Consider the following 57,671-nt stretch of genomic DNA (forward strand, 5'->3'; position numbering starts at 1 on the left):
CTACGCCGATGATAGTGCGGATTCCCGTGTGAAAGTAGGTAATCGTCAGGCTCCCTAAGCCAAGAACCCCCGCCCGAAGGCGGGGGTTTTTGCATTTGTGCGGCGGAAATTACTACCGCATCAATCGCAACATCAAATCCGCCTCAATCGCCCCTATCTCCGGCGATTCAATCGATTATTGATCGCATCTTCGATCAAGATCGCAACTTGCCCTCCGCAACGTATCGTCAAGCGCGATTGGGCGACCAGCTCCACTTCCTTGAGCCGGGCACCTCGTCCCGTCTTCGGTCAGGTAATCCAAAATCGGTGCGAAATGGGCGCTTTATTCGGCGGGTCCACGTAAAATTTGCGAATCCCCATCTCTGCATTCAAAACGATGAACGCCGCCACCCAGGTAGCCCGGGCTGTTTGCCCGCATGATTGTCCGGACACGTGCGCCATGCGGGTGACCGTCGAGAACGGCAAGGCAATCAAGGTCACGGGCGATCCCGACCATCCGCCGACGCAGGGTGTGTTGTGTACGAAGGTCAGCCGATACGCGGATCGCGTTCATCACCCCGATCGCCTCACTGTCCCGCTCAAGCGGGTCGGCCCGAAGGGAGAAGGGCGCTTCATGCCGATCAGCTGGAGGGAGGCGTTCGACGAGATCGGACGCCGCCTCGGTGAAATCGCCGCACGCGCGCCGGAAGCGATCGTGCCGTACAGCTATGCGGGAACGATGGGGCTCGTGCAAGGCGAAGGCATCGCCCAGCGCTTCTTCCACACGCTCGGCTCCTCGCGGCTGGAGCGGACGATCTGCGCGGCAGCCGGCGCAGCGGGGCTGCGATACACATACGGTGGCAGTGTCGGCATGCACCTTGAATACTTCGAGGAAAGCGAGCTGATTCTGATATGGGGCGCGAATCCGATTGCATCGAGCCTGCATTTCTGGACCCGCGCGCAGGAAGCGAAGCGCCGTGGCGCGCGTCTTGTCGCGATCGACCCATATCGTTCGCTGACCGCAGAGAAATGCCATCAGCACATCGCACTGAAGCCCGGTACCGATGGTGCGTTTGCGCTCGGCATGATGCATGTGCTGATTACCGAAAACCTGCTCGATCACGATTACATCGCCGACCACACGCTCGGCTTCGACGCGCTCAAGGCGCGCGCGATGTCCTATCCGCCGGCACGCGTGGCGGAGATCTGCGGCATAGATGCGTCGGTGCTGATCGATCTTGCGCGTCGCTACGGCGCTACCCGGAAGGCATCGATCCGCCTCAACTACGGCATGCAGCGTGTTCGCGGCGGCGGCAATGCCGTGCGCGCGATTGCCAGCCTGCCGGCGCTGACGGGGGCGTGGCGCGATCGGGCAGGCGGCCTGCTGCTGTCGTCGTCGGAATCGGCGCCCGTCAATCAGGCGGCGCTGCTGCGTCCGGACCTGATGCCGGGTTGGCCGCACAAGCTGCCTCGCATCATCAACATGAACGCGATCGGCGACGCGCTGCTGCATCCGGGAGACGCGACGTTCGGGCCGAAAGTCGAAGCAGTGATCGTGTACAACTCGAATCCGGTGGCGGTTGCGCCGGACTCGTCGAAAGTCGCCGCGGGCTTCGCGCGCGACGATTTGTTCACGGTCGTTCTCGAGCACTTCAAGACAGATACGGCCGATTTCGCCGATATTGTATTGCCGGCGACCACGCAGCTCGAACATCTGGATGTCCATAAATCGTATGGCCATACCTATGTGATGGCGAACCTGCCGGCGATTCCGCCGGTGGGAGACGCGCGGCCGAACACGGAGATCTTTCGCGGGATCGCGCGCAGCATGGGCCTTGACGAGCCCGCGCTCTATCAAAGCGACGAAGAGGTCGCGCGCGCGGCGCTTCGCTGGGACGATCCGGCGCTCGACAGCGACTGGGACACGCTGAAGCGGGCCGGCTGGCTGAAGCTCAAGCTGCCGGAGGCGCCATTCGCGAATGGCGGTTTCCGCACGCCCTCCGGCAAGTGCGAGTTCTACAGCCCGCGGCTCGAGCAGATGGGCATGGATCCCGTTCCCGACTACCTGCCGCCGTTCGAATCCACCGAAGCCGCGCCCGAGCTCGCCGCACGCTATCCATTGGCGATGATTTCGCCGCCGGCCCGCCACTTCCTGAATAGCACGTTCGTAAACGTCGACAGCTTGCGTTCGACGGAAGGCGAGCCGCACCTCGACATGCATCCGTCCGACGCCAGCGCTCGCGGCATCGCAGAGGGCGACGTCGTCCGCATCTTCAACGACCGCGGCTCGATGCAGGCGCGCGCGCGAATCACCGATCGCGCGCGTGCCGGGCTCGTCGTCGGGCTGTCGATCTGGTGGAAGAAACTGTCACCCGACGGCAAGAACGCGAATGAGGTGACGAGCCAGGCGCTGACCGATCTGGGCAATTCGGCGACGTTTTACGATTGTCTTGTGGAAGTTGAGCGAATTTGATCGAATATCGCCGTATGATCAGACGAAATTGACACGCAAGTTCGAAGTGGACATCTAACCCTGTTGTCTCGGGGCGGGGGAGCCGTTACGATGCGTTTTAGCACGACCATTCGAAAATCTGTGAGGAGACGCGCGGTATGGACAAAATTTGGCTGAAATCGTACCCACCCGGCGTTCCAGCCGAAATCGACCCCTCTCCTTATCCGTCCGTCCCGGACCTGCTCGACGAAAGCTTCCGGCAGTATCGCGACCGTACCGCGTTCGTTTGCATGGGCAAGCGCATCACGTACGGCGAACTCGACAGGCTGTCGCGTCAGTTCGGCGCTTGGCTGCAGTCCCGCGGCCTGGCTCGCGGGGCGCGCGTCGCGATCATGATGCCGAACGTGCTGCAGTACCCGCTGACGATCGCTGCGGTCCTGCGCGCCGGCTATACCGTGGTCAACGTCAATCCGCTCTATACGCCGCGCGAGCTCGAGCATCAGCTGAAGGACAGCGGTGCGGAGGCGATCGTCATCCTCGAGAATTTCGCGTCGACGTTGCAGGCCGTCATCGCCAATACGGCCGTCAAGCACGTGGTCGTCGCATCGATGGGCGACTTGCTGGGCATCAAGGGATGGATCGTCAATTACGTCGTGCGTCACGTGAAGAAGATGGTGCCTGCGTGGCAGTTGCCGTCGTTCACGCGCTTCAAGGCCGCGCTCTCGGAGGGCGCACGACAGGCGTTCAAGCCGCAGAAGATCGGCCCCGATGACATCGCGTTCCTGCAGTACACGGGCGGCACGACCGGCGTTGCGAAGGGCGCGACGCTGCTGCACCGGAACATCGTGTCGAACGTGCTGCAGGCCGGCGCCTGGCATCAGCCGGCCCACGACAAGTACCCCGACGTGAAACAATTCGTAACGGTTGTCGCGCTGCCGCTGTATCACGTGTTCGCACTGACCGTCTGCGGTTTCCTGACGATGCGCACGGGCGGCATGGGCGTCCTGATCCCGAACCCGCGCGACATCGCCGGCATGATCAAGGAACTGAAGGGTTACCAGATCTCGACGATTCCGGCCGTCAACACGCTGTACAACGCACTGCTGAACCATCCCGAATTCGATCAGCTCGACCTGTCGAAGCTCGTGATCGCCAACGGCGGCGGCATGGCGATCCAGGAAGGTGTCGCGAAGCGGTGGTATGAAAAGACCCACACTGCGATCATCGAAGGATACGGGCTGTCCGAAACGTCGCCGGTGGCAACCTGCAACCCCGTGACGGCCACCGAATACAGCGGGACGATTGGCTTGCCGCTGCCGTCGACCGAAGTTGCGATTCGCGACGATGCCGGCAATGACGTCGCGCTCGGCGAGCCCGGCGAGATCTGCATCCGCGGGCCGCAGGTGATGGCCGGCTACTGGAACCGGCCGGACGAGACCGCGAAGGTCATGTTCGCGGATGGCTTCTTCAAGACGGGCGACGTCGGCGTGATGGATGCGCGTGGCTACGTGAAGATCGTCGATCGCAAGAAGGACATGATTCTCGTGTCGGGCTTCAACGTGTATCCGAACGAAGTGGAGGACGTGGTGGCCTCGCATCCGGGTGTGTTCGAAGTGGCGGCAGTCGGCGTGCCGGACGAGCATTCCGGCGAAGCCGTGAAGCTGTTCGTCGTGAAAAAGGATCCGGCGCTGACCGACAAGGACATCCTTGCTTACTGCAAGGAGCGGCTCACCGGGTACAAGCGACCGAAACTGGTGGAGTTCCGCACGGAGCTGCCGAAGACGAACGTCGGCAAGATCCTGCGGCGCGAATTGCGCGACGGACGCGCGTAACGCACGCAACGATACGGTTGAACGAAAAGCCCGGCCTGTTGCCGGGTTTTTCGTTTGCGGCTGCGGCGGAGCGCTCGTTTCGTGCGGAGGCGGCGGCAAGCCTTGTTTTCGGGCTGACGGCTCGGGGCGGCGTACGCGACCCGCGTACCGCCGACCCGCCGACCCGCCGACCCGCCGACCCGCCGACCCGCCGACCCGCCGACCCGCCGACCCGCCGACCCGCCAACGTCCCGCCCCGTCAGAAAAGAAAAAGGCGCCCGAAGGCGCCTCCAATATGCTGCGGCTTGTCAGACAAGCTGATTAGAACTTGTGACGGATACCGACGCGTGCTGCAACCTGGTTGCTGGTGCTCGACCCGGCCAGACCGTTGATCGCTGCCGTTGCCTTCAGGACGTTGCCGTTGGAATCGAGCACGTTGCCCGATGCGTGCTGGTACACGCCGATCACGTAGACGTCGGTGCGCTTCGACAGGAAGTAGTCGACGCCCAGCGAGCCCTGGTGGTACTTGGCTGCCGAATTGCCGTTGATCTTGCTGCCTTGCGTGTAGTCGTACGCCGCGCCGAGGATCAACGCCGGCGTCAACTGGTACTTGAAGTTGATTTCGCCGTTGTTGAACGTCGCGGTCTGGTTCACGAACGGGCCTGCCGAGAAGCCCTTGAACTTCGTGTTCGAGTACGTCGCGCCGATCGTCGCTGCGCCGAACGTGTATGCGCCGCCTGCACCGATGACCTGGTACGTGTTCGCGTTGTTCGCGTACGCGCCGTAGATCGGCGACGAGACCGACGACGACGTCGACCCGTTGTTGAACATGCCGCCGAACTGGTTCGGCGTGCGTGCGTTCAAGTAACCGACGCCAAGGACCAGCGGGCCGTTGTTGTAGCCTGCGCCGAGCGACCAGACCTGGTTCTTCGAGAACTGGCCAGCCTGGCCGCCGAAGCTGTACAGGCCGCCGAACGTGAAGCCGCCGTAGCTCTGGCTCGTGTACTTGACCGCGTTGTTCACGCGATACGCGTTGTTGAAGTTGTCGAGGTCGCCCGGGTGAGCGGCGATGTAGCCGCCCCACTGGTCGCCTGCCTCGAGCGGGCCGACGAAGTCGACGACGGAGTCGTACTGACGACCCAGCGTGACCGTACCGTACTGGCTCGACAGGCCGACGTAAGCCTGACGACCGAACATCAGGCCGCCCTGACCGAGCTTGCCGCTGTTCACGTCGAAACCGTTTTCGAGGGTGAAGATCGCCTTCAGGCCGCCACCGAGATCTTCGGTGCCGCGCAGGCCGAAGCGGCTGCCTTGCATCACGCCGCTGGCCATGCTGTACAGGTGCTTGCCGCCTGCGTTGTTGTTGAAGAGCAGGCCTTCATCGATGATGCCGTAAAGCGTCACGCTGCTTTGCGCATGGGCAGCGCCAGCGAACGCGCCCAGCGCGACGAGCGCGAGAAGCGACTTTTTCATTAACGGATCTCCAAGAATCACTGAATTTTTTTGGCGGGGCGGATAGTTATGTTCTGTTGACGGGCCCCATCAACTTCGCAAGAAGTCGCACGTAATGTAGCAAAGCCGTTTTTTGCCACAAAGCGAAATGCTGCAGCTCAACGCCGCTATGTTTCCTTTATGCAACAATGGTTAAAATCACGGGTTAACCGCAATTTCCGCTGAATAATCAAGTCGGTTACGCGGCGGACTCGTGCCTTTGCCGCGCGCAGCGGCACCTGCAGCCAGGAGAACAGGATGGTGTTGGATGAACTGATCAGCGAATTCGATCGCGGCCTGCGATCGCTGACCGGCATTAGCCGGATGAGCCGGCCGGTGCCTGTGCCGGCCGATACGCCCGACGTCGAACTGACGCCCGCCGAACGCACGCACGCGGCCGGGCTGATGCGCGTGAATCACGTCGGAGAGGTCTGCGCGCAGGCGCTCTACCAGGCGCAGAAGCTCACCGCGCGCACGGCATCGGCGAAGGCGATGTTCGAGGAGGCCGCGCGCGAGGAGGAGGATCACCTCGCGTGGACCGCGCACCGCCTGAAGGAACTCGATTCGCGCCCGAGCCTGCTGAACCCACTTTGGTATGCCGGCGCGCTCGCGATCGGCGTGGCGGCCGGCGCGCTCGGTGACAAGGTCAGCCTCGGCTTCATGGCCGAGACGGAGCGGCAAGTCGAGAGCCACCTCGAAGGCCATATGTCCGAGCTGCCGGCGACCGACACCGCGTCGCGCGCGATCGTCGACCAGATGCGGATCGACGAGGTCAAGCACGGCAAGGCAGCGACCGACGCAGGCGGTATCGAACTCCCGCTGCCTGCGCGGATGCTGATGCGCGCCGCGTCGAAAGTCATGACGAGCACTGCGTACTATCTCTGAGATTTGCGCCGGGGTGGCGTGGGACGTCGCCCCGGTTCGCCGCCCCCGATACCGTCCGCTCACTCCTCGTTTTCCCGCCCCCGAAAGCCCCGTCCGCACGCCCGTCTGGCCCGCCTTTCTCACGTATCACCTTCACAAGTTGCACTAGCTCATTCATTTATAACGGTTTTTGGAATGAGGGGTCGCATGAGCATGCGCGCGTAAGTCCTTGTTCTAACTAACAAAATTCGTCAAAAAAGCGGGCCGCTCCCTTGACCGTGCCACACCCTTCCTCTAAAGTGGGAGACAGTGTGAGAAAGTGTATTTTTGTGTGATTTAGCAGGCTATTCCGGCTAAATTCTCAGCATTGAGCGGGTGCTTCGGTGCCCTGAACGGGAGAGCGGAAAGTGTTCCAAGGGGCGTCGGCGCTGACGCTCGATGCGAAAGGGCGGATGTCGGTGCCGGCTCGCTATCGCGAAGCGCTGCAAGGACAGGCAGAAGGACGGGTGACTGTGACCAAGCACCCGGACGGCTGCCTGTTGCTGTTTCCGCGCCCCGAATGGGAAGTGTTCCGCGCCAAGATCGCCGCGCTGCCGATGGACGCCCACTGGTGGCGGCGAATTTTTCTCGGCAATGCGATGGACGTCGATCTCGACAGCGCGGGCCGGATTCTTGTATCGCCCGAGCTGCGCATGGCAGCCGGACTGGAAAAGGAAGTCATGTTGTTGGGAATGGGTAGTCACTTCGAGCTGTGGGATTCGCATACCTACAACGCGAAGGAGCAGGCAGCGATGGCGCAGGGCATGCCCGACGCGCTGAAGAATTTCACGTTCTGATTGCGGTGACGGAGACGCCCGCGATGGGAAATGAATTGCGGCATCGGACGGTGCTGTTGGATGAAGCGGTCGAGTCGCTCGTGACGCGGCCGGACGGCGTGTATGTCGACGGCACGTTCGGGCGCGGCGGCCATAGCCGCGCGGTGCTCGCGCGGCTGGCGCCGGCCGGGCGGCTGATCGCGTTCGACAAGGATCCGAGGGCGATCGAGACGGCGCAGGGCATCGAGGATGCGCGCTTCTCGATCGTGCACGACAGCTTTGCATCGATGCGCGACGCGCTTGCGGCGCGCGGCGTCGAGAAGGTGTCAGGGGTGTTGCTGGACCTGGGCGTGTCCTCGCCGCAGGTGGACGATCCGGCGCGCGGCTTCAGCTTCCGCGCCGATGGTCCGCTGGACATGCGAATGGATCCGACGCGTGGCGAGTCGGCGGCCGAATGGCTCGCGCGGGCTTCGGTGCAGGAATTGACGGAGGTGATACGGGATTATGGGGAAGAACGGTTTGCTTTTCAGATTGCAAAGGCGCTTGTTGCTCGCCGGGCAGAGTCCGACCGTCTTGGGCCTCTCGACACCACGGGCGAGCTTGCCCAAATCGTGGGTCACGTCGTCAAAACCCGTGAGAAGGGCAAGGATCCGGCAACCCGCACCTTTCAGGCTATACGGATTCACGTCAATCAAGAGCTTGCGGACCTGCAAGTCGTACTAGACGCGGCATTGTCGTTGCTGGAGCAAGGGGGGCGGCTGGTGGTCATCAGCTTTCATTCACTCGAGGACCGGATCGTCAAGCGATTCATGCAGGCGCACGCGAGCGCGCCTGCGGTCGATCGTCGTCTGCCGATTCGCGCCGTCGACCTCCCGAGCCCGCCGCTCAAGATCATCAGCCGCCAGTTTCCGAGCGAAGCGGAAGTCGCCGCGAATCCGCGCGCCCGCTCGGCCGTGATGCGCATCGCGGAGCGCGTCACGCCATGAGCCGCCTCAACATCTTCCTGCTGATCATCGTGATGGGTTGCGCGCTGTCGGTCGTCAACTCGACGAACCAGCAACGCCAGATCTTCATCCAGCTGCAGCGCGCGCAGTCGCAGGAGCGTCAGCTCCAGCAGGACTATGCGCAGCTTCAATATCAGCAGAGCGCGCTCTCGAAGACGTCGCGCATCGAGCAGCTCGCGAACGATTCGCTGAAAATGCAGCCGATCTCGACCGGCCGCACGCAATACCTGACGCTGCCGCCCGGCGCCGCGAAGGCGATCGACGCGCCGATCGCGGCATCGGCCGACACGACCGGCAAGGGCAAGGGGGGCGCGCGATGAAGCCGTCTCCGAAGCGCCAGAACGTGAAGTTCTCGTCGAGCCCCGTGCTGGGCGTTCATTTGCCGATGTGGCGCTCGAAGCTCGTCGTGTTCCTGCTGTTCATGGCGTTCGTCGCGCTGGCCGCTCGCGCGTTCTGGATCCAGGGGCCCGGCAACGCGTTCTATCAGAAGCAGGGCGAAAGCCGCTATCAGCGCACGATCGAACTGCCGGCGACGCGCGGCAAGATTCTCGACCGTAACGGGCTCGTGCTCGCGACGAGCTTGCCGGTGCGCGCGATCTGGGCGATTCCGGACGCGGTGCCGGACGATCTCGACGCGGACAAGATCAACCAGCTCGGCAAGCTCCTCGGCATGACGTCGAAGGAGCTGCGCGTGAAGCTGTCGGAGGACAAGGGTTTCGTCTACGTGAAGCGCCAGGTGCCGATCGACGTCGCCGACAAGGTCGCCGCGCTCGACATTCCCGGCATCTATCAGCGCAACGAATACAAGCGCTTCTATCCGGAAGGCGAGATCACCGCTCACCTGATCGGCTTCACGAACGTTGAGGACGAAGGGCAGGAAGGCGTCGAACTGGGCGACCAGAAGATGCTGTCCGGCACGTCGGGCATGCGTCGCGTGATCAAGGACCGGATGGGGCACATCGTCGAGGACGTCGCCGAGCAGATTCCGCCGCACAACGGCACCGACGTCGACCTGTCGATCGACAGCAAGATCCAGTACATCGCGTACGCGAACCTGAAGGCCGCCGTCGAGAAGTTCAAGGCGAAGGCCGGCGCGGCGATGGTCGTCGACGTGCGTACCGGCGAAGTGCTCGCGCTCGTCAACTACCCGACGTACAACCCGAACGACCGCTCGCGCATGACGGGCGAGCAGTTGCGCAACCGGATCATGACCGACGTGTTCGAGCCGGGCTCGATCATGAAGCCGTTCACCGTGTCGCTCGCGCTCGACCTGCACCGCGTGACGCCTAACACGCTCGTCGAGACGGGCAACGGGCATTTCGTGCTCGACGGCGCGCCGATCACCGACGACGCGGGTTTCGGTACGCTGACGGTCGGCGGCGTGATCCAGAAGTCGAGCAACATCGGCGCGACGAAGATCGCGATGACGATGCGGCCCGAGGAAATGTGGAATATGTATACGAGCATCGGCCTCGGTCAGGCGCCGAAGGTCGGGTTCCCGGGCGCGGTGGCCGGCCGTCTGCGTCCGTGGAAGAGCTGGCGCCGCATCGAGCAGGCGACGATGTCGTACGGCTACGGCCTGTCGGTGTCGCTGTTCCAGCTCGCACGGGCGTACACGGCGATCGCACACGACGGCGAGCTGATGCCCGTGACCATTTTCAAGACCGACCCCAATCAGCCGGTCGCGGGCACGCAGGTGTTCAACCCGACCACCGCGCGCGAAGTGCGTGCGATGCTCGAGACGGTGGTCGCGCCGGGCGGCACGTCGCCGGATGCGGCCGTGCCGGGCTACCGCGTCGGCGGCAAGAGCGGTACCGCATACAAGCACGAAGGTCACGGCTACACGCGCAAGTACCGTGCGTCGTTCGTCGGGATGGCGCCGATGCCGAATCCGCGCGTCGTGATCGCGGTGTCGGTCGACGAGCCGACCGCCGGCAGCCACTTCGGCGGTCAGGTGTCCGGCCCCGTATTCTCGGCGATCGCCGGCGACACGATGCGTGCGCTGAACGTCCCGCCGAACATGCCGATCAAGCAGCTCGTCGTGTCCGACGATTCGCCGGAATCCGCTCCCGCAAAGGGCCCGCAAAAGCTGGCCGCGGGGAGCGGCGCAAAGCATATGATCGTGTCCAGCACGACGCGTAATTCACCAGGAGTTGTTCGATGAGCGCCGCCCGCAGTTCCCATCCGGCGCATCAGCAGATCGCAGCCGCGCTCGCGTGGCTGCGTCAGCATGTGGCCCCCGCGGCGCAACTGCATGCCGACACGCGCAGCCTCAACGCTGGCGACGTGTTCGTCGCGTATGCGGTCGACGGGGCAGACAACCGCGCTTTCATGGCCGATGCCGTCGCACGCGGTGCGGCCGCCGTGCTGTATCAGCCGGAAGGGCTGACCGACGCGCAGACCGTACCCGTCGCGCTCGCGGTACCGGCGCTCGACCAGCTCGCGGGCGAGATCGCCAGCGGCTGGTACGGCGATCCGAGCGACAGCCTGCTCGCGGTCGGTGTCACGGGCACGAACGGCAAGACGTCGTGCACGCAATGGATCGCCGCCGCGCTGACGGCGCTGCACCAGCCGTGCGCGGTAATCGGCACGCTCGGCAGCGGGATGCCCGGCCAGCTCGTGCCGACCGGCTTCACGACGCCCGACGCGCCGCAACTTCAGCGCAGCCTCGCGCAATTGCGCGACGCGGGCGCACAGGCCGTGGCGATGGAGGTGTCGTCGCACGCGCTGCACCAGGGGCGCGTGAACGGAACGGCGTTCGACATCGCGGTGTTTACGAACCTCACGCAGGATCACCTCGACTATCACGGCACGTTCGACGCGTACGAGGCCGCGAAGGCGAAGCTGTTCGCATGGCGCGGCCTGCGCGCGGCGGTGATCAATCGCGACGACGCAGCCGGCCGCCGCCTGCTCGAGAAGCTGGCCGGCCGCGTGCGCACGATCGCGTACGGGATCGGCGATGTGCAGGCGCCCGACGCCGATCGCGAACTGGTCGCGCTCGACGTGCGCGCGACCGCGACGGGTACCGCATTCCGCCTGCGTTCGTCGTGGGGCGACGCGGACGTCGAGGTCGGCACGCTCGGCACGTTCAACGTCAGCAACCTGCTCGCCGTGCTCGGCTCGCTGCTCGCGGCCGACGTGCCGTTCGCGGCGGCCCTCGCCGAGATCGAGCGGCTCGAGTCGGTCAACGGCCGGATGCAGCGGCTTGGCGGGCGGCTGCAGAACGACGAACCGCTCGTCGTGATCGACTATGCGCATACGCCCGACGCGCTCGAAAAGACGCTCGACGCGCTGCGCCCGATCGCCGCGGCGCGCGGCGGCCGGCTCGTCTGCATGTTCGGCTGCGGCGGCGATCGCGATGCGACGAAGCGTCCGCTGATGGGCGCGATCGCGGAGCGGCTCGCCGACGAAGTCGTCGTCACGAGCGACAACCCGCGCAGCGAAGATCCGCAGCACATCATCGACCAGGTCGTCGCGGGCATGACCGCGCCCGATCGCGCACGCCGTATCGAGGATCGCGCGAGCGCGATCCTGCAGGCGGTGCGCGGCGCCGCACGCGAGGATGTCGTCGTGCTGGCCGGCAAGGGCCACGAGGCCACGCAGGAAATCATGGGCAAGAAGCGCGCGTTCTCCGATCAGGATCACGCGCGGCTCGCGCTCGCAGCGCGCGCGACGCACGGCAAGGGAGGCGCCGAATGACGATGCTCAGTCTCGGCGAAGCCGCCCGCCTGATTCCCGGCGCCACCGTCCGCGGCGACGCGGGCGTCACGTTCGACCGCGTGTCGACCGACAGCCGCACGGTCGGCCCGGGCGACCTGTTCGTCGCGCTGAAGGGCGAGCGTTTCGACGCACACGACTTCCTCGGCGACGTCGCCGCGCGCGGGGCCGCCGCGGCGCTCGTCGCGCATGCGCCGGCGGGCATCGCGATGCCGCTGATCGAAGGCGGCGAAACGCGCGCCGCGCTCGGCGCGCTCGCGCACGGCTGGCGGATGCGATTCCCGCTGCCGCTCGTCGCGGTGACGGGCAGCAACGGCAAGACGACCGTCAAGGAAATGATCGCGTCGATCTTCGCGGCGGCGGTCGGCGCCGACGCGCGGCTCGCGACGGCCGGCAACCTGAACAACGACGTCGGCCTGCCGCTGACGCTGCTGCGCCTGTCGGCCGCGCATCGTCTCGCGGTGATCGAGATCGGGATGAACCATCCGGGCGAAACCGAAGTCCTCGCGCGCCTTACCGCGCCGACGGTCGCGCTCGTCAACAACGCGCAGCGCGAGCATCAGGAATTCATGGCGACGGTCGAGGCCGTCGCGCTCGAACACGCGGCCGTGATCCACGCGCTGCCGCCGGACGGCGTCGCGGTGTTCCCGGCCGACGATGCGTACGCGGGCATCTGGCGCGTCGCGGCGACCGGCAACCGGATCCTCGATTTCGCGCTGCACGACGCCGAACGCCAGAGCGACGCGCAGGTCGTCGGGCGCGTGCACAGCGGCGAACTCGCGATCGACACGCCGGTCGGCGCGGTCACGGTGCGGCTGCGTGCGCTCGGCGAGCACAACGCGCGTAACGCGCTGGCCGCGACGGCCGCGGCGCTCGGCGCCGGCGTCGAGCTGTCGGCGATCCGGCAGGGCCTCGAATCGTTCGAGCCGGTCAAGGGCCGGCTGCAGGTGAGGCAGGCGAGCGTCGGCAGTCTTGCGGGCGCAACCATCGTCGACGATACGTACAACGCGAACCCCGATTCGATGCGTGCCGCGATCGATGTGCTCGCCGCGCATCCGGCGCCGCGCGTGCTGGTGATCGGCGACATGGGCGAAGTCGGCGACGAAGGGCCGGCATTTCACCGCGAGATCGGCGCGTATGCGCGCGAACGCGGAATCGACGCGCTGTTCGCGCTCGGCGACGCATCGCGCGACGCGTGCACCGCATACGGCGACACGGCGCGCCATTTCGGCGACGTTGACGCGCTCGTGGCGGCGCTGCTCGCGGCCGGTTACGGCGCACAGGCGACGGTGCTCGTGAAGGGCTCGCGGTACATGAAGATGGAGCGCGTGGTCGACGCGCTGACGAACCAACCCGCGGCGGGCACCGTGCCCGCCGCACACTGAGTAGAAGGAAGGAAGCATGCTGCTGGCGCTGGCGCAATGGCTGCAAGGAGACGCAAGCTTTTTGCGCTTGTTCACGTACCTCACGTTCCGTGCGGTGATGGCCACCATCACCGCGCTCGGGATCGGGCTCGTGTGCGGACCGTGGGTGATCCGCAAGCTGACGCAAATGAAGGTCGGGCAGGCCGTGCGCAAGGACGGCCCGCAGACCCACCTCGTCAAGTCCGGCACGCCGACGATGGGCGGCGTGCTGATCCTGATCGGCATCGCGGTCGCGACGCTGCTGTGGGGCGATCTGACGAACCGTTTCATCTGGATCGTGATGCTCGTCACGTTCGGTTTCGGCGTGATCGGCTGGGTCGACGATTACCGCAAGGTCGTCCACAAGGACCCGCGCGGGATGTCGTCGCGCGAGAAGTATTTCTGGCAATCGGTGATCGGGCTGTTCGCGGCCGTCTACCTCGCGTTCAGCGTGTCCGAGGCGAACAACGTGCGCGTGTTCGACCTGTTCATGGCGTGGGTGAGGAGCGGCCTGTCGATGGGGCTGCCGGCGCGCGCCGACCTGATGCTGCCGTTCCTGAAGTCGATCAGCTACCCGCTCGGCGTCTGGGGCTTCATCGTGCTGACCTACTTCGTGATCGTCGGCGCGAGCAACGCGGTGAACCTGACCGACGGCCTCGACGGCCTCGTGATCATGCCGGTCGTGCTGGTCGGCGCGTCGCTCGGTGTGTTCGCGTACGTGATGGGCAGTGCGGTCTATTCAAAATATCTGCTGTTCCCGCACATTCCGGGCGCGGGCGAGCTGCTGATCTTCTGTTCCGCGATGGGCGGGGCCGGGCTCGCGTTCCTCTGGTACAACACGCACCCCGCGCAGGTGTTCATGGGCGACGTCGGCGCGCTGGCGCTGGGCGGCGCGCTCGGCACGGTCGCGGTGATCGTGCGCCAGGAAATCGTGCTGTTCATCATGGGCGGCATCTTCGTCGCGGAAACGCTGTCGGTGATGCTGCAGGTGTCGTGGTTCAAGTACACGAAGAAGCGTTACGGCGAAGGGCGGCGGTTGCTCAAGATGGCGCCGCTGCATCACCACTTCGAATTGTCCGGCTGGAAGGAAACGCAGGTGGTCGTGCGTTTCTGGATCATCACGCTGATGCTGTGCCTGTTCGGTCTGACCACCCTCAAGCTGCGGTAAAGGAAAGGTAACAAGGATGTCTGGCGAGATGTTTGGAGATCGGCAACGGCCGATGGTGCTCGTACTGGGGCTCGGGGAATCGGGTCTCGCGATCGCGCGATGGTGCGCGAGGCACGGGTGCCGGCTGCGCATTGCCGATACCCGCGAGGCGCCGCCGAACCTTGCCGCGCTGCAGGCCGAAGGCATCGATGCGGAATTCGTCGGCGGCGCGTTCACGCCCGCGCTGCTCGACGGCGGCATCGAGCTCGTCGGGCTGAGCCCCGGGCTGTCGCCGCTGGAGCCGGCACTCGCGGCGCTGGTCGCGGCCGCGAACGAGCGCGGTATCGCGGTGTGGGGCGAGCTGGAGTTCTTCGCGCAGGCGCTGCGCGCGCTCGGCACGAGCGGCTACCAGCCGAAGGTGCTCGCGATTACCGGCACCAACGGCAAGACCACGACGACGAGCCTCACGGGCCTGCTGTGCCAGCGCTCGGGCAAGAAGGTCGCCGTCGCGGGCAACATCAGCCCGGCGATGCTCGACCGGCTCGCGAGCGCGATCGACGACACCGCGCTGCCCGACGTATGGGTGCTCGAACTGTCGAGCTTCCAGCTCGAGACCGCGCGCACGTTTGCGCCCGATGCCGCCGCGATCCTCAACATCACGCAGGACCACCTCGACTGGCACGGCAGCTTCGACGCGTACGCGCAGGCAAAGGGCCGGATCTTCGGCGCGACGACGACGCGCGTGCTGAACCGCGACGACGCGGCCGTGATGAAGTTCGCGCCGGCAGCCGGCGCGGCCGACGCGACGCGCACGGTCACGTTCGGCCTGAACGAACCGACGCAGGACGGCGACTACGGGCTGTCGCGCGACAACGGTATCGCATGGCTGGTGGAAGCCGTCGATCGCGACGCGCCGGATGAAGCGGCGACGACGCGCCGGCGCAAGCGCGACGCCGCGCATACGCCTGACATCGCGCAGAAGCGCCTGATGCCGGTCGACGCGCTGCGCATCCGCGGGCTGCACAACGCGGCGAACGCGCTGGCCGCGTTCGCGCTCGCGCGTGCGATCGATCTGCCGGCCGCGCCGCTGCTGCACGCGTTGCGCGAATACCGCGGCGAAGCGCATCGCGTCGAAGTGATCGCGACGATCGACGACGTCGATTATGTGGACGACAGCAAGGGAACGAACGTCGGCGCGACGGTTGCCGCACTCGATGGCCTCGCGCAGAAAATCGTGCTGATCGCCGGCGGCGACGGCAAGGGCCAGGATTTCGCACCGCTCGTTGCTCCAGTCGCACGCTGGTGCCGCGCGGTGATGCTGATCGGCCGCGACGCGCCCGCGATCCGCGACACGCTCGCCGAAACGGGCGTGCCGCTCGCCGACCACGCGACGCTCGAAGGCGCGGTGCGCGCGGCGGCCGATCTGGCCGAGCCGGGCGACGCGGTGCTGCTGTCGCCCGCGTGCGCGAGCCTCGACATGTTCCGGAACTACGCCCATCGCGCGGAAGTGTTCCGCGCGGCGGTCGACGAAATCGCCATCGACAAAGGAGCGACGCCATGAGCTGGTCCGATCGCCTCGTCTCCCGTTTCAACGACCGGCGCGACACCGGCGGCAATGCCGCGGGCGGCCGCGTCGCATCGGCCACGCGCGCCGCGACGGGCGGCCTCGCGAGCGTCGTCAACGGCGTGCGCCCGAGCCGTTCGCGGATGCTCGATTTCGACTATTCGCTGCTGTGGGTCGCGATCGCGCTGCTCGGGCTCGGCGTCGTGATGGTGTATTCGGCGTCGATCGCGATGCCCGATTCGCCGAAATACGCGTCGTATCACGATTACGCGTTCCTGATGCGTCACTGCGTGTCGCTCGCCGTCGCGTTCGTCGCGGCGGTGATCGCGTTCCGCGTGCCGGTGTCGACCTGGGACAAGTACGCGCCGCATCTTTTCCTGATCGCGCTCGTCGGCCTCGTGATCGTGCTGATCCCGCACGTCGGCAAGGGTGTGAACGGTGCGCGCCGCTGGATTCCGCTCGGCATCACCAACATGCAGCCGTCGGAAATCATGAAGCTCGCGGTGACGATCTACGCGGCGAACTACACGGTGCGCAAGCAGGAATACATGCAGAGCTTCGCGAAGGGCTTCCTGCCGATGGCGTTCGCGGTCGGCCTGGTCGGCGCGCTGCTGCTGCTCGAGCCCGACATGGGCGCGTTCATGGTGGTCGCCGCGATCGCGATGGGCGTGCTGTTCCTCGGCGGCGTGAACGGCAAGCTGTTCGGCGGCCTCGTCGCGACGGCGGTCGGCACGTTCACGATGCTCGTGTGGCTGTCGCCGTGGCGTCGCGAGCGGATCTTCGCGTACCTCGATCCGTGGGACGAGCGCTACGCGCAGGGCAAGGCCTACCAGCTCACGCACTCGCTGATCGCGTTCGGGCGCGGCGAATGGTTCGGCGTCGGCCTCGGCGGCAGCGTCGAGAAGCTGAATTACCTGCCGGAAGCGCATACCGACTTCATCCTCGCGGTGATCGGCGAGGAACTCGGCTTCGTCGGCGTGCTGGTCGTGATCCTGCTGTTCTACTGGATCGTGCGTCGCGCGTTCGAGATCGGCCGTCAGGCGCTCGCGCTCGATCGCACGTTCGCGGGCCTGATGGCGAAGGGCATCGGCATCTGGTTCGGCGCGCAGACGTTCATCAACATGGGCGTGAACCTCGGGCTGCTGCCGACGAAGGGCTTGACGCTGCCGCTCGTGAGCTACGGCGGTTCGGGCATCCTGCTGAACTGCGTCGCGCTCGCGGTGCTGCTGCGGGTCGATTACGAAAATCGCGTACTGATGCGCGGAGGGAAGGTATGACCGCGTCGCAACGCACGCTGATGGTGATGGCAGGCGGCACCGGGGGCCACGTGTTCCCCGGGCTCGCGGTCGCGCACCGGATGGAAGCGGCGGGCTGGCGCGTCGTATGGCTCGGCAACCCGGCCGGGATGGAAGCAACGCTCGTGCCGAAGCACGGTATTCCGATGGAGTACGTGCGGTTCGGCGGGCTGCGCGGCAAGGGCCTGAAGACCAAGCTGACGCTGCCGGTCAACCTGCTGCGTGCATGCTGGCAGAGCCTCGGCGCGCTGCGCCGCGTGCGACCGGACGTCGTGCTCGGGATGGGTGGCTACATCACGTTCCCGGCGGGCGTGATGACCGCGTTGTCGGGGCGCCCGCTCGTGTTGCATGAGCAGAATTCGATCGCGGGCCTGACCAACAAGGTGCTCGCGAAACTCGCGAAGCGCGTGCTCGTTGCGTTCCCCGGCGCGCTGCCGCACGCGGAATGGACGGGTAACCCGATTCGCGCGGAACTTGCGCACATCGAATCGCCCCAGGCACGCTATGCGTCGCGCAGCGGCCCGCTCAACGTGCTGGTGGTCGGCGGCAGCCTCGGGGCGGCCGCGCTGAACGAAGTCGTGCCGCGCGCGCTGGCGCAGCTGACGCCGGGCGAGCGCCCGCGCGTCGTGCACCAGGCCGGCGTGAAGCACATCGACGCATTGAAGGCGAATTACGAAGCGGCCGGTTTCGCGGCCGGCGAAGACGTGCGGCTCGTGCCGTTCATCGACGACATGGCGGCCGCGTATGCGGCAGCGGATCTGGTGATCTGCCGGTCGGGCGCGATGACGGTGTCGGAGATCGCGGCGGTGGGCGTGGCGGCGCTGTTCGTGCCGTTCCCGTACGCGGTCGACGATCATCAGACGACCAACGCCGCGTTCCTCGCCGATGCGGGCGCGGCCGTGCTGGTGCAACAACGCGACCTGTCGGCGGAACTGCTCGCCGACTGGCTGCGCGGCCAGTCGCGGGCATCGCTCGCGGCCATGGCGGAACGTTCGCGCGCGCTCGCGAAGCCCGAGGCCACCGACGAAGTCGCGCGCGTCTGCGCGAAGGCGGCCGGCGCGAACCTGGAACAACTGCAATGAAACACATCGTCAAACACATTCATTTCGTCGGGATCGGCGGCGCGGGCATGAGCGGCATCGCCGAAGTGCTCGTCAACCTCGGCTACGCGGTCAGCGGCTCGGACCTGTCGCGCAATGCGGTGACCGATCGTCTCGAGGCGCTGGGCGCGCGGATCGCGATCGGCCACGATGCGGCGAACATCGAGGGCGCGAACGCGGTCGTCGTGTCGACGGCCGTGCGCTCGGACAACCCCGAAGTGCTGGCCGCGCGCGCGAAGCGCGTGCCGATCGTGCCGCGCGCGGTGATGCTCGCGGAGCTGATGCGCCTGAAGCAGGGGATCGCGATCGCCGGCACGCACGGCAAGACCACGACGACGAGCCTCGTCGCGAGCGTGCTCGCGGCGGGCGGGCTGGACCCGACCTTCGTGATCGGCGGCCGGCTGATCAGCGCCGGCGCGAACGCGCGGCTCGGCACGGGCGATTTCATCGTCGCCGAGGCCGACGAGTCGGATGCGTCGTTCCTGAACCTCTATCCGGTGATCGAAGTCATCACGAACATCGACGCCGACCACATGGACACCTACGGCCACGATTTCGCGCGGCTCAAGCAGGCGTTCATCGAATTCACGCAGCGCCTGCCGTTCTACGGCAGCGCGGTCGTGTGCGTCGACGATCCGAACGTGCGGCAGATCATCCCGTTCATCTCGAAGCCGGTCGTGCGCTACGGCCTGTCGCCGGACGCGCAGGTGCGCGCGGAAGACATCGACGCGCGCGACGGCCGGATGCATTTCACGGTGATCCGCGAAGGTCGCGCGCCGCTCGCGGTCGTGCTGAACATGCCGGGCCTGCACAACGTGCAGAACGCGCTCGCGGCGATCGCGATCGCGACCGACCTCGGCGTGGCGGACGACGCGATCCAGCGGGCGCTGGCGGAATTCAACGGTGTCGGCCGGCGCTTCCAGCGTTACGGCGAAGTGCCGAGCGCGGACGGCGGCCAGTACACGCTGATCGACGATTACGGTCACCACCCGGTCGAGATGGCGGCGACGATCGCGGCCGCGCGCGGCGCGTTCCCGGGCCGCCGCCTCGTGCTGGCGTTCCAGCCGCACCGCTACACGCGCACGCGCGACTGTTTCGACGATTTCGTCAACGTGCTGTCGACGGTCGATGCGCTGGTGCTGACGGAAGTCTATGCGGCCGGCGAGGCCGCGATTCCGACGGCCAGCGGCGACGCGCTGTCGCGTGCACTGCGCGCGGCGGGAAAGGTCGACCCGGTGTTCGTCGCGACGGTCGACGACGTGCCGGATGCATTGGCGAAGGTCGCGCAGAACGGCGACGTGGTGATCACGATGGGCGCGGGTTCGATCGGCGGCGTGCCGGCGAAGCTCGCGCAACACATTCAACAGAAGGCATGACATGAGCGGGATCGATCCGAAACGTTTCGGCAAGGTGGCGGTGTTGTTCGGCGGCGAATCCGCCGAGCGCGAGGTGTCGCTCACCTCGGGCCGCCTCGTGCTGCAGGGCCTGCGCGACGCTGGCGTCGACGCGCATCCGTTCGACCCGGCCGAGCGGCCGCTGTCGGCACTGAAGGACGAAGGCTTCGTGCGTGCGTTCAATGCGCTGCATGGCGGCTACGGCGAGAACGGCCAGATTCAGGGCGCACTCGATTTCTACGGCATTCGCTACACGGGCAGCGGCGTGCTCGGCTCGGCGCTCGGCCTCGACAAGTTCCGCACGAAGCTCGTGTGGCAGCAGACGGGCGTGCCGACGCCGCCGTTCGAGACGGTGATGCGCGGCGACGACCTGGCCGCGCGTGCGACCGACATCGTCGCGAAGCTCGGCCTGCCGCTGTTCGTGAAGCCGGCGAGCGAAGGCTCGAGTGTCGCGGTGCTGAAGGTGAAGACGGCGGACGCGCTGCCGGCCGCGCTCGAGGAAGCCGCGACGCACGACAAGATCGTGATCGTCGAGAAGAGCATCGAAGGCGGCGGCGAATACACCGCGTGCATCGCCGGCGATCTCGACCTGCCGCTGATCAAGATCGTGCCGGCCGGCGAGTTCTACGACTACCACGCGAAGTACGTTGCCGACGATACGCAGTACCTGATCCCGTGCGGCCTGCCGGCGCAACAGGAAGCGGAGCTGAAGCGCATCGCGCGCCGTGCGTTCGACGTGCTCGGTTGCACCGACTGGGGCCGCGCGGATTTCATGCTCGACGCGGCCGGCAATGCGTATTTCCTGGAAGTGAACACGGCCCCCGGGATGACCGACCACTCGCTGCCGCCGAAGGCCGCGCGCGCGGTCGGCATCGGCTATTCGGAGCTGGTCGTGAAGGTGCTGTCGCTCACGCTCAACGACTGACGCAGGAACGGAACGACGTATGTGGAACAACGTTCGCCAACTCAACCTTGCCGCCAGCGCGCTGTATGCGCTGCTGCTGCTCGTGTTGGCGGCGGCCGGCTGCTACTGGCTGATCCAGCGCCCGACGTTCGCGCTGCGGGAAATCCGGATCGACGGCGACACCGAGCACATCAATTCGCCGACGGTGCGCGCGGGCGTGGTTGGACGGCTGAAGGGCAATTTCTTCACGGTCGATCTCGACACGGCGCGCGCCGCGTTCGAGCAGATGCCGTGGGTGCGTCACGCGAGCGTGCGTCGGGTGTGGCCGAATGCGCTGGCTGTCACGCTCGAGGAGTACAAACCGCTCGGGACCTGGGGCAGCGATCAGCTCGTGAGCGTGGACGGCGAGCTGTTCACCGCGAACCAGGGCGAGCTGGAGCAGGAACTGCCGGCATTCGACGGCCCGGAAGGCAGTGCGAAGGAAGTCGTCGCGCGGTATCGCGACTTCGGGAAATGGTTTGCGCCGCTGAAGGCGGCGCCGGAAGAGGTGACGCTGTCGGCGCGGTACGCGTGGACGGTGAAGCTGTCGAACGGCATGCAGGTCGAGCTGGGCAAGGAGCGCAACAGCGACACGCTGCATGACCGGAGCCAGCGTCTGGTGGCCGCGTGGCCGGCCGTCACGGAGCGTTGGGGCAACGACATCGAGTACGCGGATCTGCGTTATCCGAACGGATTCGCGATTCGCGCGGCGGGCATGCGGTTCCTGACCGATACCGACAAGCGCAAGAAGTAACGAGAGATCACACGCAAGAGCACTTTATGAGCAAAGACTACAAGGATCTGCTGGTTTCCCTCGACATCGGCACGTCGAAGGTGGTGGCCATCGTCGCCGAGCTGAAGGGCGAGGGCCACTACGAGGTGATCGGTCTCGGCCAGAGCGAGTCGAAGGGTCTGAAGAAAGGCGTGGTGGTGAACATCGAGGCCACCGTGCAGTCGATCCAGCGCGCGCTCGAGGAAGCCGAGCTGATGGCCGACTGCAAGATCACCAATGTGTTCACGGGGATCGCGGGCAGCCACATCCGCAGCTTCAACTCGAGCGGGATGGTCGCGATCAAGGACAAGGAAGTCACGCAGACGGACGTCGCGCGCGTGATCGAGACCGCGAAGGCGATCAACATCCCGACCGATCAGCAGGTGCTGCACATCCTCACGCAGGAATTCATCATCGACGGCCAGGAAGACGTGCGCGAGCCGATCGGGATGAGCGGCATCCGGCTGGAAGTGAAGGTGCACATCGTGACGGGCGCGGTGAGCGCCGCGCAGAACATCGTCAAGTGCGTGCGCCGCTGCGGGCTGGAAGTGAACGACCTGATCCTGCAGCCGCTCGCGTCGTCGCTCGCGGTGCTGACCGAAGACGAGAAGGATCTCGGCGTGGTGCTGGTCGACATCGGCGGCGGCACGACGGACATCGCGATCTTCGCCGAAGGCGCGATCCGCCACACGGCGGTGATTCCGATCGCCGGCGACCAGATCACGAGCGACATCGCGATGGCGCTGCGCACGCCGACGCCGGATGCGGAAGACATCAAGGTCGGCTACGGGATCGCGAAGCAGGCGCTCGCCGATCCGGACGAAATGGTGGAAGTGCCAGGCCTCGGCGAACGCGGCCCGCGCACGCTGTCGCGTCAGGCGCTCGCGGCCGTGATCGAGCCGCGCGTCGAGGAACTGTTCTCGCTCGTGCAGCAGGTCGTGCGCGAGTCGGGTTACGAAGAACTCCTGAGCTCCGGCGTGGTCATTACCGGCGGCGCGTCGATGATGCCTGGCATGGTCGAACTCGGCGAGGACATTTTCCTGAAACCGGTGCGCATCGGCGCGCCGGAATATGCAGGCGGCCTCGCCGACGTCGTGCGCAATCCGCGCTACTCGACGGCGATGGGGCTGCTCGTCGAAGGCAGTGCTCAGCGCATGCGCGGCCGCAAGGTCGCCGTGCAGTCCGGCAACGCGGGGCAAGTGTTCTCGCGGATGAAGGAATGGTTCCTGAGCAACTTCTGACAAACCGAATCGAAATTCGCGCTGGTGCCGGCGGCTGGCGCGCGACAGGGGGTTGCCCGATCTCCTGCCGAATAACGGCCGAGTAGCAGTCATTCTCTTGACGGAGGCAACAATGGAATTCGAAATGCTGGAAACCGAAACCAACGGCACCATCATCAAGGTGGTTGGCGTTGGCGGCGCTGGCGGCAATGCCGTCCAGCACATGATCAACCGCGGCGTGCAGGGCGTCGACTTCATCGTGATGAACACGGACGCCCAAGCGCTGTCGCGTTCGCGCGCATCGTCGGTGATCCAGCTTGGCAACACGGGTCTTGGCGCCGGTGCGAAGCCGGAAATGGGTCGTGCGGCAGCGGAAGAAGCGCGTGAGCGCATCGCCGACGCACTGCGCGGTGCGCACATGGTGTTCATCACGGCCGGCATGGGCGGTGGCACGGGCACGGGCGCGGCACCGGTGGTCGCGCAGATCGCGAAGGAGATGGGCATTCTGACGGTCGGTGTCGTCAGCAAGCCGTTCGAGTTCGAAGGCGGCAAGCGCATGCGCGTCGCCGAAGCAGGCTCGCAGCAACTGGAGGATCACGTCGACTCGCTGATCGTCGTCCTGAACGACAAGCTGTTCGACGTGATGGGCGACGACGCCGAGATGGACAAGTGCTTCCAGTGCGCGGACGACGTGTTGAACAACGCGGTGGCAGGTATCGCGGAAATCATCAACGTCGACGGCCTCGTGAACGTCGACTTCGAAGACGTGAAGACGGTGATGGGCGAGCAGGGCAAGGCGATGATGGGCACGGCGACGGTCGCCGGCGTCGATCGCGCACGCCTCGCGGCGGAACAGGCCGTGGCGAGCCCGCTGCTCGAAGGCGTCGATCTGTCGGGTGCGCGCGGCGTGCTGGTCAACATCACGTCGAGCCGTTCGCTGCGCCTGTCGGAAACGCGCGAAGTGATGAACACGATCAAGAGCTACGCGGCGGAAGATGCGACGGTGATCTTCGGTGCGGTGTACGACGACGCGATGGGCGATGCACTGCGCGTGACGGTCGTGGCGACGGGTCTGGGCCGTGCGGCGAAGAAGCAGCAGTCGGCTCCGATGACGCTGCTGCGCACGGGTACGGACAACCAGCCGGTCAGCGCGGTGTCGCACGGCTATGCGCAGCCGCATCACGTCAGCACGGCCGACTACGGCGCGCTCGACACGCCGGCGGTGTGGCGCAATTCGCGCGAAACCGCGGCATCGCACGTGCAGGCGCTGCAGGAGAAGGGTGTCGACACGTACGACATTCCGGCTTTCCTGCGCAAGCAGGCTGACTGACGCAAACACAGGCGAAGCCGCGGCGACACCGCCGCGGTATCGCCGGCGTGACGGATGCTACGGACCACGACAGGCCGCGTCGGATGCGACGCCGGGCCGGGAAAGGTGCCCTCTCCGCTCGAGCGGGGCGGGATGGGCCGTGCTGTCCGCAACACGCTGAAAAACCGTATCGCTATGAGGGACCAGCCATGATTCAAGTGGGCGACGCGCTGCCCGACGCGCAATTGTTCGAGTTCGTCGACGACGCGCGCGAAGGGTGCACGCTGGGGCCGAACGCCTACAGCGTGCGCGACCAGGTTGCGGGAAAGCGGGTGGTGATCTTCGGATTGCCGGGCGCGTTCACGCCGACCTGCTCGGCGCAGCATGTGCCGGGCTACGTCGAGCACGCCGAGCAATTGCGCGCGGCGGGGATCGACGAGATCTGGTGCGTGTCCGTCAACGACGCATTCGTGATGGGCGCATGGGGACGTGATCTGCACACCGCGGGCAAGGTGCGCATGATGGCGGACGGCAGCGCGGCTTTCACTCATGCGCTGGGGCTGACGCAGGATTTGTCCGCGCGTGGCATGGGAATTCGTTCCCTGCGCTACGCGATGGTGATTGACGGCGGTGTGGTCAAGACGCTGGCCGTCGAGGCGCCGGGCAAGTTCGAAGTGAGCGATGCGGCGAGTGTTCTCGCGACGTTGACGTCCTGATCGTGCGGTGCGCCGTTGCCTTCCGGCAACGCTGCTCGCCGGCCTCAGGGCAGTTGTAACACGGGCTGATGACCGGAAACGCCTCCGTTCCGGGCATCGGCCCGTCCCGTATCGGCGCGGGTAAACTGTCGAAACAGATTGATACGCAGTTTCGGACAGCGTCGAATAGGGAATTACGCTATAATCCCGCCTATCGAATATAACTCCTGATTGATATCTTCAATCAAGACGAAGAAGACCATGTTGAAGCAGCGCACCATCAAATCCATCGTGAAGACCGTGGGTATCGGTGTCCACTCGGGCCGCAAGATCGAGTTGACGCTCCGTCCCGCCGCGCCCGGCACGGGCATCGTCTTTTCACGCGTCGACCTGCCGACGCCGGTCGATATTCCCGCATCGGCGATGTCGATCGGCGACACGCGGCTCGCGTCGGTGTTGCAGAAGGATGGCGTGCGCGTGTCGACGGTCGAGCACCTGATGTCCGCGTGTGCGGGCCTTGGCATCGACAACCTGTATGTCGACGTGACAGCCGAGGAAATCCCGATCATGGACGGCAGTGCGGCCACGTTCGTATTCCTGATCCAGTCCGCCGGCATCGAGGAGCAGAACGCGCCGAAGCGCTTCATCAAGGTGAAGAAGCCGGTCGAAATCCGCGATGGCGACAAGTTCGCGCGTCTCGATCCGTATTTCGGCTTCAAGCTGAAGTTCTCGATCGATTTCCGCCACCCGGCCGTCGACAAGACGGGCCAGGAGCTCGAAGTCGATTTCGCGACCACGTCGTACGTGCGCGAGATCGCGCGTGCGCGCACGTTCGGTTTCGCGCACGAAGCCGAGATGCTGCGCGAGATCGGCCTGGCGCGGGGAGGCAGCATGGACAATGCGATCGTGCTCGACGAGTACCGAATCCTGAACAACGATGGGCTGCGCTACGACGACGAGTTCGTGAAGCACAAGATGCTCGACGCGATCGGCGACCTGTACGTGATCGGCCACCCGCTGCTGGCTTCGTACACCGCGTACAAGTCGGGCCACGGCCTGAACAACGCGTTGCTGCGCGAGTTGCTCGCACACGAAGACGCGTACGAGATCGTGACGTTCGACGATCCGCAGGCTGCGCCGAAAGGGTTTGCATTCGACGCGCAGACGGCTTTCGCGTGACCGGCGTTCGGCGCAAGCAATAAAAAAGCGACCCATCGGGTCGCTTTTTTTTTCGGCTGGCGGCTGCCTGCGGCCGGTGCGGTCAACGCGGCTTCGCGCCATGCCGTGCCGCCATCCGCGCGAGCGCGGCCTGCAGCGGCGACGGTTCGAGATGGTCGGCGAGATCGCGCAGCGCGGCGGCGCCGGTCGACGTCATCCGCGCCTGCTTCACGGGCGGCGGCGCCGGCGCGTCCTTCGGCCGCACGCGCACGCGCAGCGTCGTCACCGGCCAGCCGCGCTTCTGGAGATCGCCGAGCAGCCGCATTTCGACCTGCCGCAGCCGTGCGGCCAGCGCATTGTGCGCGGCAAAGAGGGTCAGGGTGCCGTCCTTGATGAAACCCGGTTCGACGTGATTCGCGAGATAGTCGGGCAGGCACGCGCCGAGGTCGCGCTGCAGCGACGCGATCTGCTCGACGCCGGCGCGCAGCGCCGCGAATGCATCGGTCCGACCGAGCACTTCCGACACGGGTTGCGGGCGATAGGCGGCGAGCGGGCCGAAACGCTTGGAAAATCGGTTCATCGAGGCATTTTTCGAGCGCGTACGCGCGCGGACGTTGCAGCCGATTGTACCCGCGCCGGCCTGCGCACGGGCAGCTTTCGCCCGTGTCCGCCCGGCTTGGGCCCGCAGTGCCCCGTCCGGCCGGGACGCAGGCGCATGCGTCCCCGCGTGCTAAAATTCGACGTTTGAGTCCACTAATTCGCTAAGCCGCCGAGGCTCGGGCGCCGGGGCGCGCAACACGCGCCGGGCGCCGGTGCTGCGACGCAGGATCCGATCCGATGACAACCGGTTTTCTCCAGAAAATTTTTGGCAGCCGCAACCAGCGGCTCGTCAAGCAATACCAAAAGACCGTCGCGACGATCAATGCGCTCGAAACGCAGATCGAGAAGCTGACGGACGACCAGTTGCGCGGCAAGACGGACGAGTTCCGCCAGCGGGTCGCGGCCGGCGAGTCGCTCGACAAGCTGTTGCCCGAGGCCTTCGCGGTCTGTCGCGAGGCGAGCCGCCGCGTGCTGAAGATGCGGCACTTCGACGTGCAGATGATCGGCGGCATGGTGCTTCACTACGGCAAGATCGCGGAAATGCGTACGGGCGAGGGCAAGACGCTCGTCGCGACGCTGCCCGTGTACCTGAATGCGCTGGCCGGCCGCGGCGTGCACGTCGTGACCGTCAACGACTACCTCGCGCAGCGCGACGCCGAATGGATGGCGCGGCTCTACAATTTCCTCGGTCTGTCGGTCGGCATCAACCTGTCCGGCATGGAGCACGAACAGAAGCAGCAGGCCTACGCGGCGGACATCACGTACGGCACGAACAACGAATTCGGCTTCGACTACCTGCGCGACAACATGGTCTATGAGACCGACGCGCGCGTGCAGCGGGCGCTGAACTTCGCGGTCGTCGACGAAGTGGACTCGATCCTGATCGACGAAGCACGGACGCCGCTGATCATTTCGGGCCAGGCCGAGGATCACACCGAACTGTACGTGCGGATGAACGCACTGCCGCCGCTGCTCGAGCGCCAGATCGGCGAAGAGAAGGCCGACGGCACGGGCGTCGAGAAGCCGGGCGACTACACGCTCGACGAGAAGGCGCGCCAGGTGTTCCTGACGGAATCGGGCCACGAGAAGGCCGAGCGCCTGCTCGCCGAATGGGGCCTGATCGGCGAGGGCGAGAGCCTGTACGCGCCGCAGAACATCACGCTGATGCACCACGTGTACGCTGCGCTGCGCGCCCACACGCTGTTCCACAAGGATCAGCACTACGTCGTGCAGAACGGCGAAGTGGTCATCGTCGACGAATTCACGGGCCGCCTGATGGCGGGCCGCCGCTGGTCCGACGGGCTGCACCAGGCCGTCGAGGCGAAGGAGCACGTGAAGATCCAGAGCGAGAACCAGACGCTCGCGTCGATCACGTTCCAGAACTACTTCCGGATGTACGCGAAGCTGGCCGGCATGACCGGTACCGCGGACACCGAGGCGTACGAATTCAACGAGATCTACGGCCTCGAGACGGTCGTGATCCCGACCAACCGCCCGCCGAAGCGGATCGACAAGCAGGACCAGATCTACAAGACGGCCAAGGAGCGCTACGACGCGGTGATCCGCGACATCCGCGACTGCTACGAGCGCGGCCAGCCGGTGCTGGTCGGCACGACGTCGATCGAGAACTCCGAACTGCTGTCGCACCTGCTGAAGCAGGCCGGGCTGCCGCACGAAGTGCTGAACGCGAAGCAGCACGAGCGTGAAGCGGCGATCGTCGCGGAAGCCGGCCGTCCGAACCGCGTGACGATCGCGACCAACATGGCCGGCCGCGGTACCGACATCGTGCTCGGCGGCAACGTCGAGAAGCAGGCCGCGTTCATCGAGGCCGACGACGCGATCCCGGCCGACGAAAAGGCGCGCCGCATCCAGAAGCTGCACGACGAGTGGGAAACGCTGCACGAGCAGGTGAAGGCCGCGGGCGGCCTGCACATCATCGGCACCGAGCGTCACGAATCGCGCCGGATCGACAACCAGTTGCGCGGCCGTGCGGGCCGCCAGGGCGATCCGGGCTCGTCGCGCTTCTACCTGTCGCTCGACGATCCGCTGCTGCGCATCTTCGCGGGCGACCGCGTGCGCTCGATTATGGATCGCCTGAAGATGCCGGAAGGCGAGGCGATCGAAGCGGGCATCGTCACGCGGTCGATCGAATCGGCGCAGCGCAAGGTCGAAGCGCGCAACTTCGACATCCGCAAGCAACTGCTCGAATACGACGACGTGTCGAACGATCAGCGCAAGGTGATCTACCAGCAGCGCAACGAATTGCTCGAGGCGCACGACATCACCGAGACGATCACCGCGATGCGTCACGGCGTGATCGCCGAAGTCGTCCGCCAGTTCGTACCGGAAGGCAGCATCGAAGAGCAGTGGGACGTGCCCGAGCTCGAGGAAGCGTTGCGCAACGACTGGCAGCTCGACCTCGCGATCCAGGAAATGGTGAACGAGTCGTCGTCGATCACGGCCGAGGAGATTCTCGACGCGGTGATGACGGCCGCCGACGAGCAGTACGAGGCGAAGGTCGCGATGGTCGGCCGCGAATCGTTCAGCGCGTTCGAGCGTTCGGTGATGCTGCAGACGGTCGACCGCCTGTGGCGCGAACACCTCGCGGCACTCGACCACCTGCGCCAGGGTATTCACCTGCGCGGCTATGCGCAGAAGAACCCGAAGCAGGAATACAAGCGCGAGGCGTTCGAGCTGTTCGCCGCGATGCTCGACGCGATCAAGCAGGAAGTCACGCGCATCGTGATGAACGTGCAGATCCAGTCGCCGGAGCAGCTCGAGGAGGCTGCCGAGCAGATCGAGGAGCGCGGCGGTCATCTCGAGAACGTCGAATACCAGCACGCCGACTACGCGGACGCCGGCGCGCCGGTGGCGAACGTCACGGCAGCCGCGGCGGCCACCGCGACGGCCGACATGGTCGGCAGCGCGATGACGCACAGCGGCCCCGGCGGCGAAATGCCGAAGGTCGGCCGCAACGACCCGTGCCCGTGCGGCAGCGGCAAGAAGTACAAGCAATGTCACGGGAAGTTGTCATGATCGGCGGCGGCGCGCGTCACGCGTGCCGCGTCGTTCGTGGCTTCGAGTCAGTGATGTGAGTTGCGGCGGCCCGCGCGTGCGGCCGCCGGTTCTTCCAATCGATGCCGGCACATGCCGGCATTTTCCATCCGGCAGGTGTGCCCCATGGCTGTCAATTTTCCGTCGATCGATCCCGCCCAACTGCATCCCGTCGCCGGCGTCACGCTCGGCTGGGCGGAAGCGAACATCCGCAAGCCGAATCGCAAGGACGTGCTGGTCATCTCCGTCGACGAAGGCGCGACGGTCGCGGGCGTGTTCACCGAAAACCGTTTCTGCGCGGCGCCGGTCACCGTCTGCCGCGAGCATCTGGCGAAGGTACGGGCCGGCGGCGCGGGCATCCGCGCGCTGGTCGTGAATACGGGCAATGCGAATGCGGGCACCGGCGAGCCGGGCCTCGTGAACGCCCGCGAGACCTGCACGGAACTCGCGCGTCTCGCAGGCATCGAGCCGGCGCAGGTGCTGCCGTTCTCGACCGGCGTGATCCTCGAGCCGCTGCCGATCGACCGCCTGAAGGCCGGCCTGCCGGCCGCGCTCGCGAACCGCAAGGCCGCGAACTGGTTCGACGCCGCGCAGGCGATCATGACGACCGACACGCTGCCGAAGGCGACGTCGCGCCAGGTGACGATCGACGGCCACACGGTCACGCTGACGGGCATCAGCAAGGGCGCGGGCATGATCAAGCCGAACATGGCGACGATGCTCGGCTTCCTCGCGTTCGATGCGAACGTCGCGCAGCCGGTGCTCGACACGCTCGTGAAGGAAGTGGCCGACCGCTCGTTCAACTGCATCACGATCGACGGCGACACGTCGACGAACGACTCGTTCATCCTGATCGCGTCGGGCAAGAGCACGCTGCCCGCGATCACGTCGACCGATTCGCCTGCCTATGCGGCGCTGCGCGACGCGGTGACGGAAGTCGCACAGGTGCTGTCGCAGCTGATCGTGCGCGACGGCGAAGGCGCGACGAAATTCATGACGGTGCAGGTCGAAGGCGGCAAGAGCGTCGCCGAATGCCGCCAGATCGCGTACGCGATCGGCCATTCGCCGCTCGTGAAGACGGCCTTCTATGCATCCGACCCCAACCTCGGCCGGATTCTCGCGGCGATCGGCTATGCGGGCGTCGCGGATCTCGACGTCGGCAAGATCGATCTCTATCTCGACGACGTGCTCGTCGCGAAGGCTGGCGGCCGCAATCCGGCCTACCAGGAAGAGGACGGCCAGCGGGTGATGAAGCAGAGCGAGATCACGATCCGCGTGCTGCTCGGCCGCGGCGATGCACAGGCCACCATCTGGACGTGCGACCTGTCGCACGATTACGTGAGCATCAACGCGGATTACCGCTCCTGATCGGGAGCGCTCGAACGACATGGACAAGCTTGAACAGTTTCTGACGCGCGCGGAAGCGCTGCTGGGCCGTCTCGAAGGGATGCTGCCGCCCGCACCGGCGGCCATCGACTGGAACGCGGCCCACGCGTTCCGCTGGCGCAAGCGCCAAGGGCGCGGTTACCTGCAGCCGGTGCCGGCCGTGTCGTCGATCACGCTCGACGATCTGCACAACATCGATCGCCAGAAAGCGCTGATCGACCAGAACACGCGGCAGTTCGTGCAGCGCAAGCCGGCCAACAACGTGCTGCTGACCGGCGCACGTGGTACCGGCAAGTCGTCGCTGATCAAGGCGTGCCTGAACGCGTACGCGAACGACGGGCTGCGCCTGATCGAAGTCGACAAGGATGACCTGCACGATCTCGGCGACATCGTCGACCTGATTTCGCAGCGTCCGGAGCGGTTCATCGTGTTCTGCGACGACCTGTCGTTCGAGGACGGCGAATCGGGCTACAAGGCGCTGAAGGTCGCGCTCGACGGGTCGATCGCCGCGCAATCGGACAACGTGCTGATCTACGCGACGTCGAACCGCCGCCATTTGCTGCCCGAGTACATGAGCGACAACGAGTCGTACAAGCATCTGCCGGACGGCGAGATTCACCCCGGCGAAGTCGTCGAGGAGAAGATCTCGCTGTCGGAGCGCTTCGGTCTGTGGGTCAGCTTCTATCCGTTCAAGCAGGACGACTACCTCGACATCGTTGCGCACTGGCTGCGTCACTTCGGCTGCCCGGATGCGGAGATCGAGACGGCGCGCGGCGACGCGCTGGTGTGGGCGCTCGAGCGCGGTTCGCGCTCGGGCCGCGTCGCATGGCAGTTCGCGCGCGACTGGTCGGGCCGCAAGGAGCAGGCATGAGCGCGGACCTGGCACAGGGCGCCGTGCGGGCGCCGGACGGCCGCAAGGTGACGGAAGTCGCGGTCGGCGTGATGGTGCAGCCGGACGGCCCGGTCGGCCGCTGCCGTTATCTGCTCGCGCAACGCCTGCAGGGCAAGCCGTATGAAGGTTACTGGGAGTTTCCGGGCGGCAAGCTGGAGGCCGGCGAAAGCGTCGAGGACGCGCTTGCGCGCGAGCTGCACGAGGAACTCGGCATCGAAGTCACGGCCAGCCACCGCTGGCACACGCTCGAGCACGATTATCCGCACGCGTACGTGCGGCTCTATTTCTGCAAGGTGACGGGCTGGACGGGCGAGCCGCACAGCAAGGAAGGGCAGGCGTTCGTGTGGCAGCAACTGCCGGTCGAAGTCGCGCCGCTGTTGCCGGCGGCGCTGCCGGTGCTGGAACTGCTCGAGAAGGAAGCGGCGTCGCATTGACGCCGAGGCGGCCTGCCGGAAAGGCGGGCCATATCGCCGGCGGCCGGCGTGGTGCCGGTCAGCTGTCGCGACGGCCGTCGGCGCCGTCCTCTTCCGACGACGGGCCCTCGTCGGAGGCGCCCCCGATCCGGTACTTTTCCGCGGCCCATGCGCCGAGGTCGAGCTGCTTGCAGCGGGCCGAACAGAACGGGCGGAACTGATTTTCAGGCGTCCAGCGCACTTCGGCGCCGCACGACGGACATTTCACGACGGTAGTCATACGAAAGCATCGATCCGGCACGCGGCCGTTACAGATTGCACAGTGTCAGATGGAACGGCACGTCGATGTCCACCGCGCGCGGCCGCACATCGCCGTCCTGCATGGTGAACCGCACCCACAACATGTATTTGTTGGCGCTCGCTTCGGGAATCACGCGCAGCTCCGGCGGCACCCGGACCTGCATCAGCTGGTAGGTGCGGCCGGACAGCATCTGCTGGTAGCTGCCCTGCATCGCCATGACCTTCGACGCCTGACCCGATTCGCGCGCGAGCCGCAGCACGATCGCTGCGGCATCGCGCAACGGCAGCATCGGCAGGATCCACTTCGCGATATCCTGGCGCCGCTGCTCGGCGGGCCATTGCTGCCACGCGTAGTACGACGGCAGGTCGAACTTGCACGTCCCGCCCGGAATCACCGCGCGGCTGCGGATGCTGGCGAGCCACTCGTTGTCGACGAGGTGCTGGCCGGTCTTGCCCTGCATCTGCGCGAGATTCGCGAGCGTCTGCTCGATTTCGCCGAGCACGGCCTCGAGCGCGTTCTGCTCGATGCCCGGATTGCCGCGAAAGGGGGCGAGCGTCTGGCGTTGACGTTCGAGCTCCTTCATCAGATCCGATTTCAGGTCCGCGCGGCCCGTTACCTCGGCGATTTCGAACAGCGTCGTCAACGCGACGTGGTGTTCACGCGGGTCCTCCTGAGCCAAAAAGAACGCGAAGCGCTCGAACAGATCTTCGAGACGCAACAGCGTGCGAATTCGCTCGTTGAACGGATACTCGTAAAGAATCAAGCGCGCTCGCCTCGTCGGTAGGGATTGAAACAATGAAGGACATTCTAATGCCCCCTCTCTACCCTAGCAACGCACCAATTTCGTACACCATCACGATCGCGCGCGACGCTCAGTGCGCGGCGGCCGCGAATCCGACATAACGTTGGTGCAGTGCATCGACCTGCGCGGCGAGCGCGGCGGGCGTGACCGCGTCGTTGACGATCACGTCGTCGGCCGCCGCGAGGCGCGCTTCGCGCGTCGCCTGTCGCGCGATGATCGCTTCGACTTGTTCGCGCGTGAAACCGTTGCGCCGCATCACGCGCGCAATTTGCGTTTCGACCGGGCAGTCGACGACGAGCACGCGATCGCTGCGCGCCTTCCAGGTGCCCGATTCGACGAGCAGCGGCACGACGAACATCACGTACGGGCCCTGTGCTTCGTGCGCCTCGCGATCGGTCTCCGCGCGGATCAGCGGATGCGTGATCGCTTCGAGGCGCCGGCGCGCGTCGTCGTCGCTGAAGATCAGCGTGCGCATCCTCGCGCGATCGAGCGAGCCGTCGGCGGCCACGAAGTCGCGGCCGAAAGCTTGCTCGATCGCCGGCATCGCGAGGCCGCCCGGTGCGGTGATGCGATGGGCAATCAGGTCGGTATCGACGAGCGATGCGCCACGGGCGCCGAACAGGTCGGCGACGGTCGTCTTGCCGCTGCCGATACCGCCCGTGAGTCCTACGGAAAACATGTCAGCCTCCGAGCGCCGCATAGAAAGGGGTGCCGAAAAACAACGTGGCGACGCCGCCGGCCGCGAGGAACGGGCCGAACGGAATCGGCTCCTCGAAGCGCATGCGGCCGCGCCAGGTCGCGACGAGTCCGACGATCGCACCGGTCACCGCCGCGAACAGCACGACCTGCGGCAGTGCGGCCCAGCCCATCCACGCGCCGAGCGCAGCAAGCAGCTTCAGGTCGCCGAAACCGATGCCTTCGATGCCGCGCAGCCATTTGAACAGCCAGTAGATCGACCACAGGAACAGGTAGCCGGCCATTGCGCCGATCACGGCCGAGCGCAGCGACGCGAAGGTGCCGCCGAGGTTCATGACGAGCCCGGCCCACAGCAGCGGCAGCGTCATCGAGTCGGGCAGGTAGCCGGTCCGGATATCGATCGCGCTCATCGCGAGCAGCGCCGCGCACAGTGCGAACGCGGCAAGCGCGGCGACGGTCGGGCCGAACGCCGCGAGCGAGGCGGCGGCGAGCAGCGCGCACGCGAGTTCGACGAGCACATAGCGGACGCCGATCGCATGGCCGCAGCGCCGGCAGCGCCCGCGCAGCATCAGGTAGCTGACGAGCGGGATGTTTTCCCACGCGCGCAATACGTGGCCGCAGTGCGGACAGGCGCTGCGCGGGCGCCACAGATCGTAGCGCGGCGGATAACCGTCGTCGGGCGGGGCGCTCGCGGCGCCCGTCGCTTCGGCGATCTCTGCCTGCCACGCGCGCTGCATCATCACGGGCAAACGGTGCACGACCACGTTCAGGAAGCTGCCGATGCAAAGGCCGATGACGACCGCGAACGCATACTGCAGCGCGGGCGGCAGCAACGCCAGCGCGAGCAGCGCGCTCTCGGGCGAATCGGAAACGGCGGACAGGGGCGCTGGCGTCATGAGGCTCGAGGTTCGGACAAAAAGGCGACAGAATCGGTTGCGATGCTACACCACGTTGCCGAGTTGAAGGATCGGTAGGTACATCGCGATCACGAGGCCGCCGACGAGGGCGCCCAGGACGATCACGATCAACGGTTCGCCGAGCGCCGCGAGCGCATCGAGACGCGCGTCGAGCTGACGTTCGCACGACGCGGCGATGTCGGCCAGCATCGTGTCGAGCGCACCGGATTCCTCGGCGACGGCGATCGGTTGCACGACGTCGTCCGGAAAGCAGCCGGCCGAATGCATCGCATCGGCCAGACGCACGCCGCGCAATACGCGTGCGGCGATGTGCGCGGTGGCGTGCGCGAACACCGGATGGCCGGCCGTGCGCTCGAGCGTGGCGAATGCATCGGCGAGCGGCACGCCGGCGCCGAGCAGGGTCGCCAGCGAGCGGCACCAGCGTGCGGCTGCGAACCGCTCCAGCGCGCTGCCCACGAGCGGGGCGCGCAGCAGGCGCCGCGCGAGCGCATGACGCAGCGAGGCCGAGCGCCGAAGCGCGTGCTGCGCGGCAATCCCCGTGGCGGCCGCGCCGGCCAGAAGCACACCGCCCCACGCCGACAGCGCGGAGGACAGCGCGAGCAGTGCGCGAGTCGGTGCGGGCAGGGCGGAGCCGAAACCGTCGAAGATCTGCCGGAAGGTCGGCACGACCCACACCATCAATGCTGCCGAGATCGCGAGCGCGAACAGGATGACGGCAGCCGGATACGCGAGTGCCGCGCGCAGCTTGCGCCATTGCGCATCGGCACGCTCGCGGTGTTCCGCGAGCCGTGTCAGCACGATGCCGAGCGAACCGGACGCTTCACCGACTTCGATCAACTGGCGATACAGCGTGCCGAACTGCGATGGATAGCGTGCGAGCGCATCGGCGAAGCGCCGGCCGCCGACGATCTCGCGCGCGAGCCCCGCGGCGATGCGCGGCACGCCGTCGCGCGTGCGGGTGCGCGCGAGCATCTCGAGCGACGGCGCAAGCGGCAGGCCGGCTTGCAGCAGGCTCGCGAGCTGGCGCGTGAAGCGCGTGATGTCGCGTGCGGCCGCCGCAGGCGGACGGGCCGGCCCGCGGACGTCGAGCGACAGTACCGCGATGCCGTCGCGCGCGAGCGTGGCGCGCGCGGCCGCGGCGTCAAAGGCGATGACGATCCCGCGGCGCGGCGAGCCGTCGCGATGGCGGCCGCGCCATGCAAAGCGGGTTTCGCGCGGCGGCGTGCGCATGTTCACGCTGCGGGTGTGGCGGCGACGGCTTCCGCGATGCTCGTCGTGCCGTCCATGACGCGCGCGAATGCCGCGTCGCGCAGGGTGCGCACGCCTTCGGTCGCCACGCACTGCGTGAGTTCGCCGACGCTCGCCCGCGCGACGATGCGCTCGGCCAGCTCGGGCGATACCGGCATCGTCTGGTGCAGGCCGATGCGGCCGCGATAGCCGATCCCGTGACAGGCGGCACAGCCGCGCGCGACGAACGGCCGCCATCCGGCTGCCAGCGCCGCCGGGTCGCAGCCGGCTTCCCGCAGCGCGCGTGCCGATGCGTCCGAATGCACGCGGCAGGCGACGCACAGGCGCCGGACGAGACGCTGCGCGGTGACGAGGTGGAGCGCCGCGGCGAGGTTGTACGGCGCGACGCCGATGTCGAGCAGCCGCGCGACGGCGGCCGGCGCGTCGTTCGTGTGCAGCGTCGACAGCACGAGATGGCCGGTCTGCGCGGCCTTGATCGCGACATCGGCCGTTTCCGCATCGCGAATCTCGCCGACCATGATGACGTCCGGATCCTGCCGCAACAGCGCGCGCAGCGCCGTCGCGAACGTGAGCCCCGCCTTGTCGGCGACCCCGACCTGATTGATTCCGTCGAGCTGGATCTCGGCGGGATCCTCGACCGTGCAGACGTTGCGCGCGTCGCGATCGAGCATCTGCAGCGCGCAGTAGAGCGACAGCGTCTTGCCGCTGCCGGTCGGGCCCGTGACGAGCACGAGGCCATGCGGCGCACGGATCGCGGCCTCCATCGCGGCCGCCTGCCGCGCGTCGAAGCCGAGGTTGGCAAGCGTGAGATCGGGCGGCAGCGTTTCGAGCCGCCGCAGCACGAGCTTTTCGCCGAACAGCGTGGGCAGCGAGCTGACGCGGTAGTCGCCGCGCGTGCCGCCGTCGATCGCGATGCGCAGCCGGCCGTCCTGAGGAAGCCGTCGCTCGGCGATGTCCATGCGCGAGAGCACCTTGATCCGCGTGACGAGCGCGTCGCGCAGGTGCAGTGGCGGTCGCGCCAGTTCATGCAGGACGCCGTCGACGCGCAGACGGATGCGCCAGCCGGCTTCGAACGGCTCGACGTGGATATCCGATGCGTCGCGCACGCGCGCCGCATGCAGTGTGTCCGTCAGCAGGCGTACAGCGGGGGCATCGTCGAGCTGGGCTGCATCGAGTGCATGGGGCGCGGCGGCGGGCGGAGCGTCGGAATGCGCGGGCGACGACTGCGTGCGCAGCGGCGCCCCGGAGGAAGGGAAATGCATGTGAGCCGGCACGCTGGCCGCCTGTTGACCGTGATGCGCAGATGATCGCGCGTCGCGTGCGGCGCCGGCAGTCGGCCGTTCGGCCAGGGCCTGTTCGCGCTAATGGCGGAAAGGCACGTTCGCAAGCCCGTTATTAGCGTGAACAGGCCCTAGCGCGCGGCGCCGCGTCCGGTACGTGTGCCGCGCGGCTTGAACAGCTTGACGGTACGTACGGCCTGATCGTCGCTGCGCATCACTTCGAGCATCACGTCGCCGATTTTCAAGCACACGTCGTCTTCCGGAATTTCCTCGAGGATCTCGAGTACCAGTCCGTTCAGCGTCTTCGGCCCGTCGGTCGGCAGTTTCAGGTGCAGCCAGCGGTTCAGTTCGCGCAGCGGCATGCTGGCCGAGACGATGCATTCGCCGTTCTCGTCCCAGCCGCCCGCGCGTTCGCTGCGCGGCATCGACGTCGTGAATTCGCCGATCAGTTCCTCGATGATGTCCTCGGGCGTGACGAGCCCTTCGAGTTCGCCGTATTCGTTGACGACGAGCGCGGTGCGATGCCGGGTTTCCTGGAAGAACTGGAGCTGCTGGACCACCGGCGTGCCCGACGGCACGTAGTACGGTTCGGTGAGCAGCGTGCGCAGCGTCTCGCGGTCGAAATCCTGGTTGTGCAGCGCGGTGAGCGTCTTGCGCACGTGCAGCACGCCGAGCACCTTGTCGATGTCGCCTTCGTAGACCACCAGCCGGTTGTGATAGCAGGTTTCGAGCTGATGCAGGATGTCGTCGAGCGGCGCGTAGAAGTTGAGCGACTCGATCTGGCGGCGCGGCACCATCACGTCGTCGACCGTGATGTTCTCGAGGTCGAACAGATTGAGCAGGATGCTGCGGTGCTTGGTCGGCATGAAACTGCTCGATTCGAGCACGATGGCCCGCAGCTCGTCGGCCGACATCCGCTGGTCGCGGCCCTTCTTCGTGTTGATGCGCAGCACCCACAGCACGCCGTTCGCGAGCGCATTGACGAACCAGACGACCGGCTTGAACACGCGCATCAGCGGGGCGATCACGAGGCTCGCGGGCAGTGCAATGCGTTCGGGGAACGTCGCGCCGACGATCTTCGGCGCGATTTCCGCGAACACGATGATCAGGAATGCGACGACGCCGGTCGCGATCGACAGCGCGAGGTTGTTGCGGCCGAACGTATGGAGCGCGAGCGAGGTCGTGAGGACCGGGATGATCGTGTTGAACAGGTTGTTGCCGATCAGGATCACGCTGAGCAGCAAGTCAGTGCGCGTGAGCAGCCCCTGCGTGGTTTTCGCGCCGAGTACGCCCTGGCCGGCGAGATGCTTCAGCCGATGGCGATTGAGCGCCATCATCGCGGTCTCGGAAATGGAAAAGAAGCTGGAACAGAGGAGAAGCAGGAAGACGGCGCCGATTTGCGCCCATAAGGGAATTTGGTCCACGCGTTGGAAAGAGCAGTGAAGGACAGGGATGGGGGAAATATAGCAGAGGCCGGCGACCGCGATGTGTCGCGCGCGATACGGGAGCCTGCGGCTGCCGGACGAAAAAAAACCGTGCACGCGGTGCACGGTTTTTTTAAATCTGGTCGGGGTGAGAGGATTCGAACCTCCGGCCTCTACGTCCCGAACGTAGCGCTCTACCAGGCTAAGCTACACCCCGATTTTTGCTCTTCGGACTTCGCCGTCTTCATGAAGATCGCTGCGTCGTCTCAAGCAAGAACGTAACTATAACGATGTTTTTTCTAAAAGGGAATACTTGGATGAAGAAATTTTTCGGGACAAGGCATCGCTCCCCGAACGCCGCGTGTTTACGATTGTCGCGACGTCGAGTATGAGCACAACCCGAGCAAGCTTTCCTTGTAGATCGAATCGGGGAACGCGGCAATCGCCGCTGCTGCCGCCTGCGCTTCCTGACGCGCGCATTCGAGCGTGTGATCGAGCGCGCCCGAGCGCGTGATCGCTTCGAAAATCGTGTCGAAGCGATCGGTGCCGCCCTGTTCGATCGCTTCGCGTGCGAGTGCCGACTGTTCGGGCGTGCCGCGCTCGATCAGGTAGATGAGCGGCAGCGTCGGCTTGCCTTCGCGGAGATCGTCGCCGGCATTCTTGCCCATCGCCTCGGCGGTGCCTGCATAGTCGAGCCAGTCGTCCATGATCTGGAACGCGGTGCCGATCCGGCGGCCGTATTCGGCTGCGGCGGCCTCGGTCGGCGCATCGGCGCCTGCGAGCACGGCGCCCAGACGGGCCGACGCCTCGAACAGCTTCGCCGTCTTGTACCGGATCACCTGCATGTAGCGCGCTTCGTCGACGTCCGCGTCGTGCATGTTGAGGAGTTGCAGCACCTCACCTTCCGAAATGATCGTCGTCGCTTCGGACAGGATCTCCATCACGCGCATCTTGCCGACGCCGACCATCATCTCGAAAGAGCGCGAGTAGAGGTAATCGCCCACCAGCACGCTCGCCGCGTTGCCGAACAGCGCATTGGCGGTCTGGCGGCCGCGGCGCAGTTCGGATTCGTCGACGACGTCGTCGTGCAGCAGCGTGGCCGTGTGGATGAACTCGACGACGGCGGCCAGCACGTGCCGCTGGTGCGACGTTTCGCCGAGCGCGCCGGCGACGAGCAGCAGCAGCGCCGGACGCAGCCGCTTGCCGCCCGCGCCGATGATGTACTCGGCGATCTGGTTGATCAGCAGCACGTCGGACGCGAGGCTTTGCCGGATAACGCGATTCACCTGCTCCATGTCGCTGGTGATCGGGGCGAGCAGGTGGGCGGCGCTGAGGGTGGGGGAGGCGGTGGACGACGACATGATGATGGAATTGGGTGATGCCGCGGATTATAAGTCGAATCCGCGATATGCCGGTCTGTCAGACGTACCGGCAGCGCGATTTTTGGCCGTCCGGCCGAGGCCCGCGCCCGGCAATCGTCGATCGGCTTTGACTTGGGTGCTAACCCCATGTATAATCACGTGTTTTCCGCGCGTGGTGTGCGGAAAAATTGGATCCAGAGTGAGGTTCTCAATGTACGCGGTCATAAAAACCGGCGGCAAGCAGTACAAGGTTGCCGTTGGCGAAAAACTCAAAGTAGAACAGATACCGGCTGACATTGACGCTGAAATCACGCTCGACCAGGTTCTCGCAGTGGGCGAAGGCGAATCGATTAAGTTCGGTGCGCCGCTGGTCAGTGGGGCTTCCGTCAAGGCCACCGTTGTGTCGCACGGTCGTCATGCCAAGGTCACCATCTTCAAGATGCGTCGCCGGAAGCACTACCAAAAGCACGGCGGCCACCGCCAGAACTACACCGAGCTGCGCATCGACGCGATCAACGCGTAAGCGCCTCGGTAAAGGAGCAATCAGATGGCACACAAAAAGGCAGGCGGCTCTTCCCGGAACGGCCGCGACTCCGAGTCGAAACGTCTCGGCGTGAAAGTGTACGGCGGCCAGGCGATCAATGCCGGCGGCATCATCGTGCGTCAGCGCGGTACGCGCATGCACGCTGGCGAGAACGTCGGCATGGGCAAGGATCACACCCTGTTCGCGCTGGTCGACGGTCACGTCAAGTTCGCGACGAAGGGCGCGGACAAGAAGCATCTGGTCATCGTCGTCCCGGCGGCTGCCTAAGTCAGGCACCCACGGGCTTCGTAGCCGAAAGGCCCCGCAGTCTTCGCGGGGCCTTTTTTATTGGGTCGCCGGGCGCATGTGCGTGCCGGCGACCCTCGCGCAACCGGCGTGCGATCGGCCGAACGGCAGATTGTTCAAGCGCGCCGGCGCGCGGCACAATAGCGGAAATACTGGGCGGAGTGACGAATGAAGTTCATTGACGAAGCACGAATCGAAGTCATCGCCGGCGACGGAGGCGATGGCAGCGCGTCGATGCGCCGTGAGAAATTCGTCCCGTTCGGCGGGCCGGACGGTGGCGACGGCGGCCGGGGCGGCAGCGTTTACGCGATCGCCGACCGCAACATCAACACGCTGATCGACTACCGTTACGCGAAGAAGCACCTCGCGCGCAACGGCGAAAACGGTCGCGGCTCGGATTGCTACGGCAAGGGCGGCGACGATGTCACGCTGCGCATGCCGGTCGGCACGATCATCAGCGACATGGAGACGGGCGAGCTGATCGCCGATCTGACCGAGCATGACCAGCGGGTGATGCTCGCGCAGGGCGGTGCCGGCGGCCTCGGCAACCTGCATTTCAAGTCGAGTACGAACCGCGCGCCGCGCCAGAAGACGGACGGCAAGCCGGGCGAGCGGCGCATGCTGAAGCTCGAGCTGAAAGTGCTCGCCGACGTCGGCCTGCTCGGCATGCCGAACGCGGGCAAGTCGACCTTCATCTCATCGGTGTCGAACGCGAAGCCGAAGATCGCCGATTACCCGTTCACGACGCTCGCGCCGAATCTCGGCGTGGTGCGTGTCGGCCCGAGCAAGAGCTTCGTGATCGCCGACATCCCGGGGCTGATCGAGGGGGCGGCCGAAGGCGCGGGCCTCGGGCATCAATTCCTGCGCCACCTGCAGCGTACCGGCGTGCTGCTGCATCTGGTCGATCTCGCGCCGTTCGACGAAAGCGTCGATCCGGTCGCGGAAGCGACGGCGATCGTCGGCGAGCTGCGCAAGTACGACGAGGCCCTCTACGAGAAGCCGCGCTGGCTCGTGCTCAACAAGCTGGACATGGTGCCGGAAGACGAGCGCGAGGCGCGCGTCGCGGATTTCCTCGACCGCTTCGGCTGGGACGGCCCCGTGTTCGAGATCTCGGCGCTGACGGGCCAGGGCTGCGAAGCGCTGTGCTACGCGATCTACGACTATCTCTCCGAACATTCGGACGCGCATCGTGCGGCGGAGGCGGAGGATCTCGCGGCGGACGTGCGTTTCCGCGATGCGCCGCCGGCGAAGGGCGGTGCGGCGCCGGGCGACGACGCCTGAACGGTAACGCGCCGGGTGTGCCGCCCGGCGTTGGCGTTCAATCGCGCCCGGCCGGGCAGGCATCAGATACAGGAGACAGTGCAGGATGCGTTCGATCATCGCGGATTCGAAGCGATTGGTGGTGAAGGTGGGCTCCAGCCTCGTGACGAACGACGGCAAGGGGCTCGATCATGCTGCGATCGGCCGCTGGGCGGCTCAGATCGCTGCGCTGCGTGCGCAGGGTAAGGAAGTCGTGCTCGTCAGTTCGGGCGCGATTGCCGAAGGCATGCAACGGCTCGGCTGGAGCAAGCGGCCGCGGGAAATCGACGAGCTGCAGGCCGCCGCCGCGGTCGGCCAGATGGGGCTCGCGCAAGTCTACGAAAGCCGCTTCACCGAGCATGGCATCCGTACTGCGCAGATCCTGCTCACGCACGCCGATCTGGCGGATCGCGAGCGCTACCTGAATGCGCGATCGACGTTGCTCACGCTGCTGCGGCTCGGCGTCGTGCCGATCATCAACGAAAACGACACGGTCGTCACCGACGAAATCAAGTTCGGCGACAACGACACGCTCGGCGCGCTCGTCGCGAACCTGATCGAAGGCGATGCGCTGATCATCCTCACCGACCAGTCCGGGCTGTTCACGGCCGATCCGCGCAAGGACCCGAATGCGACGCTCGTCGGCGAGGCCAGTGCGGGTGCGCCGGAGCTCGAGGCGATGGCAGGCGGGGCCGGCTCGAGCCTCGGTCGCGGCGGGATGCTGACGAAGATCCTCGCGGCGAAGCGTGCGGCGCACAGCGGCGCGAATACCGTGATCGCGAGCGGCCGGGAGGCCGACGTGCTCGTGCGTCTGGCGGCCGGCGAGGCGATCGGCACGCAACTGATCGCACGGACCGCGCGGATGGCGGCGCGCAAGCAATGGATGGCCGACCATCTGCAGGTGCGCGGCCATGTCGTGATCGACGCGGGGGCGGTCGAGAAGCTGACGGCCGGCGGCAAGAGCCTGCTGCCGATCGGCGTGACCGACGTGCAGGGCGCGTTCGCGCGCGGCGAGGTGATCGCGTGTGTCGGCCCGGACGGGCGCGAGGTGGCGCGCGGGCTCACGAACTACAGCAGCGCGGAAACGAAGCTGATTCACCGCAAGCCGAGCGGCGAGATCGAGACGGTGCTCGGCTATATGCTGGAACCCGAACTGATTCATCGCGACAACCTCGTGCTGGTGTGATCGCCGGCCGGGTTCCGTCGTTCAAGTGAAAAAGCCCGCGCGATGCGGGCTTTTTCATGCGCGGGACGATGCGGGCAACCCGCATCGCATGCCGTCAGCGCAACTGCGTCATCGCGGTGCGGTGGAACCGGATGTTTTCGAGAATCTGCCGGGTCGAGCCCTGCGGCATCTTGTTCGAACAGAAGTAGTCCTGGTAGAGGGCGGAGTGGTAGGCGTTCAGCTCGCCGTTCTCGATGCGCCGCCAGTCGTTTTCGACCGTGCGATCCCAGCCGTCGTGGTCCGAGTTCAGGCCGGCGTACTGGCGCCATTCGTAGGTGTCGCAGCGGATGCCTTCGTAGTTCACGTTGCGCGCACCGGCCGGGCTCGTGACGACGACTGCGTAGCGCACGACGCCGTCGCTGCCGACGTCGAGCGACTTCGCATCGACGAAGAACTTGAGCGGCGTGTTCTGCGACACGTTGAACGGCAGCAGATCGCCCGTTTGCGGCAGCGGCGGCAGCGTGTCGACGGCGTTTTCCTTCCAGGTCCCCTGACGGTCGAGCAGGTACACGAACTCGCTGTCATCCTTGTTGGACGGCGCTTTCGAGTTCGCGCAGCCGGCCAGGGCGGCCATCGCGGCGATCGATGCGAGCGCGAGAGCAATCGCTTTCAATATGCATTCCTCGTAAAAAAAGGGCGCGACACCAAGGTCGCGCCCGGTCATGCAGTCCGACTCGTCATTTGCCGACGATCACGCGGGGCGGCATCTCGTCGAGCGAGCTCGCCTCCACTTCGATCTCCGAACAGACCACCGATGTGTCGACAATCGTCAGCGTCTGGGCCGGTGCGCCAATGACGCGCGGATAGCGCGACACACGCGGCCCGCGCGGCTTCTCGGCTCGCTGCGCCGGGCGGCGCAGGAAGCGCGACAGTTCCGTCAGCGCCAACTGATAGACATCCCGCTTGAACTCGATCACCGCATCGAGCGGCACCCAATACTCGTTCCAGCGCCACGCATCGAACTCCGGGTGGTCGGTCGCGCGCAAGCAAATGTCGCAATCGCGTCCGACCATTCGGAGCAGGAACCAGATCTGCTTCTGGCCGCGGTAATGACCGCGTACTTCGCGTTTGATGAACTTGTCAGGCACCTCGTAACGCAACCAGTCGCGGGTGCGGCCGATTATCTTGACGTGTTCCGGATGCAGGCCCGTTTCCTCGTGCAGTTCCCGGTACATCGCCTGCATGGGGGTCTCGCCGTACTTGATCCCACCTTGAGGAAACTGCCAGGAATGCTCGCGGAGCCGCTTGCCCCAAAACACCTCGTTGCGCGCGTTCAAGAGGATGATGCCGACGTTCGGGCGAAAGCCTTCACGATCCAGCATACAACCACCTTCGAATCCTTTAAAATTGCTTTGATTATAAACAGATAACGGGCGCTGCGCACCGTGACGGAGCGAATCCGCACGGGGCACACCGGCTGAATTGTCCCTGATTAGTCTGCTACGTCATCTGCGCCATCGCTGTTCACGGCGCGCAGCTTTTTCACCTTGAAACTTTTTCGGGCGCCCCGCCTGGGGGCGCCGTTTTTGGAACCGTCCGCATGAAAGCTTCCCGTTTCTTTATCGGCACCCTGAAAGAGGCACCCGCCGACGCAGAGATCGTCAGCCACAAGCTGATGGTCCGCGCCGGCATGATCCGCCGCGTCGCCGGCGGCATCTACAACTACCTGCCGGTCGGCCTGCGTTCGATTCGCAAGGTCGAGGCGATCGTGCGCGAGGAAATGAACCGGGCGGGCGCCATCGAGCTGCTGATGCCGGCCGTGCAGCCGGCCGAGCTGTGGCAGGAGTCGGGCCGCTGGGAGCAGTACGGCCCCGAGTTGCTGCGCTTCAAGGACCGCAAGGACAACGATTTCGTGATCGGGCCGACGCACGAGGAAGTCGTCACCGACATCGCGCGCAACCAGATCAAGAGCTACCGGCAGATGCCGGTGAATTTCTACCAGATCCAGACGAAGTTCCGCGACGAGATCCGTCCGCGCTTCGGCGTGATGCGCGGCCGCGAATTCATCATGAAGGACGCGTATTCGTTCGACAAGGATGCGGCGGGCCTGAACGAGTCGTACCGCAAGATGTATGACGCGTACGTGCGCATCTTCACGCGCCTCGGCCTCGAGTTCCGGGCGGTCGCGGCCGACAGCGGCTCGATCGGCGGCAACTTCTCGCACGAATTCCACGTGATCGCCGATACCGGCGAGGACGCGATCGCGTACTGCCCGACGTCCGAATTCGCGGCGAACGTCGAGGCGGCCGAAGCGCTGCCGCTGATTGCCGAGCGCGCGGCGCCGGCCGAAGCGATGGAAAAGGTCGCGACGCCCGGCAAGGCGAAGTGCGAGGCCGTCGCCGAATTGCTGGGCATCCCGCTCGAGCGCACGATCAAGTCGATCGTGCTCGCGACCGACAACGAAGGCGCCGAGCCGACCATCTGGCTCGTGATGCTGCGCGGCGATCACGACCTGAACGAGATCAAGGTGTCGAAGCTGCCGGGCCTGAAGAACCACCGCTTCGCGACCGAGCAGGAAATCGTCGAGTGGTTCGGCACGCCGCCGGGCTACCTCGGCCCGGTCGGCACGAAGAAGCCGGTGAAGGTGATCGCGGACCGCACGGTCGCGAACATGAGCGACTTCGTCGTCGGCGCGAACGAGGTCGACTATCACATCGCCGGCGTGAACTGGGGCCGCGACCTGCCGGAGCCCGAAGTCGCCGACGTGCGCAACGTGAAGAAGGGCGACCCGTCGCCGGACGGCAAGGGTGCGATCGACATCTGCCGCGGCATCGAAGTCGGCCACGTGTTCCAGCTCGGCACCAAGTACTCGGAAGCGATGGGCGCGACGTTCCTCGACGAGTCGGGCAAGCCGCAGCCGATGCTGATGGGCTGCTACGGCGTCGGCATCACGCGTATTCTCGGCGCGGCGATCGAGCAGAACTTCGACGATCGCGGCATCGTCTGGCCCGAGTCGATCGCGCCGTTCGAGGTCGTGCTGTGCCCGATGGGCTATGACCGCAGCGACATGGTGCGCGAGACGGCCGACAAGCTGTACGCGGAACTCGTCGCGGCTGGCATCGACGTGATCCTCGACGATCGCGGCGAACGTCCGGGCGTGATGTTCGCCGACTGGGAGCTGATCGGCGTGCCGCATCGTCTCGTGATCGGCGAGCGCGGCCTGAAGGAAGGCAAGATCGAGTACCAGGGCCGCCGCGACACCGAAGCGACGCTGCTGCCGGCCGACACGGCCGCGGCGACGGTCGCGGAGAAGATCCGCGCCGCGCTCGCGCACTAAGCGCGGCGACCGGGGGACACGATGGAATACACGTTCCTGTCGGCCACCGTGCTCCTCGTGCTGATTACGGATCCGCTCGGCAATATCCCGCTGTTCATCACGGCGATGCGCGACGTGCCGCGCGAACGGCGCGTGAAGCTGATCCTGCGGGAAGTGGGAATCGCGTTCGTGATCCTGCTGTTCTTCATGCTGGTCGGCGATCGCTTCCTGCGGATGATGAGCCTCACCGACCTGTCGCTGCGGCTCGGCGGCGGGATCGTGCTGTTCCTGATCGCGCTGCGGATGATCTTCCCGCATCCGGACGGCGCGCTCGGCAGCGATCCGCGCGCGGGCGGCGAGCCGTTCATCGTGCCGCTTGCGATTCCGGCGCTGGCCGGGCCGTCCGCACTTGCGACGGTGATGCTGCTGACGTCGCAGGCGCCCGGGAAGATGTTCGAGTGGGTCGGTGCGCTGACGGTCACGATGGTCGTCTGCGCGATCACGCTGGTGCTGGCCGAAAGGATTCAGGGTTGGCTCGGCGAGCGGACCGTCGCCGCGTTCGAGCGTCTGATGGGCCTCGTGCTCGTCGCGATCTCGGTCGAGATGCTGCTGGCAGGCATTCGCGCGTTCGTGCACCAGTTGCAGCCGTAGCGCGGGCGGTGCGGTCGACGAAAAAAGCGGCGCTCCGGGAAACCGGAGCGCCGCTTTCTATTTATATAGCCGGCGGGGCGGCGATCAGACGTCCGCGGTCAGCGCGCGGATCGTCGGCAGGTTGCGCCAGTAGCCCTTGGCGTCCATCCCGCAGCCGAACACGTAGCGGTCCGGCACCGAGAAGCCGCAGAAGTCGGGGTGCAGCGGTTTCGCCTTCGCGAGCGTCTTCTCGCACAGCACGGCCGACATGAAGCGCTGCGCGCCCATGTCGAGGATGCGGTCGCGGATCGCTGCCATCGTCTCGCCTTCGTCGAGGATGTCGTCGAGCACGAGCACGATGCGGTCCTTCACCGATTCGCGCGGCGCGACGCGCCAGTGCATCTCCGGGCTGCCCTGCGTCGTGTTGCGGTAGCGGGTCAGGTGGATGTAGTCGAATTCGAGCGGGAAATCGAGATGCGGCAGCAGCATCCCGGTAAACACCGCGGCGCCGCCCATCACCGAGAGAACGAGCGGGAACGCGTCGCCGATCTCGGCGCGGATCGCGTCGGCCATCTTCGAGATCGACGCGTTGACGGCGTCGGCCGAGACGATCTCTTCGGAGTGGTCGAAAATGTGGAGGGCTTCTTCGCGGTTCATGTGTTCTGGCGGGCAGTCGGTATACAAATAAGGATGAAGCAGAACGGCAGGCGCGCGCTACGGCAAAAACCCGCGCGCCGGCCGACGGGCGAAATCAGCGCATGCCGGGCATCATGCCCTTCAGGCCGCGCATCATCTTCTGCATGTTGCCGCCCTTCAGCTTCTTCATCATCGTACGCATCTGGTCGTACTGGTTCAGCATCCGGTTGACTTCCTGCACCGGCACGCCCGCGCCGGCTGCAATGCGACGCTTGCGCGTCGCCTTGATGATTTCGGGTTTCGCGCGCTCGGCAGGCGTCATCGAGCTGATGATGCCTTCCATCCGGCGGATCGACTTCTCGGCCTGGCCCATGTCGGCGCCGGCCGCCGCCTGCTGGAACTGCGCGGGCAGTTTGTCCATCAGCGACGACAGGCCGCCCATGTTCTTCATCTGCGAGATCTGCGCGCGGAAATCGTTCAGGTCGAAGTCGCCGCCCTTCTTGACCTTGTCGGCGAGCTTCTGCGCGGCCTGGACATCGACGCCGCGCTGCGCTTCCTCGACGAGCGCGAGGATGTCGCCCATGCCGAGGATCCGGTTGGCCATCCGGTCGGGGTGGAACACCTCGAGGCCGTCGAGCTTCTCGGCGACGCCGACGAACTTGATCGGCTTGCCCGTGATGTGGCGCACCGACAGCGCGGCGCCGCCGCGCGAGTCGCCGTCGAGCTTGGTCAGCACGACGCCGGTGAGCGGCAGCGTGTCGTTGAACGCCTTCGCGGTGTTGACCGCGTCCTGGCCGAGCATCGCGTCGACGACGAACAGCGTTTCGGCCGGCTTCAGCGCACCGTGCAGCGCGGCGATTTCCTGCATCATCGCTTCGTCGATGCCGAGACGGCCGGCCGTGTCGACGATCAGCACGTCGTGGTAGTGGCGCTTCGCCCAGTCGACGGCCGCGAGCGCGATGTCGACAGGCTTCTGGTCCGGCGTGGACGGGAAGAAGTCGGCGCCGACCTGTTCGCTCACCGTTTTCAGCTGCATGATCGCGGCCGGGCGATACACGTCGCACGACACGGTCAGCACCTTCTTCTTGTACTTCTCGCGCAGCAGCTTCGCGAGCTTGCCGGCGGTCGTGGTCTTGCCCGCGCCCTGCAGGCCGGCCATCAGGATCACGGCGGGCGGCGTGACCGCGAGATTCAGCTCGGCGGCCTTGCCTTCGTAGTCGCCGCCGATCACGGCGGTCAGTTCCTTCTGGACCACGCCGACGAGCGCCTGGCCCGGCGACAGGCTGCTGATCACTTCTTCGCCGAGCGCCTTTTCCTTGACCTTGGCGATGAATTCGCGGACGACCGGCAGCGACACGTCGGCTTCCAGCAGCGCAAGACGCACCTCGCGGAGCATCTCCTGCGTGTTCGCCTCGGTGAGCCGGGCCTCGCCGCGCAGCGTCTTGACGACGCGCGCCATCCGTTGAGTGAGATTGTCGAGCATGGGGAGCGATGGACAGTGGGGCCCGAAGGCGCGGCGGAACCGAACAAAGGGAGCCGTCGCGGGAAGGGGCCTAGTGTAAACTTCGAACATGGATATTGTACTGTATGCCCTCACCGCATTCCTGTACGGCGGCCTCGCCGTCGCCGGCTGGCGCGCGCACCGCCAGGGTGCGACGCCGCTCGTCGCGAGCGTGCCGGCCGTGCCGGTCCCCGCGTCCGCCGCGTCCGGGATGAGCGGGGCCGGCCGCGCGCTGCTGTTCGCCGCGCTGGTCGCGCACGGCGTGCTGCTCCACATGACGATCTTCCCGAACGACGCGATGGTGTTCGGCTTCGCGTTCGCGCTGTCCGCGATGTTCTGGCTCGGCGCCGGCATCTACTGGATCGAGAGTTTCTTCTTCCCGCTCGACAGCCTGCGCCTGCTGGTGTTGCCGCTCGCGTGCGGCGCGTCGCTGCTGCCGCTCGTGTTCGGCGGCGTGCGGGTGCTTCCTTATGCCGCGGCGCCGCTGTTCAAGCTGCATTTCCTGATCGCGAACATCGCATACGGGCTGTTCGCGATCGCCGCGCTGCACGCGATCCTGATGCTGATGGTCGAGCGGCGCCTGCAGTCGCTGCGCAGCGGCGGGCGCGACGGCTCGACGGGCTGGATCGCGAGCTGGCTCGAAACGCTGCCGCCGCTGCTCACGCTCGAGAAGCTGCTGTTCCGCCTGATCGGCGCCGGCTTCGTGCTGCTGACGCTGACGCTCGCGTCGGGCATTCTGTTCAGCGAGCAGGTCGACGCGCGCGCGTTGCGGCTCGACCACAAGACGGTGTTCGCGATCCTGTCGTGGCTGATGTTCGGCGGCCTGCTGATTGCCCGCAAGACGTCGGGCTGGCGCGGCCGCGGCGCCGCGCGCTGGGTGCTCGTGTCGTTCGCCGCGTTGCTGCTCGCGTATGTCGGCAGCCGGTTCGTTTTCGAGGTGCTGCTGCACCGCTCCGTGGTTTGACCGCAGGTTTCCGATGCGACAGATTCTTCTCCTGATCCTCCTCGTCTTCGCGGGTTCGTGGCTCGCGCGCAAACTGCGCCATGCGCAGGAACAGGCGCAGGCGCGCGCCGGCCGCGGCGCCGGTTACGACGGCGCACCCGGCGCCGGCGCCGCGCGCCCGAACGGCGACGCGCGATCGCTGCCCGAGCCGATGGTGCGCTGCGCCGAATGCGGCGTGCATGCGCCGAAGGGCGACGCCGTCGCCGCGAGCGGCGAATACTTCTGCAGCGCCGAGCATGCGCGGCGCCACGCCGCGCGCGTGAACGGTCACGACGCCCGATGAGCGACGCGCCGGTGTTGTCGTTCGATGCGAACGGCTGGGTGCGCGAAGCGCGCCATGCGCCGTCGCCGAACTTCGAGATGCGGCCCGCGGGGGCGGTGCCGACGCTCGTGGTCGTCCACAACATCAGCCTGCCGCCCGGCGAATTCGGCGGCGACGCGATCGAGGCGCTGTTCCTGAATCGCCTCGACTGCGATGCGCACCCCTATTACCGGAGCCACCTGCGCGGCGTGCGCGTGTCCGCCCATTTCCTGATCCGCCGCGACGGCGAGCTCGTGCAGTTCGTGTCGTGCGACGAGCGCGCGTGGCACGCGGGCTCGTCCGAGTTCTTCGGCCGCACGCGCTGCAACGACTTCTCGATCGGCATCGAGCTCGAAGGGGCGGACGACGTGCCGTTCGACGATGCGCAATACGCCGTGCTCGCCGCGCTCTCCCGCGCGCTCGCCGCGCGCTACCCGGTCGACGCGTTCGCGGGGCACTCGGACGTCGCGCCGGGCCGCAAGACCGACCCGGGCCCGCACTTCGATTGGCAACGCTTCGCGAGCGATGCCGGTTTTTCCGCCGAATACTTTCCTTTCCGTCAGCACTGATCGCGGGGTTTTTTGATCGGAGAAAGTTTTTTCTCCGATCAATGCCTTGCCGTGTCTGCGCGTGAGCGATGTCAAGACCTCTATCGCAAATTATCCGTTTGGACGTCCTCCGAATGTCCACTATACTTGGTGCCAGTTGAGCAGTTCTGCACTAGATATAGTGTGTGTTGCAGGGGGAAACCCGAGCGGCACCGGCCGGCGGGCAACGCCGGCGGACAGGGTTCTCAAGGCGGCGCGTCAGGCCGGGCGGTCCGGGCGTCGCGACCAGCGCAGCGAATATCGACGGGGCAGGGTATACATGACGAAGCACACGACCGGCCGGGTTGTCGCGCATCGACCGAACCGGCTTCCCCGGCGCATCGCTCGCCTCTTACCGCTCGCGCACCGCATGGCGCGGCGTTCGTTTTAATCCGCGGTTCTCTCCGCACCATCCAACACCAGGAGCTTTGCACATGCAAACCACCGACAACGCGACGTCCCAGTACGAGAGCGCCTCGAGCCGTCCGCTCGGCGGGACCGAACAGGGCGCGAAGGCGCTCGCGCCGCAGGCCACGTTCGCCGACTACAAGGTGATCCGCCGCAACGGCAGCGTCGTGTCGTTCGAACCGTCGAAGATCGCGATCGCGGTGACCAAGGCTTTCCTGGCCGTCAATGGCGGGCAGGGCGCGGCATCGGCGCGCGTACGCGAGCAGGTCGAACAACTGACGCACAACGTCGTGCGCGCGCTCGTGCGCAGCCGCCCGAACGGCGGTACGTTCCATATCGAAGACATCCAGGACCAGGTCGAACTCGCGCTGATGCGCGGCGGCGAGCACAACGTCGCGCGTGCGTACGTGCTGTATCGCGAGAAGCGCCACCTCGAGCGCCAGCATGCGGGCGAGGAAGCGGCGGCCGCGGGCGGCGAGTCGACCACCGGCATCAACGTGGTCGACAACGGCGTCACGCGCCCGCTCGACCTGAACGCGCTGCGCGCGCTGATCGTGTCGGCGTGCGACGGCCTCGGCGCTGCGGTTAACCCTGACCCGATCGTCGCGGAGACGGTGAAGAACCTGTACGACGGCGTGCCGATGAGCCAGGTCTACGACTCGGCGATCCTCGCGGCGCGCACGATGATCGAAAAGGATCCGGCATACAGCCAGGTCACGGCCCGCATCCTGCTGCACACGATCCGCCGCGAGATCCTCGGCGAGGAAGTCGTGCAGGCCGAGATGTCGACCCGCTATGCCGAATACTTCCCGCAGTTCCTGAAGCGCGGCGTCGACGCCGGCCTGCTCGACGACAAGCTGCTGCAGTTCGACCTGAAGCGCCTGGGCGAAGCCCTCGACGCGAACCGCGACCTGCAGTTCGGCTATCTCGGCCTGCAGACGCTGTACGACCGCTACTTCCTGCACGTCGAAGGCACCCGCATCGAAATGCCGCAGGCATTCTTCATGCGCGTCGCGATGGGCCTGTCGCTGAACGAGATCGACCGCGAAACGCGCGCGATCGAGTTCTACAACGTGCTGTCGAGCTTCGACTTCATGAGCTCGACGCCGACGCTGTTCAACTCGGGCACGCACCGCTCGCAGCTGTCGTCGTGCTACCTGACGACGGTCGCGGACGATCTGGACGGCATCTATGAAGCGCTGAAGGAAAACGCGCTGCTGTCGAAGTTCGCCGGCGGCCTCGGCAACGACTGGACGCGCGTGCGCGCACTCGGCTCGCATATCAAGGGCACGAACGGCAAGTCGCAAGGCGTGGTGCCGTTCCTGAAGGTCGTGAACGACACGGCCGTCGCGGTGAACCAGGGCGGCAAGCGCAAGGGCGCGGTCTGCGCGTACCTCGAATCGTGGCACCTCGACATCGAGGAGTTCCTGGAGCTGCGCAAGAACACCGGCGACGACCGCCGCCGTACGCACGACATGAACACGGCGAACTGGATTCCCGACCTGTTCATGAAGCGCGTGATGGAAGGCGGCGAGTGGACGCTGTTCTCGCCGTCGACCTGCCCGGACCTGCACGACAAGTTCGGCGCGGAATTCGAGGCGGCTTACACGGCTTACGAAGACAAGGTCGCACGCGGCGAGATCAAGCTGTTCAAGAAGATCCCGGCGCAGCAGCTGTGGCGCAAGATGCTCGGCATGCTGTTCGAGACGGGCCACCCGTGGATCACGTTCAAGGATCCGTGCAACGTGCGCTCGCCGCAGCAGCACGTCGGCGTCGTCCACTCGTCGAACCTGTGCACGGAAATCACGCTGAACACGAGCGATACCGAAATCGCGGTGTGCAACCTGGGCTCGGTGAACCTCGTCGCCCACCTGGTGAAGCAGGCCGACGGCAGCTACGCGCTCGACCACGACAAGCTGAAGCGCACGATCAGCGTCGCGATGCGCATGCTCGACAACGTGATCGACATCAACTACTACGCGGTGCCGAAGGCGCGTAACTCGAACCTGAAGCACCGCCCGGTGGGCCTGGGCATCATGGGCTTCCAGGACTGCCTGCACCTGCTGCGCACGCCGTACGCGTCGGAAGCGGCGGTCGAGTTCGCCGACCGTTCGATGGAAGCCGTCTGCTACTACGCGTATTACGCGTCGACCGAGCTGGCCGAAGAGCGCGGCCGCTACTCGAGCTACCGCGGCTCGCTGTGGGATCGCGGCATCCTCCCGCAGGACACGCTGAAGCTGCTGACGGAAGCGCGCGGCGGCTACGTCGAGGTCGACACGTCGGAATCGCTCGACTGGACGACGCTGCGTTCGCGGATCGCCGCGCACGGCATGCGCAACTCGAACTGCGTCGCGATCGCGCCGACGGCGACGATCTCGAACATCATCGGCGTGTCGGCCTGTATCGAGCCGACCTTCCAGAACCTGTACGTGAAGTCGAACCTGTCGGGCGAATTCACGGTGGTGAACGAGTATCTCGTCCGCGACCTGAAGGAACGCGGCCTGTGGGACGAAGTGATGGTCGCCGACCTGAAGTACTTCGACGGCATGCTGTCGCGCATCGACCGCATCCCGGCCGATTTGCGCGCGATCTACGCGACCGCGTTCGAGGTCGACCCGACGTGGCTGGTCGAAGCGGCATCGCGTCGCCAGAAGTGGATCGACCAGGCGCAATCGCTGAACATCTACATGGGCGGCGCATCGGGCAAGAAGCTCGACGAGGTCTACAAGCTCGCATGGCTGCGCGGCCTGAAGACGACCTACTACCTCCGCACGATGGCGGCGACGCACGTCGAGAAGTCGACGGTCGCACACGGCGCGCTGAACGCAGTGCCGACGGGCGGTGCAGGCAGCGGCGGCTCGGGCGGCGGCGCGCAAGGTGCAGCGGGTGGCTTCGGTGCGGCAGGCGGCGATGCGTCGTCGGGCGTGGTGAACGCGGCGCCGGCACTCGCGCCGGTCGAAGCAGACGGTCCGGTGTGCACGATGCGTCCGGGCGATCCCGGCTTCGACGAATGCGAAGCGTGCCAGTAACGCAGTGCGCCTGATCTGAGAAAGCAGGCCGGCGCGGCGCACACGACGACCGATCGAGGTTGAAGTGTGCGCCGCTCTCAACTAAAAAAATGATAAGGAATCTGTAACGCGACACCTGCGTTGCAGGCAGCGACAAGCGATCGAAACATCCCCGACGGCGTCGCGTTTCGATCGGCGTTCGATGCGTCGAGCGCACCTCGCGATACAAGCGCGACGCACATCGCGCACTGCATGAACGACGATGCGTTGCTCAAAGTGTTGTATCGAGGTCGCAACGCGAATCGAAAAAAGGATTTTTCGTGAGCGAACCCTTTTATCGCTCAGGAAAAGATGGTACAAACCGTTCTAAATTGATGGTGAGAATTTATGCTCAACTGGGATGACGAGAAGACTGCCGTAACCCCCGCGAGCGGAGCGCAGCAAAACGCGATGCGCACCTCCGCCGGGATGGCTGTCGGAATGCAGGCTGCAACGCCTGCCGCCCATCAGGTCCGCGACATTTTCGAAGGCGATCTTGCGGTGCCGCCGCAAGCATCGGCTGTTCCCGCCGGCGGTTCGGAAGCGCGGGTCAATGTTGCCGACAAGCGCATCATCAACGGCCAGACTGACGTCAATCAGTTGGTGCCGTTCAAGTACAAGTGGGCGTGGGAAAAGTATCTGGCCGGTTGCGCGAACCACTGGATGCCGCAGGAAATCAACATGTCCCGCGACATCGCGCTGTGGAAGGACCCGAACGGTCTGACCGAGGACGAGCGCCGCATCGTGAAGCGCAACCTCGGCTTCTTCGTGACGGCCGATTCGCTCGCGGCGAACAACATCGTGCTCGGCACGTATCGCCACATCACGGCGCCCGAGTGCCGGCAGTTCCTGCTGCGCCAGGCGTTCGAGGAAGCGATCCACACGCACGCGTACCAATACATCGTCGAATCGCTCGGTCTCGACGAAGGCGAGATCTTCAACGCGTACCACGAGGTACCGTCGATCCGCGCGAAGGACGAATTCCTGATCCCGTTCATTCATACGCTGACGGACCCGGCCTTCAAGACCGGCACGCTCGAAGCGGATCAGAAGCTGCTGAAGTCGCTGATCGTGTTCGCCTGCATCATGGAAGGCCTGTTCTTCTATGTCGGGTTTACGCAGATCCTCGCACTCGGCCGCCAGAACAAGATGACGGGTGCTGCAGAGCAATATCAGTACATCCTGCGCGACGAGTCGATGCACTGCAACTTCGGCATCGACCTGATCAACCAGATCAAGCTCGAAAACCCGCATCTCTGGACCGCGGAATTCCGCGCCGAGATCCGCGAGCTGTTCAAGCAGGCTGTCGAACTCGAATACCGCTACGCCGAAGACACGATGCCCCGCGGCGTGCTGGGTTTGAACGCGTCGATGTTCAAGAGCTATCTGCGTTTCATCAGCAACCGCCGTTGCCAGCAGATCGGCCTCGACCCGCTGTTCCCGAACGAGGAGAACCCGTTCCCGTGGATGAGCGAGATGATCGACCTGAAGAAGGAACGCAACTTCTTCGAGACGCGTGTGATCGAGTATCAGACGGGGGGCGCGCTGTCCTGGGAATGACCCGCAGCAGCGAACCCGTTACATGATGGAGCAGCCGGTGGCCTCTCGGCCCCGGCCCAAGGTTTAGGAGCAAGAACGCCTGATGCAAAGCATGCCCGGTGCCTTAACGGCCCAACGATACGACAGGCACTTTGCGAACCCTTCAGTGGGATGGGCAAACTTCCCTCCGGAAAAAGCGGGCGGCCGTGTGGCGGTCCGCTTGATCAAGCGATTAGGGGTAGCGGCGCGAGGTGCGCCGGCTACCGACTTGATTTGGCGCGCGAGGCCATGGGGTCACGCGCGCCATACCGTATTCATTAGCGTAAGCGCGCGGTATCTGCGTACGCCGATGAATAGCCCGCTTCGAAGCGCACGTCCTGAACAGCGTCCGCGGGAAGCGGGTTTTGACGAAGGGTGTAGTTTGAACTGACTCTCATCTGAACCTGAAGGAGAACAACATGGCTACTGCCAAGAAGAAACCGGCTGCTAAGAAAGTTGCTGCCAAGAAGACCGTTGCGAAGAAGGCCGCTGCTCCGGCGAAGAAGGCCGCAGTGAAGAAGGTTGCTGCGAAGAAGGTCGCGGTGAAGAAGGTTGCCGCGAAGAAGGCAGCACCGGCGAAGAAGGCCGCTGCAAAGAAGGTCGCAGCCAAGAAGGTCGCAACGAAGAAGGTTGCAGCGAAGAAAGTCGCGGTGAAGAAGGTTGCTGCGAAGAAGGCAGCACCGGCCAAGAAGGCCGCTGCGAAGAAGGTTGCAGCGAAGAAAGTCGCAGTGAAGAAGGTTGCTGCGAAGAAGGCCGCACCGGCGAAGAAGGCTGCTGCGAAGAAGGCCGCACCGGCGAAGAAGGCTGCTGCGAAGAAGGCCGCGCCGGCGAAGAAGGCTGCCGCGAAGAAGGCCGCGCCCGCCA

Annotated in this window: 51 protein-coding genes and 1 tRNA gene (1 of these 52 running past the window's edge); 37 read left to right on the top strand and 15 right to left on the bottom strand. The window is 65.8% G+C overall.

Annotated elements, in window-relative coordinates; translation table 11 throughout:
• The first annotated feature begins 376 nt into the window (after positions 1-376).
• The gene (locus tag WT24_RS23970; protein ID WP_060036080.1) at positions 377-2,452 is read left to right on the top strand and encodes a molybdopterin-dependent oxidoreductase; all 2,076 of its coding nucleotides are present in this window, start codon (positions 377-379) and stop codon (positions 2,450-2,452) included.
• Positions 2,453-2,589: 137 nt separating this feature from the next.
• Positions 2,590-4,263: a long-chain fatty acid--CoA ligase gene (locus WT24_RS23975; RefSeq protein WP_059500893.1), complete on the top strand. Its 1,674-nt coding sequence runs from the start codon at positions 2,590-2,592 to the stop codon at positions 4,261-4,263.
• A gap of 300 nt (positions 4,264-4,563) precedes the next feature.
• On the opposite strand, the gene WT24_RS23980 is transcribed toward WT24_RS23975, so the two are convergent.
• Entirely contained in the window at positions 4,564-5,715 is a 1,152-nt protein-coding gene (locus tag WT24_RS23980; RefSeq protein ID WP_059500894.1) for a porin, read from the bottom strand.
• Between the two features lie 276 nt (positions 5,716-5,991).
• Between WT24_RS23980 and coq7 the strand changes: the two genes are divergently transcribed.
• The 18 genes from coq7 (at position 5,992) to lpxC (ending at position 26,154) form a co-directional block, all read left to right on the top strand.
• Positions 5,992-6,618: a 2-polyprenyl-3-methyl-6-methoxy-1,4-benzoquinone monooxygenase gene (gene coq7, locus WT24_RS23985; protein ID WP_059500895.1), complete on the top strand. Its 627-nt coding sequence runs from the start codon at positions 5,992-5,994 to the stop codon at positions 6,616-6,618.
• Positions 6,619-7,004: 386 nt separating this feature from the next.
• Positions 7,005-7,433: a division/cell wall cluster transcriptional repressor MraZ gene (mraZ, locus tag WT24_RS23990; protein WP_060036081.1), complete on the top strand. Its 429-nt coding sequence runs from the start codon at positions 7,005-7,007 to the stop codon at positions 7,431-7,433.
• 23 nt (positions 7,434-7,456) lie between these two features.
• Entirely contained in the window at positions 7,457-8,398 is a 942-nt protein-coding gene (gene rsmH / locus WT24_RS23995; protein WP_034206320.1) for a 16S rRNA (cytosine(1402)-N(4))-methyltransferase RsmH, read from the top strand.
• Positions 8,395-8,736: a cell division protein FtsL gene (gene ftsL, locus WT24_RS24000; RefSeq protein WP_034206321.1), complete on the top strand. Its 342-nt coding sequence runs from the start codon at positions 8,395-8,397 to the stop codon at positions 8,734-8,736. Before rsmH ends, ftsL begins: the two co-directional genes overlap by 4 nt.
• Entirely contained in the window at positions 8,733-10,580 is a 1,848-nt protein-coding gene (locus WT24_RS24005; protein WP_059500896.1) for a penicillin-binding protein 2, read from the top strand. The genes ftsL and WT24_RS24005 overlap by 4 nt, the downstream gene beginning before the upstream one ends.
• Complete coding sequence (locus WT24_RS24010) at positions 10,577-12,115, top strand: UDP-N-acetylmuramoyl-L-alanyl-D-glutamate--2,6-diaminopimelate ligase (RefSeq protein ID WP_060036082.1); 1,539 nt, start codon at positions 10,577-10,579, stop codon at positions 12,113-12,115. Before WT24_RS24005 ends, WT24_RS24010 begins: the two co-directional genes overlap by 4 nt.
• Positions 12,112-13,518 carry a UDP-N-acetylmuramoyl-tripeptide--D-alanyl-D-alanine ligase gene (gene murF, locus WT24_RS24015; RefSeq protein ID WP_060036083.1) on the top strand — a complete coding sequence of 469 codons (1,407 nt, stop codon included), beginning with the start codon at positions 12,112-12,114 and terminating at the stop codon, positions 13,516-13,518. The genes WT24_RS24010 and murF overlap by 4 nt, the downstream gene beginning before the upstream one ends.
• A 16-nt stretch (positions 13,519-13,534) precedes the next feature.
• Positions 13,535-14,704, top strand: a complete 1,170-nt coding sequence (gene mraY / locus WT24_RS24020; RefSeq protein ID WP_006477019.1) for a phospho-N-acetylmuramoyl-pentapeptide-transferase — start codon at positions 13,535-13,537, stop codon at positions 14,702-14,704.
• A gap of 28 nt (positions 14,705-14,732) precedes the next feature.
• Positions 14,733-16,244 carry a UDP-N-acetylmuramoyl-L-alanine--D-glutamate ligase gene (gene murD, locus WT24_RS24025; protein ID WP_060036084.1) on the top strand — a complete coding sequence of 504 codons (1,512 nt, stop codon included), beginning with the start codon at positions 14,733-14,735 and terminating at the stop codon, positions 16,242-16,244.
• A complete protein-coding gene (gene ftsW, locus WT24_RS24030; protein WP_059500900.1) occupies positions 16,241-17,524 on the top strand; it encodes a putative lipid II flippase FtsW in 1,284 nt (427 codons plus the stop codon). The genes murD and ftsW overlap by 4 nt, the downstream gene beginning before the upstream one ends.
• Positions 17,521-18,624 carry an undecaprenyldiphospho-muramoylpentapeptide beta-N-acetylglucosaminyltransferase gene (murG, locus tag WT24_RS24035; protein ID WP_060036085.1) on the top strand — a complete coding sequence of 368 codons (1,104 nt, stop codon included), beginning with the start codon at positions 17,521-17,523 and terminating at the stop codon, positions 18,622-18,624. The genes ftsW and murG overlap by 4 nt, the downstream gene beginning before the upstream one ends.
• Positions 18,621-20,018 (top strand): UDP-N-acetylmuramate--L-alanine ligase, encoded by a 1,398-nt coding sequence (gene murC, locus WT24_RS24040; RefSeq protein WP_060036086.1) that lies wholly within the window; start codon positions 18,621-18,623, stop codon positions 20,016-20,018. The genes murG and murC overlap by 4 nt, the downstream gene beginning before the upstream one ends.
• 1 nt (position 20,019) lies before the next feature.
• The gene (locus WT24_RS24045; protein ID WP_059500903.1) at positions 20,020-20,961 is read left to right on the top strand and encodes a D-alanine--D-alanine ligase; all 942 of its coding nucleotides are present in this window, start codon (positions 20,020-20,022) and stop codon (positions 20,959-20,961) included.
• 19 nt (positions 20,962-20,980) lie between these two features.
• Positions 20,981-21,733 carry a cell division protein FtsQ/DivIB gene (locus WT24_RS24050; RefSeq protein ID WP_059500904.1) on the top strand — a complete coding sequence of 251 codons (753 nt, stop codon included), beginning with the start codon at positions 20,981-20,983 and terminating at the stop codon, positions 21,731-21,733.
• A 26-nt stretch (positions 21,734-21,759) separates the two neighbouring features.
• Positions 21,760-22,992 (top strand): cell division protein FtsA, encoded by a 1,233-nt coding sequence (gene ftsA / locus WT24_RS24055; RefSeq protein ID WP_059500905.1) that lies wholly within the window; start codon positions 21,760-21,762, stop codon positions 22,990-22,992.
• 112 nt (positions 22,993-23,104) lie between these two features.
• Positions 23,105-24,301 carry a cell division protein FtsZ gene (ftsZ, locus tag WT24_RS24060; RefSeq protein WP_006477012.1) on the top strand — a complete coding sequence of 399 codons (1,197 nt, stop codon included), beginning with the start codon at positions 23,105-23,107 and terminating at the stop codon, positions 24,299-24,301.
• A gap of 188 nt (positions 24,302-24,489) precedes the next feature.
• Complete coding sequence (locus tag WT24_RS24065; RefSeq protein ID WP_059500906.1) at positions 24,490-24,996, top strand: peroxiredoxin; 507 nt, start codon at positions 24,490-24,492, stop codon at positions 24,994-24,996.
• A 240-nt stretch (positions 24,997-25,236) separates the two neighbouring features.
• Entirely contained in the window at positions 25,237-26,154 is a 918-nt protein-coding gene (gene lpxC, locus WT24_RS24070; RefSeq protein WP_006487145.1) for a UDP-3-O-acyl-N-acetylglucosamine deacetylase, read from the top strand.
• An 82-nt stretch (positions 26,155-26,236) separates the two neighbouring features.
• On the opposite strand, the gene WT24_RS24075 is transcribed toward lpxC, so the two are convergent.
• The gene (locus WT24_RS24075; protein ID WP_059500907.1) at positions 26,237-26,713 is read right to left on the bottom strand and encodes a DUF721 domain-containing protein; all 477 of its coding nucleotides are present in this window, start codon (positions 26,711-26,713) and stop codon (positions 26,237-26,239) included.
• A gap of 257 nt (positions 26,714-26,970) precedes the next feature.
• Between WT24_RS24075 and secA the strand changes: the two genes are divergently transcribed.
• From secA to WT24_RS24095, 4 genes are all read left to right on the top strand, one after another.
• The gene (secA, locus tag WT24_RS24080) at positions 26,971-29,769 is read left to right on the top strand and encodes a preprotein translocase subunit SecA (RefSeq protein WP_059791919.1); all 2,799 of its coding nucleotides are present in this window, start codon (positions 26,971-26,973) and stop codon (positions 29,767-29,769) included.
• Positions 29,770-29,913: 144 nt separating this feature from the next.
• Positions 29,914-31,155, top strand: a complete 1,242-nt coding sequence (argJ, locus tag WT24_RS24085; RefSeq protein WP_021159905.1) for a bifunctional glutamate N-acetyltransferase/amino-acid acetyltransferase ArgJ — start codon at positions 29,914-29,916, stop codon at positions 31,153-31,155.
• 19 nt (positions 31,156-31,174) lie between these two features.
• The gene (locus WT24_RS24090) at positions 31,175-32,044 is read left to right on the top strand and encodes an ATP-binding protein (RefSeq protein ID WP_034206332.1); all 870 of its coding nucleotides are present in this window, start codon (positions 31,175-31,177) and stop codon (positions 32,042-32,044) included.
• Positions 32,041-32,499 carry an NUDIX domain-containing protein gene (locus WT24_RS24095; protein ID WP_060036087.1) on the top strand — a complete coding sequence of 153 codons (459 nt, stop codon included), beginning with the start codon at positions 32,041-32,043 and terminating at the stop codon, positions 32,497-32,499. The genes WT24_RS24090 and WT24_RS24095 overlap by 4 nt, the downstream gene beginning before the upstream one ends.
• Positions 32,500-32,557: 58 nt before the next feature.
• On the opposite strand, the gene WT24_RS24100 is transcribed toward WT24_RS24095, so the two are convergent.
• From WT24_RS24100 to WT24_RS24140, 9 genes are all read right to left on the bottom strand, one after another.
• A complete protein-coding gene (locus WT24_RS24100) occupies positions 32,558-32,758 on the bottom strand; it encodes a DNA gyrase inhibitor YacG (protein WP_059500911.1) in 201 nt (66 codons plus the stop codon).
• Between the two features lie 28 nt (positions 32,759-32,786).
• The gene (gene zapD, locus WT24_RS24105; RefSeq protein WP_027783465.1) at positions 32,787-33,542 is read right to left on the bottom strand and encodes a cell division protein ZapD; all 756 of its coding nucleotides are present in this window, start codon (positions 33,540-33,542) and stop codon (positions 32,787-32,789) included.
• A 109-nt stretch (positions 33,543-33,651) separates the two neighbouring features.
• On the bottom strand, positions 33,652-34,260 hold the full coding sequence (gene coaE / locus WT24_RS24110) for a dephospho-CoA kinase (protein ID WP_059500912.1): 609 nt from the start codon (positions 34,258-34,260) through the stop codon (positions 33,652-33,654).
• Position 34,261: 1 nt separating this feature from the next.
• Complete coding sequence (locus tag WT24_RS24115; protein ID WP_060036088.1) at positions 34,262-35,173, bottom strand: A24 family peptidase; 912 nt, start codon at positions 35,171-35,173, stop codon at positions 34,262-34,264.
• A gap of 45 nt (positions 35,174-35,218) precedes the next feature.
• Entirely contained in the window at positions 35,219-36,424 is a 1,206-nt protein-coding gene (locus WT24_RS24120; protein WP_059500914.1) for a type II secretion system F family protein, read from the bottom strand.
• Positions 36,425-36,426: 2 nt separating this feature from the next.
• Positions 36,427-37,704, bottom strand: a complete 1,278-nt coding sequence (locus WT24_RS24125) for a GspE/PulE family protein (RefSeq protein WP_059500915.1) — start codon at positions 37,702-37,704, stop codon at positions 36,427-36,429.
• A gap of 149 nt (positions 37,705-37,853) precedes the next feature.
• A complete protein-coding gene (locus WT24_RS24130; protein WP_059500916.1) occupies positions 37,854-39,146 on the bottom strand; it encodes an HlyC/CorC family transporter in 1,293 nt (430 codons plus the stop codon).
• A gap of 140 nt (positions 39,147-39,286) precedes the next feature.
• A tRNA-Pro gene (locus WT24_RS24135) sits at positions 39,287-39,363 on the bottom strand.
• A gap of 148 nt (positions 39,364-39,511) precedes the next feature.
• Positions 39,512-40,507: a polyprenyl synthetase family protein gene (locus WT24_RS24140; protein WP_034206340.1), complete on the bottom strand. Its 996-nt coding sequence runs from the start codon at positions 40,505-40,507 to the stop codon at positions 39,512-39,514.
• 211 nt (positions 40,508-40,718) lie between these two features.
• Between WT24_RS24140 and rplU the strand changes: the two genes are divergently transcribed.
• The 4 genes from rplU (at position 40,719) to proB (ending at position 43,821) form a co-directional block, all read left to right on the top strand.
• Complete coding sequence (gene rplU, locus WT24_RS24145) at positions 40,719-41,030, top strand: 50S ribosomal protein L21 (RefSeq protein ID WP_027783472.1); 312 nt, start codon at positions 40,719-40,721, stop codon at positions 41,028-41,030.
• Between the two features lie 24 nt (positions 41,031-41,054).
• Positions 41,055-41,318, top strand: coding sequence for a 50S ribosomal protein L27 (gene rpmA / locus WT24_RS24150; RefSeq protein WP_006476999.1), 264 nt, complete (start codon positions 41,055-41,057; stop codon positions 41,316-41,318).
• A gap of 186 nt (positions 41,319-41,504) precedes the next feature.
• Entirely contained in the window at positions 41,505-42,617 is a 1,113-nt protein-coding gene (gene obgE / locus WT24_RS24155) for a GTPase ObgE (RefSeq protein ID WP_060036089.1), read from the top strand.
• 85 nt (positions 42,618-42,702) lie between these two features.
• Positions 42,703-43,821, top strand: coding sequence for a glutamate 5-kinase (proB, locus tag WT24_RS24160; protein WP_059500919.1), 1,119 nt, complete (start codon positions 42,703-42,705; stop codon positions 43,819-43,821).
• A gap of 94 nt (positions 43,822-43,915) precedes the next feature.
• On the opposite strand, the gene WT24_RS24165 is transcribed toward proB, so the two are convergent.
• The gene (locus WT24_RS24165; RefSeq protein WP_060036090.1) at positions 43,916-44,524 is read right to left on the bottom strand and encodes a CNP1-like family protein; all 609 of its coding nucleotides are present in this window, start codon (positions 44,522-44,524) and stop codon (positions 43,916-43,918) included.
• 13 nt (positions 44,525-44,537) lie between these two features.
• Entirely contained in the window at positions 44,538-45,182 is a 645-nt protein-coding gene (locus WT24_RS24170; RefSeq protein WP_059500921.1) for an RNA pyrophosphohydrolase, read from the bottom strand.
• Positions 45,183-45,400: 218 nt separating this feature from the next.
• Here WT24_RS24170 and WT24_RS24175 point away from each other — a divergent pair, with 218 nt between their 5' ends.
• Positions 45,401-47,137 (top strand): proline--tRNA ligase, encoded by a 1,737-nt coding sequence (locus WT24_RS24175; protein ID WP_059500922.1) that lies wholly within the window; start codon positions 45,401-45,403, stop codon positions 47,135-47,137.
• A 21-nt stretch (positions 47,138-47,158) separates the two neighbouring features.
• Positions 47,159-47,767, top strand: coding sequence for a MarC family protein (locus tag WT24_RS24180; RefSeq protein WP_059500923.1), 609 nt, complete (start codon positions 47,159-47,161; stop codon positions 47,765-47,767).
• 84 nt (positions 47,768-47,851) lie between these two features.
• On the opposite strand, the gene WT24_RS24185 is transcribed toward WT24_RS24180, so the two are convergent.
• On the bottom strand, positions 47,852-48,403 hold the full coding sequence (locus WT24_RS24185) for a hypoxanthine-guanine phosphoribosyltransferase (protein ID WP_059500924.1): 552 nt from the start codon (positions 48,401-48,403) through the stop codon (positions 47,852-47,854).
• A gap of 94 nt (positions 48,404-48,497) precedes the next feature.
• The gene (gene ffh / locus WT24_RS24190; RefSeq protein ID WP_059779123.1) at positions 48,498-49,865 is read right to left on the bottom strand and encodes a signal recognition particle protein; all 1,368 of its coding nucleotides are present in this window, start codon (positions 49,863-49,865) and stop codon (positions 48,498-48,500) included.
• An 88-nt stretch (positions 49,866-49,953) separates the two neighbouring features.
• Between ffh and WT24_RS24195 the strand changes: the two genes are divergently transcribed.
• From WT24_RS24195 to WT24_RS24225, 7 genes are all read left to right on the top strand, one after another.
• Entirely contained in the window at positions 49,954-50,847 is an 894-nt protein-coding gene (locus WT24_RS24195; RefSeq protein WP_034206348.1) for an inner membrane protein YpjD, read from the top strand.
• A gap of 13 nt (positions 50,848-50,860) precedes the next feature.
• A complete protein-coding gene (locus WT24_RS24200; protein ID WP_059500926.1) occupies positions 50,861-51,169 on the top strand; it encodes a PP0621 family protein in 309 nt (102 codons plus the stop codon).
• The gene (gene ampD, locus WT24_RS24205) at positions 51,166-51,756 is read left to right on the top strand and encodes a 1,6-anhydro-N-acetylmuramyl-L-alanine amidase AmpD (protein ID WP_059500927.1); all 591 of its coding nucleotides are present in this window, start codon (positions 51,166-51,168) and stop codon (positions 51,754-51,756) included. The genes WT24_RS24200 and ampD overlap by 4 nt, the downstream gene beginning before the upstream one ends.
• 452 nt (positions 51,757-52,208) lie before the next feature.
• A complete protein-coding gene (locus tag WT24_RS24210; RefSeq protein ID WP_059500928.1) occupies positions 52,209-55,211 on the top strand; it encodes a ribonucleoside-diphosphate reductase subunit alpha in 3,003 nt (1,000 codons plus the stop codon).
• 366 nt (positions 55,212-55,577) lie between these two features.
• Positions 55,578-56,789 (top strand): ribonucleotide-diphosphate reductase subunit beta, encoded by a 1,212-nt coding sequence (locus WT24_RS24220; protein WP_059500930.1) that lies wholly within the window; start codon positions 55,578-55,580, stop codon positions 56,787-56,789.
• Between the two features lie 82 nt (positions 56,790-56,871).
• Positions 56,872-57,198, top strand: a complete 327-nt coding sequence (locus WT24_RS33575) for a hypothetical protein (protein ID WP_082741881.1) — start codon at positions 56,872-56,874, stop codon at positions 57,196-57,198.
• Positions 57,199-57,226: 28 nt separating this feature from the next.
• Positions 57,227-57,671: the 5' portion of a histone H1-like repetitive region-containing protein gene (locus WT24_RS24225; RefSeq protein ID WP_034206353.1), read on the top strand. It continues 188 nt past the right edge of the window; only the first 445 of its 633 coding nucleotides appear in the window; it begins with the start codon at positions 57,227-57,229; the stop codon falls past the right edge of the window.

This window comes from Burkholderia sp. MSMB1078WGS (assembly GCF_001528895.1).
GTDB lineage: Bacteria > Pseudomonadota > Gammaproteobacteria > Burkholderiales > Burkholderiaceae > Burkholderia.

Bases quoted from the DNA above. Each gene is read 5' to 3' on its own strand.
- ampD (WP_059500927.1), top strand. From the start codon at position 51,166: ATGAGCGACGCGCCGGTGTTGTCGTTCGATGCGAACGGCTGGGTGCGC.
- murC (WP_060036086.1), top strand. From the start codon at position 18,621: ATGAAACACATCGTCAAACACATTCATTTCGTCGGGATCGGCGGCGCG.
- WT24_RS24220 (WP_059500930.1), top strand. From the start codon at position 55,578: ATGCTCAACTGGGATGACGAGAAGACTGCCGTAACCCCCGCGAGCGGA.
- WT24_RS24185 (WP_059500924.1), bottom strand. From the start codon at position 48,403: ATGAACCGCGAAGAAGCCCTCCACATTTTCGACCACTCCGAAGAGATC.
- rpmA (WP_006476999.1), top strand. From the start codon at position 41,055: ATGGCACACAAAAAGGCAGGCGGCTCTTCCCGGAACGGCCGCGACTCC.
- murD (WP_060036084.1), top strand. From the start codon at position 14,733: ATGTTTGGAGATCGGCAACGGCCGATGGTGCTCGTACTGGGGCTCGGG.
- WT24_RS24045 (WP_059500903.1), top strand. From the start codon at position 20,020: ATGAGCGGGATCGATCCGAAACGTTTCGGCAAGGTGGCGGTGTTGTTC.
- WT24_RS24090 (WP_034206332.1), top strand. From the start codon at position 31,175: ATGGACAAGCTTGAACAGTTTCTGACGCGCGCGGAAGCGCTGCTGGGC.
- coaE (WP_059500912.1), bottom strand. From the start codon at position 34,260: ATGTTTTCCGTAGGACTCACGGGCGGTATCGGCAGCGGCAAGACGACC.
- obgE (WP_060036089.1), top strand. From the start codon at position 41,505: ATGAAGTTCATTGACGAAGCACGAATCGAAGTCATCGCCGGCGACGGA.
- WT24_RS24010 (WP_060036082.1), top strand. From the start codon at position 10,577: ATGAGCGCCGCCCGCAGTTCCCATCCGGCGCATCAGCAGATCGCAGCC.
- WT24_RS24065 (WP_059500906.1), top strand. From the start codon at position 24,490: ATGATTCAAGTGGGCGACGCGCTGCCCGACGCGCAATTGTTCGAGTTC.
- WT24_RS33575 (WP_082741881.1), top strand. From the start codon at position 56,872: ATGCAAAGCATGCCCGGTGCCTTAACGGCCCAACGATACGACAGGCAC.
- WT24_RS24200 (WP_059500926.1), top strand. From the start codon at position 50,861: ATGCGACAGATTCTTCTCCTGATCCTCCTCGTCTTCGCGGGTTCGTGG.
- WT24_RS24125 (WP_059500915.1), bottom strand. From the start codon at position 37,704: ATGCATTTCCCTTCCTCCGGGGCGCCGCTGCGCACGCAGTCGTCGCCC.
- WT24_RS24170 (WP_059500921.1), bottom strand. From the start codon at position 45,182: ATGCTGGATCGTGAAGGCTTTCGCCCGAACGTCGGCATCATCCTCTTG.
- WT24_RS24180 (WP_059500923.1), top strand. From the start codon at position 47,159: ATGGAATACACGTTCCTGTCGGCCACCGTGCTCCTCGTGCTGATTACG.
- WT24_RS24115 (WP_060036088.1), bottom strand. From the start codon at position 35,173: ATGACGCCAGCGCCCCTGTCCGCCGTTTCCGATTCGCCCGAGAGCGCG.
- ftsZ (WP_006477012.1), top strand. From the start codon at position 23,105: ATGGAATTCGAAATGCTGGAAACCGAAACCAACGGCACCATCATCAAG.
- rplU (WP_027783472.1), top strand. From the start codon at position 40,719: ATGTACGCGGTCATAAAAACCGGCGGCAAGCAGTACAAGGTTGCCGTT.
- WT24_RS24050 (WP_059500904.1), top strand. From the start codon at position 20,981: ATGTGGAACAACGTTCGCCAACTCAACCTTGCCGCCAGCGCGCTGTAT.
- WT24_RS23980 (WP_059500894.1), bottom strand. From the start codon at position 5,715: ATGAAAAAGTCGCTTCTCGCGCTCGTCGCGCTGGGCGCGTTCGCTGGC.
- coq7 (WP_059500895.1), top strand. From the start codon at position 5,992: ATGGTGTTGGATGAACTGATCAGCGAATTCGATCGCGGCCTGCGATCG.
- WT24_RS24195 (WP_034206348.1), top strand. From the start codon at position 49,954: ATGGATATTGTACTGTATGCCCTCACCGCATTCCTGTACGGCGGCCTC.
- ftsW (WP_059500900.1), top strand. From the start codon at position 16,241: ATGAGCTGGTCCGATCGCCTCGTCTCCCGTTTCAACGACCGGCGCGAC.
- WT24_RS24175 (WP_059500922.1), top strand. From the start codon at position 45,401: ATGAAAGCTTCCCGTTTCTTTATCGGCACCCTGAAAGAGGCACCCGCC.
- WT24_RS24095 (WP_060036087.1), top strand. From the start codon at position 32,041: ATGAGCGCGGACCTGGCACAGGGCGCCGTGCGGGCGCCGGACGGCCGC.
- WT24_RS24210 (WP_059500928.1), top strand. From the start codon at position 52,209: ATGCAAACCACCGACAACGCGACGTCCCAGTACGAGAGCGCCTCGAGC.
- WT24_RS24100 (WP_059500911.1), bottom strand. From the start codon at position 32,758: ATGACTACCGTCGTGAAATGTCCGTCGTGCGGCGCCGAAGTGCGCTGG.
- WT24_RS23975 (WP_059500893.1), top strand. From the start codon at position 2,590: ATGGACAAAATTTGGCTGAAATCGTACCCACCCGGCGTTCCAGCCGAA.
- mraY (WP_006477019.1), top strand. From the start codon at position 13,535: ATGCTGCTGGCGCTGGCGCAATGGCTGCAAGGAGACGCAAGCTTTTTG.
- WT24_RS23970 (WP_060036080.1), top strand. From the start codon at position 377: ATGAACGCCGCCACCCAGGTAGCCCGGGCTGTTTGCCCGCATGATTGT.
- rsmH (WP_034206320.1), top strand. From the start codon at position 7,457: ATGGGAAATGAATTGCGGCATCGGACGGTGCTGTTGGATGAAGCGGTC.
- WT24_RS24140 (WP_034206340.1), bottom strand. From the start codon at position 40,507: ATGTCGTCGTCCACCGCCTCCCCCACCCTCAGCGCCGCCCACCTGCTC.
- murG (WP_060036085.1), top strand. From the start codon at position 17,521: ATGACCGCGTCGCAACGCACGCTGATGGTGATGGCAGGCGGCACCGGG.
- ftsA (WP_059500905.1), top strand. From the start codon at position 21,760: ATGAGCAAAGACTACAAGGATCTGCTGGTTTCCCTCGACATCGGCACG.
- murF (WP_060036083.1), top strand. From the start codon at position 12,112: ATGACGATGCTCAGTCTCGGCGAAGCCGCCCGCCTGATTCCCGGCGCC.
- proB (WP_059500919.1), top strand. From the start codon at position 42,703: ATGCGTTCGATCATCGCGGATTCGAAGCGATTGGTGGTGAAGGTGGGC.
- WT24_RS24120 (WP_059500914.1), bottom strand. From the start codon at position 36,424: ATGCGCACGCCGCCGCGCGAAACCCGCTTTGCATGGCGCGGCCGCCAT.
- WT24_RS24165 (WP_060036090.1), bottom strand. From the start codon at position 44,524: ATGACCGGGCGCGACCTTGGTGTCGCGCCCTTTTTTTACGAGGAATGC.
- argJ (WP_021159905.1), top strand. From the start codon at position 29,914: ATGGCTGTCAATTTTCCGTCGATCGATCCCGCCCAACTGCATCCCGTC.
- secA (WP_059791919.1), top strand. From the start codon at position 26,971: ATGACAACCGGTTTTCTCCAGAAAATTTTTGGCAGCCGCAACCAGCGG.
- WT24_RS24075 (WP_059500907.1), bottom strand. From the start codon at position 26,713: ATGAACCGATTTTCCAAGCGTTTCGGCCCGCTCGCCGCCTATCGCCCG.
- WT24_RS24005 (WP_059500896.1), top strand. From the start codon at position 8,733: ATGAAGCCGTCTCCGAAGCGCCAGAACGTGAAGTTCTCGTCGAGCCCC.
- ftsL (WP_034206321.1), top strand. From the start codon at position 8,395: ATGAGCCGCCTCAACATCTTCCTGCTGATCATCGTGATGGGTTGCGCG.
- ffh (WP_059779123.1), bottom strand. From the start codon at position 49,865: ATGCTCGACAATCTCACTCAACGGATGGCGCGCGTCGTCAAGACGCTG.
- lpxC (WP_006487145.1), top strand. From the start codon at position 25,237: ATGTTGAAGCAGCGCACCATCAAATCCATCGTGAAGACCGTGGGTATC.